The sequence below is a fragment of the Sphingopyxis sp. H053 genome, from assembly GCF_001468225.1.
Lineage (GTDB): Bacteria > Pseudomonadota > Alphaproteobacteria > Sphingomonadales > Sphingomonadaceae > Sphingopyxis.
Genome location: NZ_LNRU01000015.1, coordinates 1 through 55,626, shown reverse-complemented (window position 1 = coordinate 55,626; position 55,626 = coordinate 1). Strand labels below are relative to the sequence as shown.

Genomic DNA, 55,626 nt, shown 5'->3' with positions numbered 1-55,626 from the left:
TCGCCGCGGCCTATTGGAATGCGTTCAATACGCTGCCCAGCGTCGACCGCCGCGTCGAGGGCGAATTATTCGAATCCTATGTCCGCGGCAGCGCGCGCCACACCGTGGCCAAATATGCCGACGCCGCGGGCCAGGAGGTCGCGACGATCGCGTGCCAGAACGCCCATATGGCGCGGCGCGTGAAGCTGCCGCTCGCATCGGTGATGTCGTGCATCGCCGAAAGCCAGCGGCTGACGATCGAATATGTCGTCGAAGCCTGTTTCGGCGACGCCGAACGGCTGGCGCGGCTGACGAGCGCGGTGAATCGCCTCGCGCTGCTCGAATTCGACATCATGCACCGCTATGCCAAAAAGCTCGACCGCGCGGTGATCTCGAGCGAGCGGCAGACGCTCGCGGGCGATTTCGACCGCTCGATCGCGTCGCTGGTGCAGGACACCGACGGGGTGCGCGAGCAGCTCGCCAAGCAGGCGGCCTCGGCCGACCAGGCGGCGAAGGGCATGATCGCCAAGACCAGCGAAGTCGCCGCGGCGTCCGAACAATCGGCGATGGCGATGCGCGAAGCCGCTTCGACCGCCGCAGGCCTGATCCGCGCGATCGAGGATGCACGCAGCGAAGTCGAAGCCTCGGCCAGCGTCGCAACGCGCGCGTCCGAGCAGGCGGGCGAAGCGGTCGCGATGTCGGCGACCTTGTCGCACCATGCCGAATCGATCGAATCCATTTTGGGCCTGATCCGCGAGATCGCGGGGCAGACCAACCTTCTCGCGCTCAACGCCACGATCGAGGCGGCGCGTGCGGGCGAATCGGGGCGGGGCTTTGCCGTCGTCGCGCAGGAGGTGAAGAGCCTCGCCAACGAAACCGCGCGCGCGACCGACGATATCGCGGGCAAGATCACCGCGATCCAGCAGGCGACGCGCGGGTCGGTCAGCGCCAACCAGTCGATCCAGGCGACGATCGTCGAGGTGCAGACCTCGGCACAGCGCATCCGCGACGCGATGGACGCGCAGGCGCAGACGGTCACCTCGATCACCGCCGCGGTCGACGAAACCGCGCTCGCCGCCGACAGCATGTCGTCGACGATCGCGAGCATCCGCAACGATTCGGGCATGGTCGCGAGCGAGATCAGCGTGCTGAGCCAGGAATTCGCCAAGATGGGCGGCCGGTTGCAGCAGCTGGAACAAGCTGCGAGCGAGTTCAGCCGCCGCGTGGCGTAACACAGCCGCTTCCCCCGCTTGGCAAGCCCCGCCCCGCTGCCTAAGGCGGGGCATGAGCACGCATATCCTGATCACCGGCGCGAGCCGCGGCATCGGCGCCGCGATCGCCGACGCGTTCGCCACCGGTGCGACCAAGGTTGTGGCGCTGTCGAGCGCCGACGGCGACCTGTCCGATCCCGCGACCCCCGACCGATTGTGGCAGGCGAGTCTCGACCGGCTCGACGGCCGCATCGACGTGCTCGTCAACAATGCCGGCGTGTTCGAGGCAAACCCGCTGGGCGACCCCAACGCTGACTGGCTCGCGAACTGGAACCGCACGATGCAGGTCAATCTGACCGCGAGCGCGCAGCTCTGCCGCCATGCGGTGCTCCACTGGCACGAACGCGGCGCCCCCGGTCGCATCGTCAATATCGCGAGCCGCGCCGCGTACCGCGGCGACAGCCCCGCGCACTGGCATTATGCCGCGTCGAAATCGGGCATGGTCGCGATGACCAAGACGATCGCGCGCGCCTATGCCAAGGACGGCATCCTCGCCTTTGCGATCTGCCCCGGCTTCACGATGACGGGCATGGCCGAGGACTATCTGGCGAGCCGCGGCGGCGAGAAACTGCTTGCCGACATCCCCCTGGGCCGTGTCGCAATGCCCGACGAAGTCGGCGAAATGGCGCGCTGGTGCGCGCTCGATGCCCCTGCGTCGATGACCGGTGCGGTGCTCGACGTGAACGGCGCAAGCTATGTGCGCTAACCTCTTTTCATCGTCATTCCCGCGAAGGCGGGAATCCCGCTTCTGGCCCGGAAAAAGCGGGATCCCCGCCTGCGCGGGGATGACGAAAGAGGGTAATGGAGTGACAGGGTTGGACGGATGAGCTGGATCGTCTCGCTCCCCTGTACCCGCGACGAAGCCGAAGCGTTGTCGGGCGAAATTCCCGAACTCGACGCCGCGCCCGAGGCGCCGGTCGTGGTGACGCGCGAGATCGACGAGGACGCCGGGCTTTGGCAGCTCGACGCCTATATGGACGCCAAGCCCGGGGCAGCGCTGCTCAAGCTGCTGCAGTCGTTCGTGCCGAGCGCGAAGGGCAAGAAACCCGTCGTCGCACAATTGCCCGAAGAGGATTGGGTGACGCTGAGCCAGCAGGGGCTGGAGCCCGTGCAGGCGGGGCGCTTTTTCGTCCACACGAGCAGCTATGCCGACCGCGTGCCCGCGGGCAGCACCCCCTTCCTGATCGACGCGAGCCAGGCATTCGGCACAGGCGGGCACGACACGACGGCAGGCTGCCTGTCGATGCTCGACCGGCTCGCGCGGCAAGGGGCGAGTCCACGCAATATCGCCGACATCGGGACCGGCACGGGCCTGCTCGCCTTCGCCGCGATGGCGCTGTGGCCGCGCGCCAAAACGATCGCGTCGGACATCGACCCCGCAAGCATTTTCGTGACGCGCGACAATGCGGAGATCAACGGCGTGCCATTGGGACGCGGCGGCGGGCGGCTCGCGCTCGCGGTGGCACCGGGGACCAATCACCCGTCGATCAAGCACCGTGCGCCCTATGACCTGGTCATCGCGAACATCCTTGCGGGACCGCTGATCACCCTCGCCCCCGATATTGCCGCCGCGACGGCACCGGGCGGCCATGCGATCCTGGCCGGCCTCATCGCGCGGCAGATGGAGCCGGTGCTCGCCGCCTACCGCGCACAGGGCTTTCGCTTCGCCGCGCGCGGCGGCAGCGCCGAATGGCCGTGCCTATTGCTCGTCAAACGCCGCCGCTATGGCTGGCGCCGCAAGGAACGCGCGTTCCACCGCGCGAGCCCATCGGATGCGAGCTTCGGAAGCTGGTAAGCTAAACGCTGGAAATATCGCGGCGATTTGCTAGCCTAGCGCAAGTCACCGGGAGGAATCGGCCATGAGCCTTTTTACCGCCGTCGCTTTGCTTGCCGCCATGCCCGTCGCCAGCGACACCCCCGACCCTATCGTCGTGACCGGCACGCCCGTCACCGGCGACGAAGCCCGCAAGCGCGCGCTCGAATTCGTCCGCCGGACGGGTGTCGCCGAATTGCGCCCGATCGCGCGCTGGATCGCGCCGGTCTGCCCGCGCGTCATCGGGGTCGACGACACAGTGGCGGCCATCGTCGAAAAGCGGGTCGGCGAGGTTGCCGTCGCGGCCGGAGCGCGGGTCGCCCCATCGGGCTGCGACGCCAATATCGCCATCGTCTTCACTTCGAACGGCGGCGCGTTGACGCGCGCGATGCTGCGCAAATCGCCCATGCAACTGAGCGAATTGTCGCCAGCGGCGCGCGAGCGGACGGCGCAGGGCGACGATGCGATCCGCTGGTGGTACAGCACGCGCGTGCAAAGCCGCGATGCCGTATCGGCCTCGACCGCGCCGCTGCCCTGGGCCGTCGGACATAGCGAAGGCGGCGGGCCGGTCATCAACGGCGCGGGCCCGACGTTATCGCATTATGGATCGAGCCTCATCAGCACACAGGCGGTGCGCGCGCTGACCGCCGCGACCGTCGTGATCGATGTCGAAAAGGCCGACGGCACGCCGCTCGATGCCGTGGCGTCCTTCGCCGCGATGGTGGCGATGGCCGAAATGGACAGCGACCCGCCGCCGCCCGGAAACTCGATCCTCGCGCTGTTCGACGGCGAGGACGACCGGCGCGCGTTGTCGAGCGAGGATCAGACGCTGCTGCGCGCTATCTATAGCCTGCCGCCCGACCGCGAGGCCCATCAGCACCGCCGCCAGCTGGTTACCGCGATCGCCAAGCCCAAGAGCGGCGATTGACCCGGCCATGAGCCTGTTCGCCGCCATCGCCCTGCTCGCCGCCGCGCCCGTTGCCGGTGACGATCCCGATGCGATTATCGTCACGGGGACACCCGTTACCCGCGAAGAAGCGAAGAAACGCGCGGCCGAATATGTGCGGCGCGCCGGGATCGCGCAGCTCAAGCCGCTCGCGCGGTGGGTCGATCCCGTGTGCCCGCGCACGGTCGGGGTCGACGAAACGGTCGCGGCCATCGTCAACGCACGCGTTCGCACGGTCGCCGCTGCCGCGGGTGCCCCGGTCGCCCCCGCAGATTGCCAGGCGAATATCGTCGTCGCCTTCAGCTCGGACGGCCGGAGCCTTGCGCGCGCGGTGCGCCGCAAGGCGCCCGACCAGTTCGCCGAGCTGGCGCCGGTGGCGCGCGATCGCGTGCTCGACGGCACGGGTGCGATCCGCTGGTGGTACACGACGCGCGACGAAAGCCGCGACGGGATGCCGATCAGCGATTTTTACGTGAAGCTCTACAACAGCAGCATCGTCAGCACGCAGGTCGTGCGCGCGTTGCAGTCGGCGACCGTCGTGATCGACGTCGAACAGGCCGACGGCACGCCGCTCGATGCCGTCGCCGCCTATGCCGCCATGGTCGCGCTCGCGGAGTTCCGGAGCAATCCGCCGCCGCCGAAGGATTCGATCCTGGCGCTGTTCGACGGCGAAGCAGAGCGCCGCGAGTTGTCGAGCCACGACGCGGCGCTGCTGCGCGGGATCTATACCGTGCCGCCCGACCGCGAAGCCTATCAGCAGCGACGCCAGCTGGTGACGACGGTCCGTAAAAGCGGCGAGTGACGGTCAGCCGCTCTTGGCGAGCGCATATTCCTGTGTGCCGCGCGTGATCACCTCATCCTTCGGCAGGAAGTCGGCGATCGGAATCGGCGGCAGCGCGGCATTTTTGGCATAGAGCGGCGCGAAATCGGTGTTCACCGTCGTGTCGAGCAGCTGATCGAGGCTGTCGATGACGAAATAATTCTGCTGGAAATCGTCGATCCGGTAATCGGTGCGCATCACGCGCGCGAGGTCGAAGCCGATACGGTTCGGGCTGTCCGAATCGAGCGCAAAAACGCTTTCGGCAAAGGACGAGACGATGCCCGCGCCATAGATGCGCAGGCCGCCGGCTTCGCGGATCAGGCCGAATTCGACCGTGTACCAGTAAAGCCGCGCGAGCTGTTTCAGCGCGTCGAACTTGAGGCTGCGCAGCCCGCCTTCGCCGTACGCGACCATATAGTCCGCGAACACCGGGTCGGCGAGCATCGGGACATGGCCGAAGACGTCGTGGAAGACGTCGGGTTCCTGGAGGTAATCGAGCTGTTCGGGGGTGCGGATGAAATTGCCCGCCGGAAAGCGGCGATTCGCGAGATGGTCGAAGAAGACCTCGTCGGGGACGAGCCCCGGCACCGCGATCACCTGCCACCCCGTCGCGGCCATCAGCCGCGCGTTGAGCTCGCGATAATCGGGGATGCCCGGCTTTTCGAGGCGCAGCACGTCGATCCCGCGCAGGAAGGCGTCGGCGGCGCGGCCGGGGAGCATGTCCGACTGGCGCGCAAAGAGGCGGTCCCACATCGCATGCTCGTCGGCGGTGAAGGCGTCCCAATTCTGCGAAATCGTCCAGTCGGCCGCGGCACCCGGCGGCGGCGTGTCATGGACATGGGTAAACTGGCTTTCCATACGACCGCTTCTATCATCAAAATGGTTTCATGTGAAACTTTATTCGCCGATCGCCACCACCGAGGTCGCGAGCCGGTCGACCTCGGCGCGGTCGTGGCTGACGTAGAGGATCGGCAGTTTGAGCTCGTCGCGAATCCGCTCGATCACCATCATGATATCGTTGCGCCGCGCGGTGTCGAGCGACGACAGGGGTTCGTCCATCAGCAGGATTTCCGGCCCCGCGAGCAAGGCGCGGCCGATCGCTACGCGCTGCGCCTCGCCCCCCGACAGGCTATGCGGCCAACGATCGAGCAGATGGGCGATGCCGAGGAATTGTACCGCCTCGTCGAGGGTCATCCAGCGATGCGCCGCCGGCACGATGTCATGGCCGTAGGTCAGGTTCGCGCGGACGCGGCGGTGCGGGAAGAGCCGCCCGTCCTGAAAGACATAGCCGACGCGGCGCGCCTCGGGCGGCAGGTCGATGGCGCCGTCGAACAGCGTGCGGTCGCCGATACGGATATGGCCGCGGTCGGGCCTCAGCAGTCCCGCGACCATGTTGAGGATGCTCGTCTTGCCCGCGCCCGATGGCCCGAACAGGGCGGTCAGGCCGGGCCCCGCGGTGAAGCGCGCGGCGATGCTGCGGTCGCCGAGACGCCTGGCGACGTCGATATCAATCGCCATGGCGCTGCCTTTCGCGATGCGTGCGGCGGACGAGCCATTCGGAAAGCACCAGCGCGCCGAGCGAAAGCGCGACCGAGAGCAGCGCGAGCCGCGTCACCATCGCTTCGCCACCGGGCACCTGCAGCGCCGAATAGATGGCGAGCGGCAGCGTGCGCGTTTCGCCGGGGATGTTCGAGACGAACGTAATCGTCGCGCCGAACTCGCCGATCGAGCGTGCGAAGCCGAGGACGAGCGCGGCGAGGATGCCGGGGAGCGCGAGCGGCAGGCTGATCGTCCAGAAGCTGTGCCAGGGGCTCGCGCCGAGCGTCCGCGCCGCGCCCTCGAGCCGCCGGTCGATCCCCTCGATCGACAGCCGCATCGCGCGCACCATCAGCGGCAGCGCCATGATCGCCGCCGCCAGCGCGGCGCCGGTCCAGCGGAACATCAGGCTCACCCCGAACCAGCTTTCGAGCCAGCGCCCGGCGGGGCCGAACGGGCCGAAGGCGATCAGCAGCAGCCAGCCGGTGACAACGGGGGGCAGGACGAGCGGCAGATGGACGAGCGCATCAAGGACAACGCGGCCGGGGAAGCGGTGGCGCGCGAGCAGCCACGCGAGCGCGAAGGCGATCGGAAGCGTGGCGAGCACCGCGACGCCGCCGACCTTCAGCGACAGCGCGACAATGCCCCACTCTTCGGGTGAAAGCATCAGGGCGCCGAAAAACCGTGGCGGACGAAGATCGCGCGGCCCTGTTTCGACAGCAGGAAGGCGCGGAAACCCGCGGCGTCCCTGCTTCGCGACGCCTTGAGCAGCGCGACGGGGTAGCGGATTGGCGGATGGCTCGATGCCGGAAAAACACCGACGACACGCACCGCTTTCGACGCACGCGCGTCGGTTGCGTAGACGATGCCGAGCGGCGCCGCGCCGCGTTCGACGAGCGCCATCGCCGCGCGGACATTTTCGGCGGGGGCGACCTTGGCCGCGACGCTCGCCCAGACGCCGAGATGCGTGAGCGCCGCCTTCGCATATTTGCCCGCAGGCACCGCGTCGGGATCGGCGAGCGCAAGACGGCCGCTGCCGAGCGCCCTGGCGAGCGCGAAGCCGCGCGCCGGGGTCAGGCGGACCTTGCTCGATGCGGGGGCGATCAGCACGAGGCGGTTGCCGAGCAAGGTCGTGCGGGTGCCCGCGCGAAGCAGGCCGGCCTTCGCGACCGCGTCCATCCACTCCTCGTCGGCCGAGAGGAAGAGGTCGGCGGGGGCGCCCGCCATGACCTGCCGCGCGAGCGCCGACGAGGCGGCAAAGGAAAGGACGGGTTTGGCGTGCCCCTTCGCCGCCCACGCATTTGCCGCTTCGGTGAGCGACTCCTGCAGGCTCGCCGCCGCGAGCACGACCGGGCCGCGCTCCTGCGCGAACGCGGCCGGGGCGAGGAGCAGCGCGATGAGCAGGGCGAACAGGTGGAGGGCGCGGGCCATTGGCAACCTATAGGCGCGCCGGGGCCTTCGCCGCAACGCCGAGCCATCGCGCCATGCCCGGCATGCGCGGAAGGATCAATCGCTCGACGATCCAGAGGAGGATCAGCGAGGCGGCGAGCATGGGGAGAAGCGCGGCGAGGATCAGGATCAACGCGGCAACGCCCTTGAGCTTTGCGGGATCGCGCGCAGCGGGCCGCGCGCCGAGCGCATCATCGGGTCTGCGGCGACGCCACATCAGGAAGCCGGAGATGGCGAGGGTGAAGAGCGCGAGCGCGGTCGCGACGCCGATCAACTGGTTGGCGAGGCCGAAGAGCTGGCCCTCGTGCCATGCGATTCCGTAACCGACGGCGCGGTCGATGGCGTGTTTTTCGGCAAAGCCGCTGCGCGCGACTTCGAGGCTCGTTTCAGGGTCGTAGCTCACCTTGCGCACCAGCGGGCGATTCTGGGTAAGTGTGGTCAGCGTCCACATATTGCCATTCGGCGGACCGAAAGCGTTGGGTGCGCCCGGCGGCTGGATGATTGCGGGCGCGGGCATATGCTCGCTGCGGGCGCGGAGGACGATATATTCCAGACGCGCTTGCGGAGGCGGTCCCGCCGGCTGGGCCGCCGCCATCGCATGATGATCGTGCGCGGCGTGCGGGTTGGCGCCGCCCTTCCAGTCCTGAACGCCCGACACCCAACCCATTTCGGCGCGGACGGTGCGAAGGCCGCTAGCCCACACCTCGGTCCACGGCAGCGCGGTGAAAAGCAGGATCAGCGCGAGGCCCGAGACCCAGAAGCCGGTGACGGCGTGGAGGTCGCGCAGCGCCGCGCGACCCCCGAGCGACAGCCGCGGCCAGACGACGCCCGCCGCACCGCGTCCGCGCGGCCACCAGAGATAGAGGCCGGTCAGGATCATCACGATCGCCCAGCTCGCGGCGAGTTCGACGAGCAGGCGGCCGGCGCGGCCGATCAGCAATGTGCCGTGGATGCGCGAGAGCCAGGCCGAGATGCGCTGGTCGGGATCCGCGGCGCCGATCACCTGTCCCTGCGGCGAGACGGCGACATCGCGCATTCCCCCATCCGGCAGGCCGATATGGACGACCGCCGCATCGCCCGATGCTTCGGGGATGCGGTAGTAATGAAAGCTCGCGCCCGGATTGGCCGCGAGCACGGCGGCGACCCGCGCATCGGCGTCGACCGCGCCCGCCGACGGCAGGTCGCGCCATGCGCGCTCCTCCCACCGGTCGATCTGCGGCTTGAACAGATAGGCGGCCCCCGTCGCCGACAGGATCAAGACAAAGGGGACGACGAACAGCCCGGCGTAGAAATGCCAGCGCCAGATCGTGCGATAGAGCGGAACGCGGTTGCTGTCGGTCATCCCCTGCCCTGCCCTTTAGAAGCGCGCGCGGATGCCCGCGGAGACCGCGCGGCGTTCGACGGGGTAATAGATCGCCGATGCGGGTGTGACGGCGATCGCCGCGCTGATATCGCCGATCGCCTTCTTGCCTGTGATGTTGCGGACGTCGACAAAGGCGTCGATGCCCTGCGCAATCGCCGCGCCGCCGGTGACGCCGAGCAGCGCATAGCCCGGGGTGCGGACCTGATTGCGGTAGTCGGCGAACGGTCCGTCGGGCACCCATTCGAGGTTCGGCGCGATGTGCAGCGCGTCGCTGCCGAGGCGGAGTTCGGCGCGGTAGACGTGTTTCGGCACGACCGGCAGACGGTTGTCGCCGAATTGCGCGTCACCCCGGAAACGGAAGTCGCTGTAGGTGTAGACCTGCCGCAGCCGCAGCCAGTCGGTCGGTGCCAGATCCAATCCGGCCTCCACGCCCTGGTGGAGCGTGCGGGCGGCGTTGAAGGTCGCGGCGGGGATGCTGGCGTTCGTCGTGAACTGGAGCAACTCGCCTTTCAGCGTCGAGCGGTAGACGGCGATATCCCAGCTCGCGAAACCACGCCTGCCGCGCGTGCCGATCTCGGCGGTCCATGCGCGCTGCGGGCGGATGTCCGAAACGACCGTGCTCGTCGGCGGGGTGCCGATCGTCTGGAACACTTCGCCGAAGCCGGGGAATTCGGCCGAGCGGCTGTAGTTGGCGAAGATCTGGATATCGGCGGCCGGCTCGAACAACAGGCCGACTTTGGGCGAGAAGGCGTCGAAGTCGATCCGGCCGTCGGTCGCCGGGCTGCTCGAAAAATTGACGGTCCGCTTGCGCCAGCCGTCGGCGTAGACGCCGCCCGCAATCAAGGTCAGCGCCTCGACCGGCCGCACGCGGACTTCGCCATAGAGCGTCGCGGTCTGCGCTTTCTGGTCGGCGTCGAAGGTCAGCACGCCGCGCCGCCCGCCGGTATTGACGAACTGGCGCGCATCGGTGCTGCCGCGGCGGATTTCCCCGCCCAGCGTGACTTCGACCGGGCCGGTCGCATAGTCGGCGCGGAAGAAGCCTCCCACATCGACCGACTTCTGGTCGATGAGCTGGAAGATCGGGTGGTGGAGCGACTTGGCGTTGACGAAGCCGCCGACGTCGAGGGTCAGAGCGCCCCAGTCGAAGCTTGTGCGGTTCTGGAGGCGCAGCGAGTCGATATCGCGCGCCTGATCGCCCGCGACCGCGCCAGCGTTGGCCTTGCGCGGGGTCGACAGAGCCTCCGCCATCGTCAGCGCGCCGGGAATTTCCTGCCGGATATGGTTGACGCTGGCGTAGAAGCGCGTGTTCACCACGTCGCTGAAACGCATTCCAACATTGCCTTGAAAGCGCAGGCTGCGGCGTTTCGCATGGTCGCGGTCGCCGTCCGACGTATCGGCGCTGATCGCGCCCCACGCATCGACGCGGTCGCTCGCGACGCCCGCCGAGACGAGGCCGCGCACGCTGTCGAAGCTGCCGACGTCGCCGCGCAGGTAAATCCCCTTCGCCGTGCGCCCCGTCGGGGTCACGCCGTTGATCGCGCCGCCGAGCGTGCCCGACCCGAAGCGCAGCGCATTGGCGCCGCGATAGACTTCGAGATGGTCGAAGAAGATCGGTTCGAGTTCCTGGAAATCGCCATTGTCGTCGGCGAGGTTGATCGGCACGCCGTCCTGGAGCAGCGTCAGCCCGCGCATGTGGAAGCCGCGCGACAGGCCCGAACCGCGGACCGATATGCGAACCTCCTGCCCGTAACGCGGCTGGAGATAAACGCCCGGTGAGAAAGCGAGCGTGTCGCGCAGGCTTACGACCGATTTGTCGGCATAGTCGTCGTATGACACGACGTCCGTGCCGCCCGGCGTGCGTGCGGCGCGCTCCTCGGCAGCGTCGGTGGCGGTCGGTGCGGTGACGATGATGGTCGAATCGACCTCTTCGGCACGGACGGGAGCGGCGACAAGACAGGTCGCAAGCGCCAGCAACGGCGCGGCCCCATGGGTACGGGTTTTCATAGATTTTCCTTCGCTGAATACAGTCATGGGCCGCGCCGCGCGAAAGCGCGGGCAGCCGATTGGTCTGGATCAGGCGAAGGCGGGTGGTCCGGTACTCGGCGGCAGCGGTGAGGCGATGCCCGGCGCGAAGCCGAGCGAGCGTGCCGCGACGGGGACGGGTTCGCCCGTGACTGGCGCGGCGGCGAGTACCGGCAGGTCGGGGACGATCGGCGCATTGGCGAGCGCGCCCCACGGGCAATGTTGCTGCGCTTCGCCCGCATTATGGTCGCCGGCTTTCTCGAGCGGGATCGTCATCGTGCCGCCGGGGTTGGCGGGATCCGAACAGATGCGCACGGTAATCGACCCGCCCGCATCGCTCTCGATCATCCAGCCCGGCGCGACGAGCACCCGCGCGGCGAGCGCGAGCAGCAGCGGCAAAAGCAGCAGGATGCCGGGACGGCGAAAGGCGGCGAGCAGGCTCACGCCCCGCGCCTTATGGCGCGCCCACGATGCTGGCAAGCGGACAGATTGCCCTACTCAGCCGGCGTTTCGTCGGTCTTCTTGCCCGTGCGCGTCCAGGGATAGAGGAACTGGCCCCAATAGCTGCGCGGCACATCTTCGGGGATGCCGTAATTTTCGGGCCAGCGGTCCTTGGGCAGGTGGAAGGTGCCGAACATCTTGTCGATCCACGGAAAGTGAATCGCGAAATTGACGTCGAACGCCTCGCGCTCGAGCCCATGGTGCCAGTGATGGAAACGCGGGGTCGCGATCCAGTGGCCCAGCCGGTTGAAATTGCCGCCGACATTGGCGTGGAGCAGCGACGACCAGACATAGACGAAGCCGATATAGGCCTGCATCACCGACGGCGCGAAACCCAAGGTGAAGAGCGGCAGCGAGGTGATCGAGCGCAAAAGGATGATCTCGACGAAATGCATCCGCGATCCCGCGAGCCAGTCCATCGATTTCGCGCTGTGGTGCACCGCATGGAAACCCCAGAGGAAGGGGTAGCGGTGGAAGGTGCGATGGAAGAAATATTGCGCCATGTCCGACGCGACGAGCACGATGGCGAACTGGACGATCCACGGCAGCGAGGCGACCCCGGCACGGAACGCCTCCCAGTTCGACGTATTCTCGTTGATGATCGTCGAGGGCGCGAGCGCGAGGAAGCCCAGAACCTGCACGAACATCGTGCTGACGAGATAATAGAAAAGATCCTCGCGCCATTCGATGCGGAACAGGCGCTGCGTCCGGCGATGCGGAAAGGCGCGCTCCAATGGCGCGAACATGAAGCCGGTGACGAGCAGGTTCACGACGAAGAAGTCGAGCCCGAAGAAAATGCCCCAGTCGCGCGTTTCCTGCGGCTGGACGTTCGCACCGCCGACGAGGATCGCGGCGAGCCCGATCATCAGCGCGGTGAGGCCGAGCGCCTTGCGCGGGCGGAGCAGCAGGCTGAGCAGCGAAAGGCCATAGCTCACGAGCAGGATCGCATGGACCAGCCCGCGAAAGCCGCCCCAATGCTTGATGATTTCAAGCTCGGGGGTCGCGAACCAGTCGGGGAAGCGCAGCGCGATTACCATGAAGAAGCCGGCGACCGCGAAGAGCAGCCCGAAGAAGCCCGAGAGCCAGCCGCTACCGAACCGCCGCACCTCGGTATGCGATTCGAGATCGCGCATCAGGTTCTGAAGATAATCACGCTTTGCCATGCGGCCCCCTCACAGCATTTCCGCCGCGCCGTCTGTGACAGCGCGCACCGTTTATCATCATCCCCTTGTTGTCATGCCGGGCTTGACCCGGCACCCGCCTTTACTCCTTCAAGAAAGGCAGGCCCCGGATCAAGTCCGGGGTGACGGAATGATATTACTTACCCTGCCGCGGCGACGATCGCCGCCCATTCAGCCTCGTCGATCACCCGGATGCCGAGCGCGCTCGCCTGCTTGAGCTTCGACCCCGCGCCGGGACCCGCGACGACAAGATCGGTCTTGGCGCTGACGCTGCCCGCGGCCTTGGCACCGAGCGCTTCGGCCTGCGCCTTGGCCTCATCGCGGCTCATTGTTTCGAGCTTGCCGGTGAAGACGACCGTCATTCCCGACACTTCGCTCTCGCGCGTCTCGACGACGTAAGGCGGCGGCGAGACTTCGGAGAGGAGGTCGTCCCATAGATCGCGGTTGTGGGGTTCGTGAAAGAAATCGGCGAGCGCTTCGGCGACGGCGGGGCCAATGCCGTCGGCGCGGACTTCGAGGATCGCCTTGAACGCCTCGACCTTGCGCGTCGTATATTTGCCGTCGGATTCGCCCTCGCCCTGCGGGTTCGCTTCGAGATAGGCGTGGATCTCCGCCGCCTTTTCGGGGAGCCGCGCGATATCGCCGAGTCCCTTGAGCAAATCGCGCGCGGTCACCGCGCCGACGTGACGGATGCCGAGTCCGAAGAGCAGCCGCGCGGCGTCGGGCGAGCGTTTCGCCTCGATCGCGGCGAAGAGATTGTCGACTGACTTTTCCTTCCACCCCTCGCGGCCGAGCAGTTCGGCGCGGTGGCTTTTTAGCCGGAAGATGTCGGCGGGACCCTTGTCGAGCCAGCCTAGCCGCAAGAATTCCTCGATGCTCTTTTCACCCAGCCCTTCGATGTCGAGCGCGCCGCGGCTGACGAAATGGCGCAGACGCTCGAACTTTTGCGCGGGACAGATCAACCCGCCGGTGCAGCGCACATCGACCTCGCCCTCTTCGGCGACCGCCTCGCTGCCGCAGCCGCCGAATTCAACGGGGCAATGGTCGGGGAACAGATAAGGCGCGCGCGCTTCGTCGCGGGTCAGATTCTCCACAACCTGCGGGATCACGTCGCCCGCGCGTTGGATGACGACGCGGTCGCCGGGGCGGACGCCGAGGCGGCCGATCTCGTCGCGGTTATGGAGCGTGACGTTCGAGACGACGACACCGCCGACGGTGACGGGGACGAGCCGCCCGACGGGGGTCAGCTTGCCGGTGCGGCCGACCTGGATGTCGATCGCTTCCAAGGTCGTCTGCGCGCGTTCGGCGGGGAATTTATGCGCGATGGCCCAGCGCGGCGCCTTGGCGACAAAGCCGAGGCGCGCCTGCCAGGCGAGGCTGTCGACCTTGTAGACGACGCCGTCGATGTCATAATCCAGGTCGGCGCGGCGGCGCTCGATCTCGGCATAATGCGCGAGGACTTCAGCCACTGATTCAAAACGTTTTAGCTCCGGCGATACCGGTATTCCTGCTTTCATAATCGCATTCATTACGCCGAACTGCGTGTCCGCCGGTAACATGCTTACCTCGCCCCAGCCATGGGCCAAGAATCGCAGCGGGCGCGAAGCCGTTACGTTGGCGTCCTTCTGACGGAGCGATCCTGCTGCAGCGTTACGAGGGTTAGCGAATTGACGTACCGTCGCTGGGTCGAACTCCTGTCCGCGCTGGTCAGCCAACGCCCTACCCTCGTTGAGCAGCCGCTCATTGAGTGCAGCGAAGTCCTCTTTCGCCATGTAGACTTCGCCACGGACCTCAAAGACCTCGGGAAATCCGAAAGCTTCTTCTCCCAACTCCTGCGGAATGTCGGCGATGTGGCGGACGTTCGCGGTCACATCCTCACCGACGCTACCGTCGCCGCGCGTCGCGGCCTGGACCAGCTTGCCCTTTTCATAGCGCAGCGAGCAGGAGAGGCCGTCGATCTTGTCCTCGGCAGTCATCGCGATCACGGCGTCGGCGCTAAGGTTGAGAAAGCGCCGCACGCGCGCGGCGAATTCCTCGACATCCTCGGCCGCAAAGGCGTTGTCGAGGCTCATCATCCGCTGCGCGTGCGTGACCTTGGCGAGCGGCGACGCCTCGACCGCGGCGCCGACCTGGCTGTTTGGGCTGTCGGCACGGATCAGCGCCGGGAAGGCGGCTTCGAGTTCGTTGTTACGGCGGACGAGCGCATCATAATCGGCGTCATCAATCTCCGGCGCATCCTCCGCATGATAGCGTTTGCTGTGATAGGCGATCTGCTTCGCCAGCCGCATCAATTCATTGGCGGCGTCGGCCTGCGACAGGGATTCGATTTCGGTCATGCACCGGCCTTTGCCACCGGCTTGAACTCGGCGCGAGTACCAAATCCGGCGATCAGCGGACGCCCCTTTTTGATCGCGTCCTGCACCGCGGGAAGCTTCAGCGAGGCGGCGTGCGCTTCCTTGCTGTCCCACAGCTCGACGATCCAGATCGCGTCGGGGTTCGCGCTGTCCTCGCCGATCAGATAGGCGATGTTGCCGGGCATTGTCCCGGTGCCTTCAGCCAGGATCGCGACGAGCGCGGCACGCTGGCCGGGCTGCGCCATCATCTGGCCGAGCAGGCCATATTGGGGATCGGCGTCTTCCATCTTGGCCTCCAGGGCGCGCAGTTTGGTGGCGGGGAGAAGCGCGGCCGCCATCGCGAGCATTGCGGCGAGATGCTGGCGGCGGTCCATCATTTCGCGATCGCCAGCACATGCACCTCTCGCCGGATACGAAAGCCGAGCGATTCATAGAGTGCGATCGCGCCCGCATTGTCGGCATAGCTGTGCAGGAACGGCTGTTCACCACGCGCGACCATTTCGCGCATGACGTGGCCGATCAGCGCGCGCGCAAGCCCGCGGCCGCGGCAATCCTCCCACGTCGCGACACCGCTGACCTCGGCCATGCCGGGAACCAATATGCGTTGCCCCGCCATTGCGAGCAGCCGGCCGTTTTCGCGGATTCCGAAGAAGGGGCCGTAGCGATGCGTCTTCGGACCCCATGGTCCGGGCTTCGCATGCCCGGCGAGCGACGCCATTTCGGGGGCATCATCGTCGCCGAGCGCGATGATCGCGGGCTCGCCTTCGCGCGGTGGTGGCGGCGCGCCCTCGGCGACCATCTGCGCCAGCACCGCGCGCTTCACTTCGCGCGTGCCGGGAGGGACCGGCCACGGCTCGCCCTCGACGATCCAGATTTCGCCTTCATCGGGGACGAGTGCGGCGAGCGCGGCAAGCGCCGCGGCGCCGGTGTCGGGAGCGGCGCCGAAGACGCCATAGCCGCGGTCGATCCGCACTGCGGCGCCATCGCCCTCGGCGAGATGCGCCTGCCGCCCGGTAAGCATGCTCCAGACGGGCCGGTCGAGCGGATGCGGCGCAGTCATACCGCGGTCTCCAGCAGCCTCTCGGCCTGCGCGCGCGCCTCGGCCGTGACTTCGGCGCCCGAGAGCATGCGCGCGATTTCTTCGCGGCGGCCGGCTTCGTCGAGCGCGTGGACGCTGGTGCGGGTGACAATGCCCTGGCTCGACTTGGCGATGATGAAATGCGCGGCGCCTTTCGCGGCGACCTGCGGGCTGTGCGTCACCGCGAGCAATTGCTTGCCCGCGCCCGCAAGGCGCGCGAGCCGTTCGCCGATCGCCGAAGCAACCGCGCCGCCGACGCCGCGGTCGATTTCGTCGAAGATGATCGTGTCGGCGCCGCCCTCCTCGGCAAGCGCGACTTTGAGCGCGAGGATGAAGCGCGAGAGTTCGCCGCCCGATGCGATCTTGGCGAGCGGCGCGAAGGGCGCGCCGGGGTTGGTCGAGATCAGATATTCGACGCGGTCCATGCCCTCGGGCCCCCAGCGCTCGGCAGGCAGGCGTTCGACGAGCGTCTGGAAGCGCGCGGCGTCGAGTTTCAGCGGCACAAGTTCGCCCGCGACCGCGGCGTCGAGGCGGGTCGCGGCCCTGCTCCGCTGGTCGGACAGCGCGGTCCCGGCGTGGGTATAAGCCGCGGCGGTTTCGGCGACCGCGGCTTCGAGCTTCGCCAGCCCGGCGCTGCCGCCTTCGATCGCGTCGAGCCGCGCGGCGAGCGTCCCGGTGAGTTCGGCAAGTTCGTCGGGCTGGACATTGTGCTTGCGCGCCATCGCGCGGAGTTCGAACAGCCGCGTCTCGGTCGCCTCGAGCCGTTCGGGATCATATTCCATCGCGCGCGCGACTTCGTGGAGCTTGCTCTCGGCCTCGTCGGCCTCGATGATCGCGCGGTCGAGCCCCGCGAGCGCCTCGGCGAGCAACGGATGGTCGCCCGCGAGCCGGTCGAGCCGCCGCGCCGCGCCGCGGAGTTGCGCGGGGCCGCTGTCGCTGCCCTCGAACGTCTCCATGATCGCGCCGAGATCGCCGGCGACCTTTTCGCCCTTTTGCATCGTGGCGCGCGCTTCGGAGAGTTCGGCATCCTCGCCGGATTGGGGCGCGAGCGTCTGCAATTCGGCGACGCAATGCTCGAGCCATTCGCGGTCGCGTTCGGCCTCGGAAATTGCCGTGCGTGCGGCAGCGAGTTTGTCCTCGGCGGCGCGCCATGCGGCATGGGCGGCGGCAACGCCGCGGGTATCGGCGCGCGCATAGGCGTCGAGCAGCGCGCGGTGCCCCGCGGGGGCGAGCAGGCCGCGGTCGTCGTGCTGGCCGTGAATTTCGACGAGATAGGTGCCGACCTCGCGCAACAGCGCCGCCGAACAGGGCTGGTCATTGAGGAAGGCGCGGCTGCCGCCGTCGGCCTTCAATGTGCGGCGGATCAGCAAGGGTTCGCCGGTTTCCAGCGCAATCTCATTCTCGGCGAGCAGCGCCGCGAGCTTCGTCCCCGGCGCCGGCGCGACAAAACTCGCCGTCACCTGCGCCTTGTCGGTGCCCTGGCGTACGAGCGCATTATCGGCGCGTGCGCCGAGCGCGAGGCCCAGCGCGTCGAGCAGGATCGACTTGCCCGCCCCCGTCTCGCCGGTCAGCACGCCCAGCCCGGCCTCGAAATCGAGGTCGAGGTCGAGCCGTTCGATCAGGACGATATTGGCGATGGATAAAGCGGTTAGCACGAGCTGTCCTTACCGCAGAACAAAGGCAGAATCTATTCCCGGCGCGATCAGGCGCTCGGCGCGTTCTTCTGCATCAGCTTGTAGGCGCGCGCATACCATTCGTTGCCCGGATAGTTGGCACCGAGCACCGCGGCCGACTTTTTCGCCTCGGTGGGGATGCCAAGCGCGAGATAGCATTCGGTCAGGCGATAGAGCGCCTCGGGCGCGTGGCTGGTCGTCTGATATTTGTCGACGACCTCGCGGAAACGGATCGATGCGGCGAGCCAGTTCGAGCTGCGCTGGTAGAAACGGCCGATTTCCATTTCCTTGCCCGCGAGATGGTCCTGCACCAGGTCGACCTTGAGCCGCGCGTCCGACGCATAGCGGCTGTCGGGATAGCGACGGATCACTTCGCCGAGCGCGTTCTGCGCCTGCTGCGTGATCTTCTGGTCGCGGGTAACGTCGCTAATCTGCTCATAATAGCTGAGCGCGATCAGATAATAGGCGTAGGCCGCGTCCTTGTTGCCCGGATGGATCGCGAGGAAGCGCTGCGCGGCCTCGATCGCCGGGGTATATTCGCGGTCCATATAATAGCTGAACGAGCTCATCAGCTGCGCGCGGCGCGCCCACGGCGAATAGGGGTGCTGGCGCTCGACCTCGTCGAACAGCGCCGCGGCGAGGCCATATTGCCGGCGGTCGAGCCGGTCCTGCGCCGCGCGGTACAGCGTGTTGACGTCGCGCGCGACGTAGCGCGTGTCCTTCTTCACATTGCCGCCCCCGGCACAGGCCGCCAGCATGGGAGTAATCGCAAGTGCGGCGGCGAGCAGGCGCAGGGTCGCGCGCGAAGGGGCATGTTGAGTCATGCGCGCGGTATAGCCACAGCGCGGATGAACGCAAAATAAATGATAGGGGTCCGGCGCAGCTTTACGGCGCTTTGACGACACACCCTTGCGGAGCGCCGACCGGCGTCGGGACGCGCCGCGCGGTCTTGATCGTCACCTGGGGTTCGAGCATCTGGCCGACCATCACGCCCTCGCCCGCGGTCGGCGAGATCGGGGCGTTGAAGATCGCCTCGGCGACGTCGGCGCCGCCGACGATCTCGCCGAACACCGCGAAACCCGCGCCGTCGCCGCCGGGTGCATCGGCGTTGAAGCCCTTGATATCGGACAAGAGCAGGAAGAAATCGCTCGTCGCATCGCCGGGGTTGAGCCGCGCCATCGACAGCGCGCCCTTGCAGTTGGTCAGCCCCGTCTTCGTGGTCGGCTCGTGCGCGATCGGCGGAAAATTCTTGCGCGCATCGCCGCGGTTGCCCGCCTGCACCAGCTGGTTCGCCGGACCCCAGCTTTTGGTCGAACGATAAAATTTGAACCCGTCCATCCGCTTCGCATCGACATAGCGGAGGAAATTGGTGGCGGTGATCGGCGCGCGCTTGTTTTCGATCCGCACGGTGATCGTCCCGAGATCGGTGGCGAGCGCGACATAGGGCCGCGTATCCGCCTCGACAACGGGCGTGACGGGCGCGGGAATCGGCGGCAGCGTAGCCGGCGGCAATTGCGTCGCCTGCGGCGGAGCGGGGGTCGATTGGGCGGCGAGCGCGAGCGCGGAAAGGAGCGTGGTCAGCATGGCACCGATCATAAACGCAATGCACCGGTCGATGCGAGCGGTTTCAGAATGGTTGCCGGCAACAGGGCCGATTGGAAAAATCAGCAAGCCGGTCTAGGCATGCGCCCCCAGGCAACGAAAGAGGATAGTGATGAGCGAAACGTCGAGCCGCGACACCACACCCGAACCTGCCGTGTCCGCGCCCGACGCCGCGGCCATCGGATCGCGCTTCCTGCGCTATTTGCCGTTCATCACGATCGCGCATTTCCTCATCGGCCTGCCCGCGCTGATCGCCTCGCTCGCGCTCGCCTATTTCGCCTTCGTTCAGGCCGACGCGACGCAGAAGATGCAGAGCGGCGGGGTGATGCCGTTCGTCACCTTCGGGACAAGCAATGGGGACAAGGACGGCAATCAGGATATCGCGCTGTCGCTGACGAACAATGGCGTTGGCCCCGCGATCCTCGGTCCCATCGAAATCCGCTATGAAGGCAAGCCGATCACCACCCCGATCGACTTGCTCACAGCATGCTGCACCGGGGAAACACAGGCACGCGCCGTGCGCTTTTCCACCTCGCCTTCGACCGGGATCGCCGTGCGGCCCGGCGAGACGATCGAATTCGTCAGCCTGCCGCGCACCCCCGCATCCGAGAAGATCTGGCAGACGTTCAACAAGGAGCGGTGGAAGCTCAAGGTCCGCGCCTGCTATTGCTCGATCTTCAACGATTGCTGGGTCACCGAAGGCATGCAGGGATTGCCGAAGGCGGTGAACAAATGCCCCGCCAACTGGTCGCTCTATCGCGAGGACGCACGAAACCGGATCGCCGGGGCCAACGCGAAATAATTCAACCAATCGGTTGACAATAAAATCGAGTCGATCAATATTCAACCCCATGGTTGAACATGATTCGCACACACTCGATGCAATCTTCCACGCGCTGGGCGATGCGACGCGCCGGGCGATGCTGGGCGAACTCGCCGCCGGCGAACGGACGGTCGGCGAGCTGGCCGAGCCCTTCACGATGTCGCTCGCCGCGGCATCGAAGCATATCAAGGTGCTGGAAAGTGCCGGGATGGTCCGCCGCGACGTGCGCGGGCGCACCCATGTCTGCAGCCTCGACCCGGTGCCGCTGATGAGCGCCGACCAGTGGCTTGGCATGTACCGCCGCTTCTGGACCGACCGGCTCGATACGCTCGAACGGCTGCTGCGTGCCGAAGATGCCGTCCCCCCTCCCCCCAAGAAGCCCCTCCCCGGGAAAGAAGGAGAAAAGTGATGACGACGATGCTGACCCACGACAATTACGGCGTGCTCACCGAGCCCGCGACGCTGACGATCGAGCGCCTGCTCCCCGGCCCGATCGAGCGCGTCTGGTCGTACCTGACCGATGGCGAACTGCGCCGCCGGTGGCTCGCCGCGGGCGCGATGGAGCAGATGATCGGTGCACCGGTCGAACTCGTCTGGCGCAACGACGAACTCACCGACCCGCCGGGCGCGCGTCCCGAGGGCTTTGGCGACGAGCACCGCATGACGTGCGAAGTCGAGGCGATCGACGCCCCGCGCCTGCTGGCGATGAGCTGGGGCAGCACGGGCGGCGTGACTTTCACCCTCACGGAAAAGGGCGATGAAGTGCTGCTCACGATCGTCCACAGCCGTGTCGAGGATCCGTCGGTGCTGCTCAACGTCAGCGCGGGCTGGCACAGCCATGTCGATGTGCTCGAAGCCCGGCTGCGCGGTACGACGCCGGTGCCGCACTGGGACAATTTTGCGCAGCTGCGCGGCGTTTATGCCGAGCGCCTGTTCGACTGACGCCAGAATTGGGCCGAACCCCCGAAAGAACAGGCTGTCTGGATGGACAGCCGACCAAGGATCGTGGCATTTTCCGACGCGAAGACAAGCCGACGGGAATGCCACGATAATGGAAAACACCGAAGAATATCTGCGCGAAGCGATCGCGCTCGCCTATGCCAATGCAGAAAAGGGCGGCCGGCCGTTTGGCGCGGTGATCGTCCGTGACGGGCGGATCATCGCCAAGGCCGTCAACGAAATATCGGCGACCGGCGATCCGACCTCGCATGCGGAGCTCAATGCCATCCGGCTCGCGAGCAAGTCGCTGAGCGCCGACCTCAGCGGCTGCGCGGTCTTCGCGAGCGGCCATCCCTGCCCAATGTGCATGGCGGCGATGCGCCTCACGGGAATCAACGCCGTGACCTATGCCTATTCGAACGAGGACGGCGCCCCCTACGGCCTGTCGACGGCGGCGATCTACGACGATCTGGCCAAGCCGTTTTCGCAGCAGTCGATGGAAATCCGGCACCTGCCCGTCCGGCTGACCGGCAGACCCGATCTCTATGCGGGCTGGCGGCAGCGGCAGGGCTGATCAACGCAGGGCGATACGCCGACGACGGCTTGCGACCGGAATACGCCAATCAACGCTGCGGCGAAGCGCTCCGTTAGCGGACCTTCCCGAAAGCAAGCCAAGTCCAAGAAACCCCCATGACCTGATTGCCCCTTTGAATGGAGTGGGCGTGCTGCCTGCGTAGAAGGTGCAGCCCACAAGCATATGCCATTTCGATTGTCAGGTCGGGCGACACCGGAAATACCCTGCGACCTTTGGCGCCGGGGCCGTGTCGAAGCGACATGATGAGGATTCCGTTCGGTGCGATCATAGTCGCAAGGCGAGCTATGGCGATTGCCCGATCTGCGTCGGGAAGGTGCTGCCACACGGCGCACAAGGTCACGAGATCGAACGAGGCACCGGCCGGCACTGCGCCGAGATATGGCAAGCGATCATCCAGCCACTTGATATTTGCGGCGGGGTGAAGCTTCTTGCCCGCCTCGCGAAGTTCACGCACCGGTTCGATAGCGAGTATGTCGTGTCCCTTGGCGGCCAACCATGCTGCGTCGCGCCCCGTTCCGGCTCCAATATCCGCAATCTTAATGCTGCGATCTGGGAGTAAATCGATGACGTGCTCGTATATGCTTTCCGGCGACAGCCCTTCATATGCGGCAATAAAGTCCGCGGTGGCAACGGCGGCGTATCCTTCCAGAACATCCTGCATTGGTCTTCCACGAATGACTGGAAATCGACGGTATACCTGCGGAAGGGAACGGGCAAGAATCCACCCCAAAGCTACCAAGAAAAAGGGGCCGCTTTCGCGGCCCCTTCTCTTTTCCGATTAGCGGAAGGCTCAGTCCTTCAGGAAGTCGGGCACATGACCCTGATCTTCCGGACCTTCGCTGCGCTCGCGGCGCGGGCCGCGGTCGCCACGGCCTTCGCCGCCGCCGTCACGGCGCGGGCCGCGGTCACGACCGCCGCCGCCGCCACGCGGGCCGCGATCGCCACGATCACCGCCATCACGGCGCGGGCCGCGATCGCTGCGCGGTTCGCGCGGCGGGCGGGTGTCTTCCAGCTCTTCGCCGGTTTCCTGGTTGACGACGCGCATCGACAGGCGAACCTTGCCGCGCGGGTCGATCTCGAGGACCTTGACCTTGACTTCCTGGCCTTCGCTCAGGACATCGGCGACCTTCTCGACGCGCTCGTTGGCGATTTCGCTGACGTGGACCAGACCGTCCTTGCCGCCCATGAAATTCACGAACGCACCAAAATCGACGAGGTTGACGACCTTGCCGTCATAGATCTTGCCGACTTCGGCTTCTTCGACGATGCCCGAAATCCACTTGCGCGCGGCTTCGATCTGCTCGGGATCGCTCGACGAGATCTTGATCAGGCCTTCGTCGTCGATGTCGACCTTGGCGCCGGTGGTTGCGACGATCTCGCGGATCACCTTGCCGCCGGTGCCGATGATGTCGCGGATCTTCGACTTGTCGATCTGCATCGTTTCGATGCGCGGCGCATGCGCCGACAGCTCGGTGCGGGCTTCGCCCAGCGCCTTCGCCATTTCGCCGAGGATGTGCGCGCGGCCTTCCTTCGCCTGGTTCAAAGCGGCTTCGAAGATCTCGCGCGTGATGCCCGCGATCTTGATGTCCATCTGCATCGTGGTGATGCCGTTGGCGGTGCCCGCAACCTTGAAGTCCATGTCGCCGAGGTGATCTTCGTCACCAAGGATGTCCGACAGGATCGCATAATCCTTGCCTTCGAGGATCAGGCCCATCGCGATGCCCGAAACCGGACGCTTCAGCGGAACACCGGCGTCCATCATGGCCAGCGAACCACCGCAAACCGACGCCATCGACGACGAGCCGTTCGACTCGGTGATGTCGCTGGTGATGCGGATCGTGTAGGGGAACTCGTCCTTCGTCGGCAGCACCGCGTGCAGCGCACGCCATGCCAGCTTGCCATGGCCGATGTCGCGGCGGCTGGGTGCCCCGAAACGACCGACTTCGCCAACCGAATAGGGCGGGAAGTTATAGTGCAGCATGAAGTTCGAGTAGCTGAGGCCGTTGAGGCCGTCGATCATCTGCTCGCTGTCCTTGGTGCCCAAGGTGCAGGTCGCGATGGTCTGCGTCTCGCCGCGGGTGAACAGCGCCGAACCGTGCGCGCGGGGCAGGAAGTGCGTTTCGGCAAGGATGGGACGAATCTGCGTCGTCGTGCGTCCGTCGATGCGCTTGCCGTCCTTGAGGATGGCGCCGCGAACGATTTCGGCTTCGAGCTTCTTCATCAGCTTGCCGGCGGCCATCTGGTCCTGCGGCGCGGCGTCGGCGAAAGCAGCCTTGGCGGCGGCGCGGGCTTCGTTCAGCGCGTTCGAGCGGGCCGATTTGTCGGTCAGCTTGTACGCGGCGGCGATGTCCTTGCCGATCAGCTTCTTGAGCTTGTCCTTGGCAGCCGACAGGTCGGCCTGTTCGGCCATGTCCCAGGGATCCTTGGCAGCCTGTTCGGCCAGCTTCACGATCGCCTTGACGACGTCCTTGCACGCGTCGTGCGCGAACAGCACGGCGCCGAGCATGATCTCTTCCGACAGCTCATTGGCTTCGGATTCGACCATCATCACGGCGTCGTAGGTCGCGGCGACGACGAGGTCGAGGTCGCCTTCGGCAACCTGCGCGTCGGTGGGGTTCAGGATATATTCGCCATCGACATAACCGACGCGTGCGGCGCCGATCGGGCCCATGAAGGGCACGCCCGAGATGGTGAGCGCTGCCGAGGCGGCGACCATCGCAAGGATGTCGGGCTCATTGTGGCCGTCATAGCTCAGGACCTGAGCAATGACGTTGATTTCGTTGTAGAAACCTTCGGGGAACAGCGGACGGATCGGACGATCGGTCAAACGCGAAACCAAAGTTTCCTTTTCGGTCGCGCCGCGCTCGCGCTTGAAGAAGCCGCCGGGGATGCGGCCTGCGCCCGAATATTTTTCCTGATAGTGGACGGTGAGCGGGAAGAAATCCTGCCCTTCCTTGACCGTCTTGGCAGCGGTCACGGCAGCCAGCACCATCGTTTCGCCAAGCGTCGCGACAACCGCGCCGTCGGCCTGACGGGCAACCTTGCCCGTTTCGAGGGTCAGCGTTTCACCGCCCCACTCGATCGATACTTTTTTCACGTCAAACATGGAGTTTCCTTCGCCCGCCGGGCCCGATGCCGGGCGGGGCCTCTGATTCCGGGCAATCCGGCCCGGGGCGGTTTAGGGCGTCTGTCTGCCCTTATGGCGGTCCCGCCGGATGCGGGAGCGGCCCTGTGGCCCGGCACTTTGCGCGGGACCAATATGACAGCGGCCCCGGAAATCCGGGGCCGCCAGAAATTCTTACTTACGAAGACCCAGCTTCGCGATGAGAGCCGAATAGCGACCCTCGTCCTTCTTCTTCAGATAGTCGAGCAAGCTGCGACGCTTGTTGACCATCATGAGGAGGCCGCGGCGGCTGTGGTTGTCCTTGTGGTGCGCCTTGAAGTGGGCGGTCAGCGTGTTGATGCGGTCGGTCAGGATTGCGACCTGCACTTCCGGCGAACCGGTATCGCCCTTTGCACGGGCATTGTCGGTGATGACTTCGGTTTTGCGCTCGGCGGTAATCGACATAGATATTTTCCTCGAACATCCTTGTTTACAGATTGAAGCCCCGGACGACTTTCAGCGTTCCCGCCAAAGCCTCGATCAGGGCAACGGGACGCATTTCGCTGTCCCTTCCCCAATAGAGCCCGTCATCCGTGCTACCCCCGGTCCAGACACGACCCTGACGGATCGCCCCTGCCGCTTCCGGGGAAAGGTTCAGAGCCGGGATGTCGACCAGCCCTGCCTCAAGCGGCAGAAATATTTCTGATTGCGCGGCCCCTTGGCCGAATGCGTTCAATTTGTCCAGCGAAATCGCGTGTTCCAGATCGAACGGCCCCGCTTTGGTGCGGCGCAGCATCGTGACATGGCCGACGGTGCCGACGGCGTACGCGATGTCGCGCACGAGGCTGCGGATATAGGTGCCCTTGGAGACATGGGCGGTGAGGGTGGCGCTTTCGCGTGGCCCCGCCGGCGCGGGGTGCAGCTCGAGCGCATGGATCGTCACGCTGCGCGCCTTCATCTCGACCGCTTCGCCCTTGCGCGCGCGGTCATAGGCGCGCTGGCCGTCGATCTTGATCGCCGAATAGGCCGGCGGCACCTGTTCGATCGGGCCGGTGAAGCGCGGCAGCACCGCTTCGATTTCGGCGAGCGTCGGTCGCACGTCGCTCGTCGCCACCACTTCGCCCTCCGCATCAAGGCCGTCCGTTTCGGTTCCGAACTTCACGGTGAAGTCGTAAATCTTGCTCGCATCGAGCATCCGGCCGCAAAGCTTCGTCGCCTCGCCGAGCGCGATCGGCAGCACCCCCGACGCGAGCGGGTCGAGCGTGCCGCCATGGCCGACCTTGACCTTGCCCAGCCCCGCCTCGCGGCACACGCGTTTCACCGCGCCCACCGCCTGCGTCGAGCCAAGGCCGACAGGTTTGTCGAGGATGATCCAGCCGTTCATCCCGCGCCGCTAGAGCATTTTCAAGTCAGGTGAAACCTGATGGTTCGTAAAATGCGGCAGACAAGAAATCGCGGGTTGAAGACTGTCAATTTTGCGCGGCCTTTTCGGCTTCGCGCGCGGCCTTGCGCTCCTCCTTCGACGGCGGCGGCGCCGAGGTCACGAAGGACGAGAGCATGCAGCGCTCACCGCGGACGATGATCGACGCAAATTTGTCGAGCCGCCCGGCACCGCGCGTTTCGACGCCGATCGCGTGCGCGAAATCGACATCGCGGCAGAGGCCGGCGAAGCTGCCATAATACCATTCGCCGCGGCGGCCCTCGATCCAGATGCCGCGGTCGCGGTCGGCCTGCCAGTTGCGGATCGTGCTGTCGCTCGGAAAGACGATGCTCGATTCGACGCCGAGCGCGCGCGGTTCTTTTGCAGGCTCGTTGGCCGCCGCGGCCGCAGAAAGGGGAAGCAGCACGGCGGCCAGGGAGAGTGCGAGATTCTTCATGGCGAGTCGTTTAGCCAGAGCAGGCTGAACCTTGGCTGACCCTGATCCTCCCTGTGCCGAAGGCATGGGGAGGTGGCAGCGCGAAGCGCTGACGGAGGGGCTGTGGCGCAACGTCGCCGCCCCTCCACCACCGCCTACGGCGGCGGTCCCCCTCCCCATCGCTTCGCGACAGGGAGGATTATGTTTGCCACTCGCTTGCAAGTAACGACCAGAGGCCGGTATCACGCACATAGCCCGTCCAGGTGATGCGCTCCGACCGCAGCACGCCGTCCTTGGTACAGCCGAGCTTCGCGACCGCGGCCTGGCTCCGCTTGTTGCGCTCGTCGATGCGGAATTCGATGCGGCGGATGCCGACCGCAAAGGCGTGATCGAGCATCAGGCGCTTGACCCGGCCGTTGAAGCCGGTGCCGCGCGCATCGGGGTGGATGAAGCTGTTGCCAATCTCGACCGTCTGCGCCGACATATCGGGGCGCAGCCAGGCGGTCATGCCGACGAGCCTATCGCCGTCCATGATCGCATAGGGCATGCGGCCAGAGCCGCCGATCAGCGTATCGAAGCTCTTGTCGAAATGGCCGGGGCCGAAACTCGACGAATAGATTGCCCAGACATCGGCATCGGCGGCGCAGGCGGCGCGCAGGTCTTCGCGATGCGCTTCGGTCAGCTTGACGAGGCGGAGGTTGCCGTCGGCAAGGTCGACATAAAGGCGGTCAAGCATTGGCGAGCACTTCCGCGGCTTCGCGCCGTTTCGCCATGAAGTGGCGCCGGCACATCGCGACATAGCGGTCATTGCCGCCGATTTCGGTCTGCGCGCCCTCGACGACGGCGCGGCCGCTTTCGTCGACGCGCAGGTTCATCGTCGCCTTGCGCCCGCACTCGCACACCGCCTTCAGCTCGACGAGCGCGTCGGCAATGCCGAGCAGCGCCGCCGATCCGGGGAATAGCTCGGCCGAAAAATCGGTGCGCAGGCCATAGCAGAGCACCGGGATGTCCACCTCGTCGGCGAGCCGCGCAAGCTCCAGCACCTGCGCGCGCGTCAGGAACTGCGCTTCGTCGACGAGCACGCAGGCGAGCGGCCGCTCAGCGTTTTCGGCGCCCACCGCCGCCCACAGGTCGCTGTCGGGATCGAATTTATGCGCTTCGGCCATCAGCCCGATGCGGCTCGTCACTTGCCCCGCGCCGTAGCGGTCGTCGAGCGCCGCGGTCCACAGCATCGTTTCCATGCCGCGCTCGCGATAGTTGAAATCCGCCTGCAACAGCGTCGTCGATTTGCCAGCGTTCATGCTGGCGTAGTAGAAATAGAGCTTGGCCATCGGCGCCCAATAGCGCGGACATGGGCCTTGCACCAGTTGTCAGGACTTAGGGTCCAGACCCTAAAGCGCGAGCCGCCAGTGTTCGCTCTGTTCGGGCTTGCCGAATTCGTCGTGCGTCTCGACCTTTTCGATGGTGAAACCATAGTCCGCATAGATGGCGCGCGCCGATGCGAGGACCGTGTGCGTCCAGAGCACCAGTTCGGCATAGCCCGCCTCGCGCGCGAAGGCGATGCAGCGCCCGACGAGATCGCGGCCGAGACCATGGCCCCGCGCCGCGGCATCGACATAGAGCAGGCGCAGCCGCGCGACCTCGTCGGACTCCGCGACGAGGAAGACGCTGCCGAGCAGTTCACCATGGCGTTCGGCGACCCAGCATTGTTCGCGGCCGGCATGGAAATCGCGAACGAAGCGGCTCGTAATCTCGCCGATCAGCACTTCCATCGCGTCGCCCCAGCCATAGGCATTGCGATAATAGACCGCCTGTTGCGCGGTGATCAGCCCCATGTCGCCCGGCCGCCACGGACGGACCGCGGGCGGCGGCAGCGGCACACCCGCCAGCCGCGCCTCGATCCATGCCAGCCGCTCGGCCAGCCCGGCCTGCTCGCCCGGCGACAGATGCGCGAGCGTCGCCGATGTCGAAGCGGCGGTCGTGCGGTCGAGCTGGGAAAACAGCGCCTCGCCCGCCGCGGTCAGCCGGATCGGATGCTCGCGCGCGTCGGCTCCGCGCGTCCGCGCGATCCAGCCCAGTTGGGTGAAGCGGCGCAGGATGCGGCTGAGATAACCGGGGTCGACCGACAGCGTCTCGACGATCCGCTTCGAGACGACCGGCTGCCCCGTGGCGATTTCATAGAGGATGCGCGCCTCGATCAGCGAAAGCTCGCTGCCCATATAGCCAGGACCAAGAACCCCGGCAAAGCGCGTGTAGAAGCGGTTGAAGCGGCGCAGCGCGTCCGTGGCGGCATGGGGCGCCGGCGCGTGATCGTCCGGCAGGTGGAGGTTGACCGATGGCATGGTGATACGATGCGTCAATTATTTGACTTTGTCAACTAACTAGCCCGGGCCCACGCGCTTGACACACCCACACCCCCTGTCATGCTGCGCATCAAAGATGCAGCATAAACAGTGGGGAGAGCTGCCATGCGGCTGATGCCGGTGACCGACGCGATGTTTTTGGTCGCGGAAACGCGCGAGACGCCGATGCATGTCGGCGGCGTCAATCTCTATACATTGCCCGACAAGGTCGACGAGACCGAGTGGCTGAACGAGCAGCTCGCGATGCTGCGACAGTCCGAGGGGCTGCGGCGACCATTCAGTGAGGTGTTGAAGCTCACGCCGCTCGGTCAGTACGGCCCGATCCGGCTCGAACCCGACCGCGACATCGACATGCATTACCATGTGCGCAGCGCCGCCTTGCCCAAGCCGGGGCGCTATCGCGAAATGTTCGAGCTCGTTTCGCGCCTTCACGGGACCTTGCTCGACCGGACGCGACCGATGTGGGAGATCACGCTGATCTCGGGCCTGCCCGACCGGCAGATCGCGACCTATTTCAAGATCCACCATGCGCTGATGGACGGCGCGTCGTCGATGCACTTCACCAACGCGATGCTGAGCGCCGATGCGAAGGAAAAGCGTAGCTACTCGCCGATGTCGGTCGAAGCCTATGAAGCGTATAAGCGCAAATTCCCGGCGCCGAAGAAAGCGCCGACGCCGAGCATCACCGACATCAAGGCCATCGGCGGCTTCCTGAAGGAGCAATGGGGCAACAGCGTCGGGGTGACCAAGGCACTGAACCAATATGCCGCCGCGATGTTCGGGCTCGGCGGCAGCGACCTTGCGACGCCGTGGGGCGGGTTGCCGCGCACCAGCTTCAACCGCAACATCACCGGCGCGCGGCGTTTCGTCGCGCAAAGCTGGTCGCTCGAACGCGTGCGCGCGATGGGCAAGGCATATGACGGGACGATCAACGACGCGGTGCTCGCCATGTGTTCGGGCGCGATGCGCAAATATCTGCAATCGTTGAACGAGCTGCCCGACAAGCCGCTGAAAGCCATGGCGCCGGTGTCGATCCGCGCCAAGGACGATATCGATTCGGGCAATTCGGTCGCGGCGGTGACCGCGAACCTCGCGACGCATATCGACGATCCCGCGACGCGCATGGCGACGATCCAGGCGTCGATGAACGCCGCGAAGGCGCAGCTTCGCGAAATGACCGCGCAGCAGATCCAAATCTATACTGCGATCACGCAAATGCCGCAGATGCTGACCGCGCTGACGCGCACCGCCGACAAGTTCCCGGCGTACAGCGTCACCATCTCGAACGTCCCCGGCCCGCGCGAGCAGCTTTACTGGAACGGCGCGCGGCTCGACGGCATGTATCCCGCGAGCATCCCGGTCGACGGCATGGCGATGAACATCACGCAGGTGTCGAACAACAAGAATATCGATTTCGGCATCACCGCGTGCCGCCGCAGCGTTCCGCACGTCCAGCGGCTGATCGACTATCTGGAGGATGCGCTGGTCGAGCTGGAGAAGGCGGCGGGGATCAAGGGGAAGTAGCCTTAGCCGAACCCCAGCTCCGTCATCCCGGCGAAGGCCGGGATCTCATGGTGACGTCATAACGAGAGGTCGAGATCCCGGCCTTCGCCGGGATGACGATAGTTTTCAGATCAGTCTTGGGCTTCGCCCTCGCCGCTCGCCAAATCCCTCGCCACCTTCGGGTCGCGCAGCAATTTGTCGATATGGCTCGCCTCATCGAAGCTTTCGTCGCTCAAGAATTTGAGCTTCGCGGCATATTTCATGCTCATCTTTTCGGCGACGCTCTTTTGCAGCCAGGCGGTGTTGGTGCGCAGCGCCTTCAGCACCGCTTCCTCATTCTTGCCGAGCAAGGGTTTCACGAACACCGTTGCGTGGCGCAGGTCGGGCGACATGCGGACCTCGGTGATGCTCACCGGATGCTTGGCCAAGAGCTCGTCATGCGCGTCGCCGCGTGCGAGGATTTCGGAGAGGAGGTGGCGCACCTGTTCGCCGACGCGCAGCACGCGGACCGAGGGGCCTTTTTCTTTTTCGGTTTTCATCGCCTAACCCTTTGCCTCTTCGTCCAGTTTCGCGATGATCCGCGCGATCGAGCGCATGTTGCGCGCGGTGCCCTTGTGTCCCAGCCGCCGCTCGATCAGCCGCGCGTGCAACTTGCTGTCGGCGGCTCCGTCGCCAAAGTCGATATAGAGCGCCCGGTCGCCGAGCGCGAGGCGCTCGTTCGGCCGGACGCGGTGGTCGGTCGCCAGCGCATCGAACTGCTCCGCGGTGGGCTGACCGTCGAGGAACATCGTATGGACGATGCGATCCTCGTTCGTGCCCGCGAACGGATTGTCGGCGATCGCCGCGGCGAGTTCGTCGCGATCGCGCACCAGCGCCGCGCTCGTCATGTCGAAACGCTCGTCGACCATGATCGACAATTTCTCTTCGAGCCCGCGCGTCGGCCGCGCGTCATGGTCGAACAGCACATTGCCGCTCGCCACGACGGTTTCGACGTTGCTGAAACCCTCGGCCTCGAACGCCGAACGCAGGTCGGCCATCGTCAGCCGGTTGCCACCGACGTTGATGCTGCCGAACAATGCCACATAGCGAGCCATGCCGGCACCTCCTGACCCGCGCGGAGCGGACGCCCGTTAGAGCGTCCGTTCGCGCAGTTCGACTTCGAAGACTTCGAGGTGGTCGCCCGCCTTGATGTCGTTGGTATCCGCCAGCACGACACCGCATTCGAGACCCGCGCGCACTTCGGCGACATCGTCCTTGAAGCGGCGGAGCGACGAGATGGTCGTTGCCGACACGATGACGTCGTCGCGCGTAAGGCGTGCGTGCAGCCCCTTGCGGATTGAGCCTTCGAGCACGAGCAGACCCGCAGCCTTGTCGCGCTTGCCCGCGGGGAACACGTCCTTGACCTCGGCGCGGCCGACGACGGTTTCGATCCGTTCGGGACCCAGCTCGCCCGCCATTTCCTTCCTGATCTCATCGGTCAGGTGATAGATGACGTCATGATACATGAAGCGCACTTTTTCGCGCTTCGCGATATCGCGCGCCTTGGCGTTCGGACGGACGTTGAAGCCGATGATCGGCGCCTTGGTCGCCGCCGCCAGCGTCACGTCGCTCTCGGTGATCGCGCCGGCGCCCGACTGGAGCACGCGGACGCGGATCTCGTCGGTCGACAGCTTGTTCAATGCATTGACGATCGCCTCGACCGACCCCTGCACATCGCCCTTGATGATCACCGGGAACTGGATGACGTTCGCCTTGTCGGCGAGCGCCTCGAACATGCCTTCGAGGCTGACCGGTGCCTGGACGGTGCGCTTGCGCGTCGCCTGTTCCTGACGATAGGTCGCGACTTCGCGGGCGCGCGCTTCATTCTCGACGACGGTGAGCGTATCGCCCGCCATCGGGACGCCGCCCAGACCGAGCACTTCGACCGGCATCGACGGGGTCGCCGATTTGATCTGCTTGCCCTGGTCGTCGATCAGCGCGCGAACACGGCCGCTTTCGGCGCCGCAGACGAAGATGTCGCCGACCTTGAGCGTACCGCGGCGGACGAGGATCGTCGCGACGGGGCCGCGGCCCTTGTCGAGCTTCGCCTCGACAACGGTGCCTTCGGCGGCGCGGTCGGGGTTGGCTTTGAGCTCCATGATTTCGGCCTGCACCGCGATCGCGTCGAGCAATTTGTCGAGGCCGGTCTTCTTCAGCGCCGACACTTCGACATTCTGCACGTCGCCGCCCATTTCCTCGACCACCAGCTCATGCTCGAGCAGGCGTTCGCGGACGCGCTGCGGATTGGCGCCTTCCTTGTCGACCTTGTTGATCGCGACGATGATCGGCACGTTCGCCGCCTTCGCATGATTGATCGCCTCGATCGACTGCGGCTTGAGGCCGTCGTCGGCGGCGACCACCAAGATGACGATGTCGGTGACATTGGCACCGCGCTGACGCATCTCGGTAAAGGCTTCGTGGCCCGGCGTATCGAGGAAGGTGACGAGCGACCCGTCGGGGGTCTTCACCTGATAGGCGCCGATATGCTGGGTGATGCCGCCGGCTTCGCCCGCCTGCACATTCGCACCGCGCAGCGCGTCGAGCAGCGACGTCTTGCCGTGGTCGACGTGACCCATGATCGTGACGACCGGAGCGCGCGGCTTCAGATGTTCGGCATCGTCGACATCTTCATCGTGACGGATGTCGATGTCGCCTTCGCTGACGCGGATGATCTCGTGCCCGAACTCGGTGACGAGCAGTTCGGCGGTGTCCTGATCGATCGTGTCGGTGCTCGCCGACGGGACGCCCATCTTGAACAGCGCCTTGACCAGATCGCTGGTCTTTTCGGCCATGCGGTTGGCGAGATCCTGAACCGTGATGCTTTCGGGCACGGTGACTTCGCGGATCTGCTTCTCACGCGGACCCGACGAGGCGGTGTGCGAACGCTTTTCCTTTTCGCGGGCGCGCTTCAGCGCCGCGAGGCTGCGCGCGCGCGCACCTTCGTCTTCGTTCAGCGCCCGCGTGACGGTAAGCTTGCCCGACTGGCGGCGGCTGTCGCCGCCACGGGTTGCCTTCGGCTCGGGACGCTTGGGTTCGGGGCGCTGCGGAGCCGCGACCGGGGTAAAGCGGCGCGGTGCGGGCGCAGCGCTGGTCGTCGCGCGCGGTGCGGGTGTCGGCGCGGCCTCGCTCTGCGGCGCTGCGGCAGCGACGGGCGCTTCGGCGGCGGGAGCGGCAGCGGGCGCTTCGGCAGCGGGCGCGGCAGGAGCCGGCTCGACGGCCTTCGCCGTTGCCTGTTCGACCTTGGCTTCGGCGCGCGCCTTCTCTTCCTCGGCGGCGCGCGCACGCGCGGCTTCGTCGCGGCGGCGATTATCTTCTTGCGCCGACATGCGCGCTTCTTCGGCCTCGCGCAGCAGCTGCGCCTGGCGTTCCTGACGCGACATCAGGCTGTCATTCTCGCTGACGCGGGGCGCGGCCGGCTTCGGAGCGGGCGCGGGTGCCGGAGCGGGAGTCGGTGCGGGCGCCGGAGCGGCCTCGACCTCTTCGGCCTCGACCGGGGCGGCTTCGCCCGGACGACCGAGCACGCGGCGACGCTTCACCTCGACCACCACCGTGTTGCGGCGCCCGTGGCTGAATTGTTGCTGCACCTGTCCGGCCTCGACCGTCCGCTTCAGCCCCAGGGGCTTGCGGGTAAGGGTCGGTTTGTCCTGTTCGTCACTCATCGAAAACCATCATTCCTTCAAAACGCGTCCGAAGCGGCGCTGCTGGTCGGCAACGCCCCAATATTTTCCTCGCCAGAAGCCGGCGCGGCGTGCGGGTCGGAATCGCGGTTGGTCGCGTCCCTACTCCATCCTGTGAAAAACTGCCAGCGGCTCAAATGCGCCAGCACCCGGTCCGCGGCGCGGGCGTCGGTCAACGCCAGATGCACCGCATTCTCGCGGCCTAATGCCATAGATAGGGTGCCGCGGTCCACCGGCAAGACCCGGCCCTCGCGGCCCGAGCCTTCATCGTCCTCGCCGACGCGCCACGCCTGCGCCAATTTCTTGCGCCCGTCCTCGCCCGCATCGCTGGCGTGGAGCAGCAAGCGAACCTGACCCTTGCGCGCCGCGGTTTCGATCTTTTCATTTCCGCTGAGCAGGGTGCCCGAGCGCGATTCCAGCCCCAGCCGGTCGAGCGTCGCGCGTTGAAGCTGCGCCTCGATGCGCGCGCCAAGGTCGTCGGGGATCGTGAAATTGCCGTCCTGCAGCGCGCGCGCCAGCCCGCCCTTCAGCTTGCCCTTGGCCTGTGCGGCTTCGAGCGTCGCGCGATCGACGCCGATCCACGCGCCGCGCCCCGGCGCCTTGCCGAGGACGTCGGGCGCAATCGTGCCGTCGGGCCCGAGCGCAAGGCGCACGAGCCGTTCGGCCGGCGAAACCTTGCCGGTGATGACGCAGCGCCGTTCAGGCACATGCTGGCCGCGCCGACCAGCGCGGTCTGGTTCGCTCAGCTGATCATTGTGCGGGGTCCGCATCGGCGGCCTCCCCGTTTTGCGGCTCCGCCGCGGGCCCAGCTTCCGGTGCGTCGGCTTCCGGCTCGTCGTCGAACCAGTGCGCGCGCGCCGCCATGATGATTTCGTTGCCCTGCTCTTCGCTCAGGCCATATTCGCCCAGCACGCCGCCCTTGTCCTCGGCGCGTTCGCTGCGCGGCGGGCCGCGGCGGTTGTCGGTGCGCTTCTTGGCGATCAGTTCGTCGGTCGCGAGATCGGCGAGGTCGTCGAGCGTCTTGATCCCGGCCTTGCCTAGCACGACAAGCATTGCTTCGGTCAGGTGCGGGATCTCGGCCAGATCGTCCTCGACGCCGAGCGCGCGGCGTTCCTGACGCGAGGCTTCTTCGCGGCGCTCGAGGCCTTCGGTCGCGCGGCTTTGCAGTTCCTGCGCCAGTTCCTCGTCGAAGCCTTCGATGCTCGCGAGTTCGTCGATGCCCACATAAGCGACTTCTTCGAGTTCGCCGAAGCCTTCGGCGACGAGCAGCTGCGCGAGCGTTTCGTCGACGTCAAGCTCTTCCTGGAACATCGTCGAGCGTTCGACGAATTCGCGCTGGCGCTTCTCGCTCGCGTCGGCCTCGGTCATGATGTCGATCTGGCTGCCGGTGAGCTGGCTGGCGAGACGGACATTCTGGCCGCGGCGACCGATGGCGAGCGACAGCTGGTCGTCGGGAACGACGACTTCGATGCGGCTGTCATCCTCGTCGATCACGACGCGCTGGACCGTTGCGGGCTGGAGCGCGTTGACGACGAAGGTCGCCGTGTCTTCGGACCAGGGGATGATGTCGATCTTTTCGCCCTGCATTTCCTGGACGACCGCCTGCACGCGGCTGCCCTTCATGCCGACGCACGCGCCGACGGGGTCGATCGAGCCGTCATAGCTGATCACGCCGATCTTGGCGCGCGAGCCCGGGTCGCGCGCGGCGGCCTTGATCTCGATGATGCCGTCGTAGATTTCGGGGACTTCCTGCGCGAACAGCTTCTTCATGAAGTCGGGGTGCGCGCGGCTGAGGAAAATCTGCGGGCCGCGCGTTTCGCTGCGCACCGACAGGATCAGCGCGCGAACGCGGTCACCGACGCGCATCAGTTCGCGCGGGATCTGCTGGTCGCGGCGGATCACGCCTTCGGCGCGGCCGAGGTTGACGACGATGTGGCCGAATTCGACCGACTTCACGACGCCGGTGATGATCTCACCGCCGCGATCCTTGAATTCCTGATACTGGCGCTCGCGATCGGCTTCGCGGACCTTCTGGAAGATCACCTGCTTGGCCGACTGGGCGTCGATGCGGCCGAGATCGACTGCGGGCAGCGGGTCGACGATGAAGTCGCCGATCTTGGCGTCCTTCTGCAGCTTCTGGCCGGCGGCGAGGTCGACCTGCTTGAAATAATCCTCGACCTGTTCGACGACTTCGACGACGCGCCACAGGCGCAGGTCGCCGGTCTGCGGGTCGAGCTTCGCACGAATGTCGTTCTCGGCGCCGTAGCGGGCGCGCGCGGCGCGCTGGATCGCTTCTTCAATGGCTTCGATGACGATGCCCTTGTCGATCATCTTCTCGCTGGCGACGCTGTTGGCAATCGCGAGGAGTTCGGCCTTGTTGGCGGAAATGGCAGTGGCCATCAGTCCTGTCCTTCTTCTTCCATTTCGTCGGCGCCCTCGATCGAGAGCGGGACGGTTGCGGCAATCAATTTGTCGGTGAGAACGAGCTTCGCCGTGTCGATCGCGTCGAACGGCAGCTTGTGCTCCACACCCTCTTTATCCGAAATCGTAACGACATCGCCGTCGATGCCGATCAGCTCGCCGTTGAAGCGCTGACGTCCGTCGCGCTTTTCCTTCAGCGCGATCTTCGCCTCGTGCCCCGCCCAGTCGGCGAAGTCGGCAGGGCGCGTCAGCGGGCGGTCGATGCCCGGCGACGACACTTCGAGCCGGTACGCCTGCTCGATCGGGTCCTTGCCCGCTTCCTCGAGCGCGTCGAGCTGCGCCGAAATGCGGCGCGACAGGTCGGCGCAATCCTCGATCGTCAACTGGCGCGTATCGGGGCGCTCGGCCATGATCTGCAAGGTCGGATCGCTCTCGCCGCCAAAGAAAGCGACGCGCACGAGCGCAAGGCCCATCGCCTCGGCTTCGGGCGCGATGATCGCATTGAGGACGTTGAGATCGGCCAATGAAATTTCCCGTTTCGGATGACCGGAAAGCATGTGGGTATAGCCGCCGCGGCCCGCGGCCCCGACGTCCCAACTGGCTAACCATGTCAAGAAGTACGGCGCATATAGGCTTTGGCGGATGAGTCGGCAAGGGGGAATGCGGGATGGGGCAAGCGACCGGAAGTAGACCTTACTCTTTATCGTCACCCCGGACTTGATCCGGGGTCCCGCTTGAGGCCAAGGCTGCCCGATGCAGCAAAAAAGCGGGATCCCGGGTCAAGCCCGGGATGACGAAAAATGGGGGTACATGACCACCCCATGATGGGCCGCACCTTTCCCATCGCTTGCCATTCTTCGCTTTTGGGATAGGGAATGGCCATGTCGTTCGATAGCGAAACCGAGGCGCTGGCCCACGACCATGTCTTCCTCGGCAAGCGGCACGACGAGAATGCGCGGCGTACCTTGTGGGTCGTCGCACTCACCGCGGTGATGATGGTCGGCGAGATCGCCGCGGGGCTTGCCTTCAACTCGATGGCGCTGCTCGCCGATGGCTTCCATATGGCGACGCATGCAGGCGCGCTCGGGATCGCGGCGATCGCCTATGCCTATGCGAAGCGCCACGCCCATGGGCGCCGTTACAGCTTCGGCACGGGCAAGGTCGGCGACCTCGCCGGTTTCGCCTCGGCGCTCGTGCTCGGCATCGTTGCGCTCGGCATCGCGTTCGAATCGGCGATGCGCCTTGTCGATCCGAGCCCCGTCGCCTTTACCGAGGCGACGATCATCGCGGTGATCGGGCTGGGGGTGAATATCGTGAGCGCACTGCTGCTTGGCCATGGGCACGATCATGACCATGATCACGCGCACGACCATCATCATGGCCATGCGCACGAGCGCGACAACAATCTCCGCTCGGCCTATCTGCACGTTATCGCCGACGCGTTGACCTCGGTACTCGCGATCGCCGCCTTGCTCGGCGGGCGCTATCTGGGCTGGGTGTGGCTCGACCCGTTGATGGGGATCGTCGGATCGGTCGTGATCGCGGTGTGGGCCTGGTCGCTGATGCGCGACACCGGCGCGGTGCTGCTCGACGCGACCGACGCCGCGATCGAGGCCGAGATCCGCGAACTTGTCGAAGGCCCGGGCGACGCGAAGATCACCGACCTCCACGTCTGGCGCGTCGGCCCGGGCGCGCATTCGGCAATCATCAGCGTCGTCGGCGCAACGCGCGAGACCATTTGCGCGCGGGTCAAACCCGTCCACGAGATCGAACATCTGACGGTCGAGATTCGCTGAGCTTCGCCGGATGCGGCTTGCCGAATTCATGTCCCGCCGCAGGGTCAATTCTTGTGGAATATTTTTACAGCGAACCGATGAAATCACAGGAAATTGCCAAAAACCTTGACTTTTCGGTAAAATAATTTCAATGTAATTTGGCTAACGTCGCCTGCGACGGAAATTTGATGCCTAGCGGCGGATACTTCCCTTCACGCGCTACCAGCTCCTCCGGTGCTTTTGCCGGTTGATTCCCTGTTTTCGTGAAAGGAAACATCCCATGCCCATCGGCACCGTAAAATTCTTCAACAGCGACAAAGGCTATGGTTTCATTGCCAATGAAGATGGCTCGGGCGACAGCTTCGTCCACATCAGCGCCGTCGAGCGCGCCGGAATGGCGACGCTGAACAAGGAACAGCGCGTTTCTTACGAGCTGGAAACCGACCAGCGCGGCAAGACCTCGGCTGTCAATCTTCAGCCTGCATGAATGACATCCGGCCCGGCGCTCATCGGGCGCCGGGCCGGACCATTCGCCGATCGTTCGGCCCCATGCTCGCGCAGTCACCCAAGGAACATCCTATGGATATGAACGAGCTTTTCTACCGGCACCAGATGGCCCTGATGGCCACCCGCCCCCTGCACGGCGCCAGCGCGCGCCATGCCGATTTCGACCTGCCCGGCCATTATGCCGACCGCATCGACGCCTATCGCGTCCGCCGCGGCATGAGCAAATATTTTGCGGAACCGGCGAGCGCCACGCCGCCGACCATCCCGCCTTTGCCCAACTAGGCCGTTTCAGCGGCGGGTCTTCGGCGCTATGCTTGCCGCGTGACCCAAGCCGTACTGCCATGCCGCAACCATCTGGGCGCATCGCTGCGGCGCTGGCGCGCGATGAATCGCATCAAGCAGTCGGCGCTGGCGGACGAAATGGGGGTCTCGCAAACGACGGTATCGCGGTGGGAGGCGGGTGTGCTGACCCCCGGGACGACCGAAGAGGATCGGTTGACGCGCCTGCTCGCAGCGCGGCCGAACTCGGCTGCCGACAGCGCCTTGCTCAACCTGGTGCGCCATTCGCCGCAGCCGGCACATCTGATCTGCGACCTGACGCACCGGCTTTTCGCCGCGTCGCCGGCGCGGATCTCGGGCTGGCGGGTCGGGATCGAGGAACTGGCCGGAAAGTCGCTGTGGCGATTCGCCTCGCCGGGCATCGCAGAGGGCGAGGCGGCGCTGGACGCGCTCGGCTGGTACGAAGCGGTCGCGCCCGCGGTTATTGTCGATACCGGATATGCGGATTTCGACGAACTCACGATCGCCGCCGGCCAGCTTCGCTACACACGAATGCCGCTTTCGGACGGCAGCTTTGCGCGGCTGGTCCAGGACGGCGGCGCATAAATTATTCGGCGGCTTGAGTCGGCGATCCCGTCGGTTAGCCTCGCCGCATGACGACACCCTATGCCATCGCGCCGTCGCGCCTCGCCGCGATCATCGACTTTCTGCAGGCGGCCGAAAAGCTGAAGGACACGCTGCGCAGCGGGATTACATCGAACGGCCGCGCCGAAAGCACCGCCGAGCATAGCTGGCGGCTCTGTCTGATGGTGATGCTGTTCGACCGCGAACTGGCAGATTATGACCGGCTGAAGCTGCTCAGGCTCTGCCTCGTCCACGACCTGGGCGAAGCGATTTCGGGTGACGTCCCGGCGACATGCCAAAGCCCCGACGACGGCCGGGCGGCGCGCGAGCGCGCGGATCTTGAAACATTATGTGCGCCGCTGCCCGACGACCTACGCGGCGAAATCCTGAGCCTATGGGACGAGTATAGCGGCGGCACGACGCCCGAAGCCCGAATGGTCAAAGGTTTCGACAAGCTGGAGACGATGCTGCAGCACCTCATCGGGCGGAACGCCGCCGATTTCGACTATGCGTTTAACCTGACCTACGGCACACAGCATACCGTCCGGCACCCTCTGCTTTTTCAGATACGCGAACTGGTGGACGCGGCAACGCGCGAGCGGATCGCGGCATGCGGGACGCGGAAATAACGAGGTCCGCGAACCCGCCCGTCGCTTAAGCCCCGGCGTTTTGCCTGCTCCACCGCGACACATCACACAGGCATTGCAACATTTTGTTGGCGTTTCAGCGTATAAGACGGACTGACGCCCCGTTCGCGCGAATCGGCGACGGGCGGAGCGATGGAATTTGATGCGCGAATGAAGCCCGAACTGTCCCTGACCGCCCGCTCGACGTGGCGCGACCCGGTGCCGGAAAAACCGGCGGGCCCGGGACGTACGTTCTGGGCGGCGATCGTCGCGGTGGTCGCGGTCGCGTGCCTCGCCTTCCTGCTGTCGAGCGGTCAGTTCCGCGCGCCCGCGTTCTTCGGGCCGTATAGCGTGTCGGTGCCGCTGAACTTTCGCGCCTATGATCCCGAACGCTGGGCGATCATGAACGCCGAGGATTATGCGGACGCGCTGAAGATCGACCCGACGCTGCCCAACCCCGACAGCGTCGGTTATGGCGACGCGGCCGCGCTGCCGCCTGCCGACCCCGCATTGCTGCGCGAGGAAGCCTTTGTCGGGCCGCCTGCCAAATCCTATGTGTTCCGCGGCGTCACCGCGCTCGACCGCGAGCGCGCGCATTATTGCCTGACCGCCGCCATCTATTACGAAGCCGCGTCGGAGACCGACGACGGGATGCGCGGGGTTGCGCAGACGGTGATCAACCGCGTCCGCCACCCGAGCTTTCCCAACACAGTATGCGGCGTCGTTTTCCAGGGATCGCAGCGCGCGGGCGTGTGCCAGTTCACCTTCAGCTGCGACGGCGCGATGGCACGGAGCCCAAGCAAGCCCAACTGGCTGCGCGCGAGCCGCGTCGCATCGGCGGCGCTCGGCGGTTATGTGTTCCCCAAGGTCGGCCTCGCGACGCATTATCACACGCAGGCGATCTGGCCGCGCTGGGGCAAGAGCCTGGTGATGACCAACATCGTCGGCGCGCATATCTTCCACCGCTGGCGCGGGCGCTGGGGCATGCCCGACGCGTTTCGCGCGCCCTATCTCGGCCGCGAGCCGGTGCCCGGCCCCTATCTGCCGCTGGCACAGCAGCTTGCGATTCTGAAGGGTCAGGGCCTGCCGCCCGGCGCCGGTCCGGCGCCGATGCTCACCGCTGGCGCCGCACCGCTTCCCGATACCCCCGCGGCCCCGCTGCCCGGCACGATGGCCCCCGCGGCGTCCGTCGCGCCGCCGGTCGCGGCCCCCGCCGCGCAGACCTATGCAGATCCGCGCCTCAACCAGTCGGGCCAGGTCCGCGAAGAATTCAAGGGCAGCGGGGAGTGGAAACGCTGAGCCAATCGGCCTAGGCTGCCCGCTTCACGGGCAGGAGGCCATCATGGGACATGTCAAAGGCATCGGTGGACTGTTTTTCCGGGCACGCGACCCCGAGGCGCTGAGCGCCTGGTATCGCGAACGGCTGGGCGTCGGAGGCGGATGCAGCGCCGACGAGAGCGTACCGCCGAACCAATGGGTGTGGAATGTGACCGCGGGTCCGCTCGTCTTCGCGCCGTTCAAGGCCGACACCGACTATTTCCCCGCCGACCGCCAGCATATGCTGAACCTGCGCGTCGACGATCTCGACGCCGTGCTGGCGCCGTTTCGCGCGGCGGGCGACGAGATCATCACCAAGGACGAGTGGGACGACCCCGCGGTCGGACGATTTGCCCGGGTGCATGACCCAGAGGGTAACCCGATCGAATTGTGGGAACCGCCGAAAACATAATATCGTCATCCCGGCGAAGGCCGGGATCTCGACCTACCGACATGGCGCACCGGTGAGATCCCGGCCTTCGCCGGGATGACGGTTTTGGGTTTGGCGCCGGGACTTACCGCCCCTGGCTGCGCCAGCGCTTGACCACACGCTCGAGGATTTCTGCCTCGCCGCCGGTTTCGCGCCATAGTTTCGAGAACAGCGGATCGCTCGATGCCGGGCGCTTTTCCTCTTCGAGCGTGTCGAGATAGACGCGGATCGGGATCGACACACCCTCGCCGCAGACGATGCATTCGCGGTTACGCAGCGCCGGGATCGAATCGATGAAGCCGCGCGCGCCTTCGGGCATCGCGGCCTTCACGAAATGCTGGTCGCGTTCGTTGTTGAGGCGCATCGAGATGATCGTGCCGCACTGCGACAGCACGCCTTCGGCCAGATCGGACGGACGCTGGGTGATGAGGCCCAGCGACACGCCATATTTACGGCCTTCCTTGGCGATCCGTTCGAGGATCTTGCGCACCGCCTGGCCCTGGCCGATGTCCTTGGCCGGGATGTAGCGGTGCGCTTCTTCGCAGACGAGCAGGATCGGGCGCTGCGGTTCGCCGCGCGACCAGATCGCATAGTCGAAGGTCAGGCGCGACAGCACCGCGACGACGACCGACGTGATGTCGCTCGGCACCCCCGACACATCGATGATCGAGATCGGCCGGCCGTCCGACGGCAGGCGGAAAATCTTGCCGATGAAATTCGTCATCGTGTCGGCGACGAGCATGCCCGAGAACATGAAATTATAGCGCGGATCGGCGCGCATTTCCTCGATCTTGCCCTTGATCCGCATGAACGGCGCGCTCGACGTCGCCTTGTCGAGCTTGCCCATTTCGTTTTGCAGAATGTTGAGCAGGTCGGAGAGCAGATAGGGGATCGGCGAGTCCACGGTAATCTTCGTCATGCCTTCGGCCAGCCGGTTCTTCATCCGCGCCTGGAGCAGGCAGCGCGCGAGCACGTCGCAGTCGGCCTGGCGGTCGCGGCCCTCGGCGGTGACGAAGACTTCGCAATGCTCTTCGAAATTCATCAGCCAATAGGGCATGGCGAGGTTGTCGACGTCGAACAGCGCGCCGATGCCCTTGAACGCCGCCGAATATTCGCCGTGCGGATCGATCATCACGATATGACCCTGCGGCGCGAGCTCGCAGATCTTGTGAAGGATCAGCGCGGCGCTCGTCGATTTACCCGTACCGGTCGAACCCAAGAGCGCGAAATGCTTGCCCAGCATCGCGTCGACATAGAGCGACCCGCGAATATCCTTGGTCGGATAGACGGTGCCGATTTCGACATGCGCGCGCTCGTCGGCGGCGTAGATCTGCTTGAGATCGGCGCTGGTTGCCGCAAAAACCTGGCTGCCCGGGATCGGGTAGCGGGTGACGCCGCGGCGGAAATTGTGAATGCGGCCGGTGATCTTTTCTTCTTCGCCTTCGCCAAGAAAGTCGACCGTCGCGAGGATCAGCCCCTCGCCGCGTTCGTGCAGTTGCTGGTCGCGGATGCTGGCGATCAGCCAGATATTGCCGACACGGACCTTGACCTGCGCCCCGACCTGCCCGGCCATCGCCACCGCGGAATCGCTGGAGGAAGCCAATTTGCCGATCGCCGCGGCATCGAGCAGGATCCGCGAGGCCGATCCCGAAATATCGACGACTTCGCCGATCATCAGATCGTCGCGATGATGGTTGGTTACCGGCGCAATCGAGGCCGCTACGCCGCCGCCGGCAAGCCGAACATGCTGTGCCGCCGTCAAGTCCCCGGCGCTGAATCCGCCGCCCTGCATGTCCATGTATCCGCCCCGCCTATTGTGGTCCCCGGCCGGGTATCGCAGACGAGGGTAAATAGGCCGTGAATGATAGCTATCGGCGCCGGAAGATCGCCGAAGCGCCGTAACCGAGCACGAGCGACAGGAATACGGCCGAAAGCCCGTATAGAAAGCCGTGCCGCTGCGCCGCGAGCGCGACGAACCGTTCGAACCCGGCCTTGCGGATCTGGACATCGCGCGACGCGACCGCGAGCACGCGCCCGCGACTGATCAGATAGGTTTCGGCGCGGTAGGTGCCAACCGGAACACGCGCCGGCACGGGGATACGCGCGCGATAGAGCACGCCTTCGGTGATTTCGACCGCGGCGGGATTTTCGACGAAAAGGCCCGAGCGGCGATAGAGGTCGGTCAGCCCCGCCTCGAACCGCTCGAGCTTCTTCGCCTCCGAAAATCCGCTTGGCGACATCGACAGATTGGCGAGGCCGAGTTCAAAGATCGCCGCGGTGCGTTCGTCGACCAGCTTGTCGATCGGACGCGACGAGCCGATCGCGTAAAAGCCCGGGGACGTGCGCAGGCGGATGCTGCTGGCGTTGACCCAGATGCCCGCGACGCGGCTTTTTTCGCGCAGCACGATCGGCCGCACCGGCCCCTTCAGCACCACGACGATGTCGGCGCGGTCGTCGGGCAGGCGCTGGCCGGGATAGAGGATCGCGCCGAACAGCAGCAATTCCTCGCCGGTAAAGCTGTACTGGATATCGATCGCGCGGCTCGACACATCGGGCACCAGCCGCGGATCGGCCGCATGGGCGGCCGCGGGCAACAGCAGCGCCGCGAGCGACAGAAGCAAGGCGCGCGGCGCGCTCATTGCACGGTGTAGATTTCGTCGGGGCGGATGAAGAGGTCGACGCCCATGCGCAGCGCGACGAGCAGCACGATCGCCGCGAGCGCCATGCGCAGATATTCGGGCTTCACCTTTTGCGCGAAGCGCGCACCGAACTGCGCCCCGATCACGCTGCCGAGCAGCAGCAACCCCGCGAGCACGATATCGACGGCTCCGGTGGTCAGCGCATGGACCATCGTCGTCGCGATCGTCACGAACAGGATCTGGAACAGCGACGTGCCGACCACCACCTGCGTCCCCATGCCGATCAGGTAAAGCATCGCCGGCACCATGATGAAGCCGCCGCCGACGCCGAGCAGCATCGTCAGCACGCCCCCGACCATGCCGAGCAGCAGCGGCGCGAGCGGCGAAATATAGAGGCCCGACCGATAGAAGCGCCAGCGCATCGGCAGGTTCGCGACCATCGGGTGATGACGCCGCTTGCGCGCGGGCGCCGGCAATCCGGTCTGCGCGGCGCGGTAGCTTCCCCACGCCTCGCGCCCCATGAAGGTGCCGACGATACCCAGCAAAGCGACATAAAGAATGTTGATCACCGTATCGATCTGGCCCCAGGCGGTGAGCAGTTCGAATAACCCCGCACCGATCAGCGATCCGATCAGGCCGCCCGCGACGAGCACCCAGCCCATACGCAGGTCGACCCCATCGCGCTCCAGATGCGCCATCACGCCCGACACGCTCGCGCCCGTCACCTGCGTCGCCGCCGACGCCGCCGCGACCGTCGGCGGGATGCCGTAAAAGATCAGCAAAGGCGTGGTCAGGAAACCCCCGCCGACGCCGAACATGCCCGACAGGAAACCCACCCCGCCACCGAGCAGGATGATGACCAGCGCATTGACCGACAGATTGGCGACAGGAAGGTAAAGGTCCATGGGCCCCGATTGCGCTCAGCGGCGCTGGAACCGCGCCGATTCCAAGGACCCTAGACCATTTTTTCGGCGTGGGGAATCGGCCGCGGCGGCTAAATTTTACCGTTCTCTAGAAGTCGCTTGCGAGGGTCAGGGCAAGGCCGCTTTCGGGGCGCGCATCGCCTGCGACGCGCTGGCGCCAGTCGAGCGCGATGCGGCTGCCCTCGCCCACGTCGGGCAGGCGGAGCGTCAGCCGCGGACCGACATCGACGCGCGCCGCGCCGGGCTGCACCGCTCCCGCCGCGAGCGCGCCGAGGCGCAAGGATGTTTCTTCGGAACCAAGGCGGCGATCGACGACAATCGCCCCGTCGGCAAAACCGTCGCGCCGCCGCGTCCCGACGACGCCCGCCTGCGCATAGGCGTCGAGCCGGAAACCGGCGGGCAAGACGACGTCCGAGACACCGCCGCTCGCCATGACGGCAAGCGCCGTTCGACCTTCTTTTCCCGCGGCGACGCGCTGCTCGATCGCGAGATCGACCGGCAGATGCGCGAGCGGGGCGAAAGCGAGGCCGAACGCAAGCTCGCGTTGCTGCGGCCGCTGCACCGCGATCGTCGCGCGGCCATAGGCGCGGATACGGCCGGTATCGCCGAACCCATAGGCGAGGCGGAGCCCGGCCTGACTGCCGCCGAGCTGGCTCGCGCCGCCGATGGTTTCGGGCGCATTCCCCGACCCTTCGCGCAGATAGAGCCAGCCCGCGAGCGCCCAGCCTCCCATCTGCCGCTGGATCCAGAAGGGCTTGCCCTGCCCCGGATCGGCCGGCGCGGCGGGCGCGAGGGGGAACCATAAAGGCCCGTTCGCCGCAGCGGCCGACTGCGCGAACCGGCCGGGTGGCGCCGGTAGGAGTCGCGCGAATAACGCGAGACGAAGGCTGTGACGATCGGCACCGAAGCCGCCCGAAACCGGCTCTTCTCCCGGCGTGAGCGACACATCGACCGACCGTGGTCCCGGCACAGCGAAAGCATGCGCTGCGCGCGCGCGCAGCGACGGCGTGGCACGCATCGGTGAAGCGTCCGCGCGGGGGGCGCTGTCCCGAACACTGTCGCTCGCGGCAAAGGGCGACGGCACGGCCCAAGGCACGGTGGCCGGATCGGGGGGCGGCGCGATAGCGGGGTTCCAGACGACCATGATCCGCACCGCAATCCAGCCGCCGACGCACAGGAGCAGGAAGCGCAGCGCCGGCGCGTCGCGCCGCGCATCGGCCCGGCGCGCCATCACCGCGCCACCGTCCTGGCAAAAGCGTCGTCGTACGCGGTCTCATGTTCCAGATGTTCGGTCTTGTCCCATATGACTTCGCCCGATCGCAGCATTCGCCAATAAAGACCGATCGCGCGCCGCGCCGCGAGCATCGCGATCACATTCGAAAAAAAGGCGCGCGGCAGCGAAAGCATCGCTTCGCTGAGGCCGTACCAGCGCGCCGTGAAATGCCCGCGCATTGCCAGTCGCCAGCAGAGCATGACCGCATTGAAGGCGAGAAGCAGCCGCATGCCGTCGCCGACGATGATCGCATTCCAGCCGAGCAGATATTGTCCCGCCCAGCCCAGCGCCGTCAGTAGCGCCCCGACATACGCGGCAAGGAGAATGAGCGCGGCGAGCGGCGCGCGGCGGTCACGCCACAGCATCCAGCGTGCGATCCAGGCACGGCCGCTGCGAAGATCGGCGTCGTCGCGCCGCGATCCCGGCCAGCCCAGATGGTCCCACCCCGCCAGCGCGATCCCGGCGATCCAGCGCGATTTCTGCCGCACCGCCTTTTCGGTCCGGCCCGGAAAGGCACCCCGCGACACAATACGGTCGCCGGCGGGTCCGACCGTATCGACAAAGCGGGTTCCAAGGCCATAGGCGCCGATCACCATGCCGATCTCATAATCTTCGGTCAGGCTGTCGCAGCGAAAAGGTTCACCGCCGCGTTCGATCGCCAGCAGCGCCAGCGCAGTGCGCGTCAGCGCGCAGCCGACCCCCGCCGACGGAAGCGGCAGGCCGAGGCGCGAACGAACGACCAGTTCCTTGCCATGCGCTTCGGCAAATTCGTCGCCATAATGCCCGCCGACCCAGCGCTCCGCACGCTTGATCAAGGGCACGACGGGTATTTGCACCATCGCATTTTCGCCGAGATAGCGGCGATAGAGCGCGAGTTCGCCTGGATGCACATGATCCTCGGCATCGTGAAGGACGATAGCGGCAAACCGAACGCCTTCCGCCCGCTCGTCCTCGGCAAGCGCCACCCACAGCCGATTGAGATTGTCGCCCTTGGTCGTCGGCCCTTCGCCACTGCCGACGACAAGCCGCAGCCGTCCATCGCGCGCGACCAGCGGCGACACGGCGAAGAGCGTCTCGGCGTCGTTGGGATAGCAGCCGACGTAAAGCCGGAAATCCTCGCCCTCCCACGCGCCAAGCGTGCGCCGCAGCATCGCGGGAAGCGCTTTGGCCTCGTCCCATGCGGGCACGAAGATCGCGAAGCGCCCCTCTACCGGCGGCGCGGTCGGCGTCAGCGACCGTCCGCGCCGGCGCGTCGCCAGCCACAGCGCGTCGAAAAGCAGGTCATCGAGCCCGAACAGCAGGATTCCGACCGATGCGAACAGCATCAGTTCGTGGCCGGCACCCAGCACCAGCCATTCCAGCCATGCGGTCGACAGCTCCAATGTGCTAGCCCCGCCCCCACCGATGACCTAATGTCATCAATATCGATATTGCTAGTGAACAGAGCAGATTTGTAAAGACGCGCCCCTGTCGGCGGCCAACCGTCAAATTTTCTGACAAACAAAGGAAATCGCTTACTCATGACCCGCAGTTTTCCGCCCCGTTCAGCATTGCGCGAATTCCTAGAGAGCGAAAGCGCGGGGGGAATGCTGCTTATTTTCGCCGCCATTTTGGCGATGATTGTTGCCAATTCGCCGCTGGCGGCACTTTATCACGATGCGATTCATGCCGTGACCGGCCCGGTGCTCACCGACAAACTTGGGCCGATGACCGTCCATCTGTGGATCAATGACGGGCTGATGGCGATTTTCTTCCTGCTCGTCGGGCTGGAGATCAAGCGCGAGTTCGTCGACGGGCGGCTCGCGAGTTGGGACCGGCGGCGGCTGCCGTTCATCGCCGCGGCGGCGGGGATGGCGGTGCCGGCGGCGATCTATATGGGTTTTGCCGGGGGCAACCCGGGGCTGGCGCAGGGCTGGGCAATCCCCGCGGCGACCGACATCGCCTTTGCGATGGGCGTGCTCGCGCTGCTCGGCAAGCGCGCGCCGACCTCGCTCAAGCTGTTCCTCGTCACCGTCGCGATTGTCGACGACATGGGCGCGGTCGCGATCATCGCGCTGTTCTATACCGCGAAGATCAACCTGCTCGCGCTCGCCGCCGCTGCGGTCATTCTCGGCCTGATGTTCGCGATGGGCCGGATGCGCGTGCGGAGCCTGCCGCTCTACCTGCTGATGTTCGCCTTGCTCTGGTACGCGATGCTGCTCTCGGGCGTCCACGCAACGATCGCCGGGGTGCTCGCGGCGATGGCGATCCCGTTCGATCGCACCCCGGGCGCGCCCGACAGCGAAACCTCGCCGCTCCACCGGCTCGAACATGGCCTTCATCCGTGGGTCGCCTTTGCGATCGTGCCCCTGTTCGGTTTCGCCAATGCCGGGGTCGACGTGAGCGGGCTGACCGCCGAGCAGATTTTCGCGCCGCTGCCGCTCGGTATCGCCGCGGGGCTGTTTATCGGCAAGCAGATCGGCATTTTCGGCAGCGTCTGGCTATCGGTCAAACTCGGCATCGCGGGGCGGCTGCGCGGCGCGACATGGCTGCAGGTCTATGGCGTCGCGATGCTGTGCGGCATCGGCTTCACGATGAGCCTGTTCATCGGCGGGCTCGCCTTTCCGGGCGACGCACTGCTCGTCGAAGAGGCGAAGATCGGGATCCTGATGGGGTCGCTCGCGGCGGCGCTCGCGGGCTTTGCGGTGCTGCGTTTCGCGCCGCCACATCCCGAACATGGGGCGGTCGAAAGCGCGTCCGATGCCGAGATCGCCGCCGACGGCGATGTGCGTGACACGTCCGAAAAGCGCGCTATGGCAGACTGATGCGCAAATTTGTCATTCTGTCGCTGGTTGCCGCCCTGTCGGCCTGCGCTGCAAGCGAAACAAAAACGCCGCCGAAACCCGGGGTCGCGACGCTCGACGTGCGCCGCACCGCCGCCTCGACCAAGGCGCTCGACGAGATTGCGGCAGCCTATTTGCGGCTGACACTCGAAATCGGGACGCACGAGGCCGGCTATATCGACGCCTACTACGGCCCGCCCGAACTCAAAACAGCCGCCGAGGCCGCACCGCGCGACAAGGCTGCGTTGCTCACAGCAACGCGCGAGTTGATGGCACAAATCGATCTCGCGGCGCGGCGCATTCCCGACCCGCTCGAACGCCGCCGCGCGACTTTCCTGCGCGCTCAGCTCCGCGCTGCCGAAACGCGGCTGATGATGATGCAAGGCACGCGCTTCGCCTTCGCCGACGAGGCCGAACGGCTGTTCGGCGTGCGGCCGCGACTGAAGCCGCTCGCGAGCTATGATGCCGAACTCGCGAAGATCGACGCGCTGGTCCCCGGCGAAGGCGCACTCCCGGACCGCGTCGAAGCCTATCTCGACGCCTTCACCATCCCCAAGGACCGGCTGCAAAAGACCTTCGACGCCGCGATCGCACGCTGCCGCGGCCGCAGCATGGCGCATATCCCGATGCCGGCAAACGAAAGTTTCCGCCTCGAATTCGTCACCGGCAAAAGCTGGAGCGGCTATAATTATTACCAAGGCGGCTATCACAGCCTGATCCAGGTCAATACCGACCTGCCGATCCGGCTGTCGCGCGCGCTCGATCTCGGCTGTCACGAGGGCTATCCGGGACATCACCTGCTCAACATGAAACTCGAAGAGAAGCTCGTGAAAGAGCGCGGCTGGATCGAGTTCAGCGTCTATCCGCTCTACAGCCCGCAGAGCCTGATCGCCGAGGGCAGCGCGAATTATGGCATCGACCTCGCCTTTCCCGAAAGCAGCAAGGCCGACACCGAGCGCGATGTGCTGATGCCGATCGCCGAGATCGCGGTGCCGTCGGACGATCGTTACTGGCAGCTGCTCGCCGCGATCAAGCGCGCGTCGGGGGCGCGGCTGACGATCGCGCAGCAATATCTCGACGGCGAAATCGACCGTCCGACGGCGGTCGCGCTGACGCAGAAATATATGCTCGTCTCGGCCCAGCGCGCCGAACAGTCGGTGAGCTTCACCGACCAGTATCGCAGCTATGTGATCAACTACGGCCTCGGCGAGACGATGGTCCGCGCCTGGGTCGAGCGCGGCAAGCCATCGCGCGACGAGATGTGGCGGCGCATGGCAAAGATCGTCAGCGAACCGACCTTGCCTTCGGATTTGCTCGCGCGCTGAGCCGTCAAATATCGACGATGATCTTGCCGAAATGCGCGTTCGCCGCCTGATGGCGGAAAGCCTCGGCGAGATTTTCGAGGGGGAAATGTTGGTCAAGAATCGGCCGGATAGCATTCGCCTCGACCCCCGCGATCATCGCGAGCTGCTGCGCACGGCTACCGACGGTCAGCCCTTGCACGCGCAGATTCTTGCTCATCAACAGCGCGGTCTTTACCGGTCCGGCGATCCCCGCGAGCACACCGATCAGCGCGACATGGCCGCCGACGCGGGTCGCGACCATCGACTGGTCGAGCGTCCCCGCGCCGCCGATCTCGACCACCGTATCGACCCCGCGCCCGCCCGAGAGTTCGAGCGCCTTGGCGCCCCACGCCGGCACCTCCTTGTAATTGATCAGCTCGTCGGCGCCGAGCGCTTTCAGCCGGTCGAGCTTCGCGTCGGACGAACTCGTCGCGATGACGCGCGCGCCGGCTGCCTTGGCGAATTGCAGCGCGAACACCGATACGCCGCCGCTGCCTTGCACCAGCACGGTCGAGCCCGGCTGTGTAACACCGTCGACGAACAATGCGCGCCATGCGGTCAGCCCCGCGCAGGTCAGCGTCGCCGCCTCGGCGGCCGACCATCCCGTGGGCGCCTGAGTGAACCAGTGCTGCGGTGTCACCACCACTTCACGCGCATAGCCGTCGATGCCGTCGCCCGGCACCTGCGTGAAGGCGGTCGACGGCGCCGCGCCGTCGTCCCAGTAAGGAAAGAAGAGCGACACGACATGGTCGCCGACCCGATAGTCGGTCACCCCTTCGCCGATCGCCTCGACCGTCCCCGCGCCGTCGGACATCGGGATGCGACCGTCGACGGTCGGGATCATTCCGGCGACGACCGCGAAATCATGGAAGTTGAGCGACGAAGCCGTCAGCCGCACGCGAATCTCGCCGGGCCCCGGATCGCCGGGGTCGGGAAGATCGGCCAGCCTCAGATTGTCGAGCGAGGCGGGCGCGCGAAGCTGGACCGCCCGCATCACTCCGCCGCCATCGCCATTTCGACGCGCTGCGGGCCGCGGATCACGCCGCCGGGGGTCGGTCCCTGCATGGCGCCGCCCTTGAATGTCACCACGCCCGACTTCACCGTCGCGACATAGCCGTCGGCCTTTTGCAGCAGCCGCTTGCCGCCTGCGGGCAGGTCGAACGCGAGCCAGGGTTTGCCGAGCTTCAGCGCGTCCATATCGATGACGTTCAAGTCGGCGAGATAGCCCGGCGCGAGCACGCCGCGGTCCTCGAGGCCATAGAGCAAAGCCGTATCGCGGCACTGGCGCTTCACTGCATGTTCGAGCGCGATGCGATGGCCCTTGCGGTCGCGCACCCAATGCTGGAGCATGAAGGTCGGCGAGGCGGCGTCGCAGATCGTCCCGCAATGCGCGCCGCCGTCGGAGAGGCTGTTCACCGTGTCGTCCGACGCCTGCAAATCCTCGAGGAAATTGAGGTTGCCGTCGCGGTAGTTCAAAATCGGAAAATAGATGAAGCCCTTGCCGTCGTCCTTCATCAGCAGGTCATAGGCATATTCGGAAGGCGTGACGCCCGCGGCCACCGCGCGCGCCATGATGCTTTCGTCCATCCTGGGCTCATAGTTGAAGTCGGGGTCCATTTCGAACTGCACCGGCCAGCCCAAGGCGACGACCTTGAGGAAGTCGATGATGTCACTTTCGGGCCAGATATTCTCCTCTTCGATCATCCGCGCCTTGAACGCCGGGTCCTTCAGCTTCGCGAGCTGCTGCTCCCACGAAAGGTCGATGATCTCGTTCCACGCCGGCTTGAAACGGAAGGGATGGACGGTGCCTTGCCAGGCCATGATAATGCCGTTGCCGCGCAAGGCGATCTGCGCGACGATGTTCGCACCGGTCGCGTTCTGCTTGCGCATCTCCGCAATCTGTTCCTCGAGCGGCAGTTCCTTGGCGATCGACTGGAGCGCTGCAAAGGTCACCGGCAGCCCGGTTTCGCGGCTGAGGTCGCCCATCCACTGAAACTCGTTCCACTCGCGCTTCATGTCGCTCGCCATTTCGAACACGCCGTAACCGACGCGGCCCATCGCGCGGCCGATCGCGATCAGCTCCTCGGCGGTCGCGGTGGTGCCGGGGACGAGTTCGCCGTCGATCGATTTGTGCAGCACGGTGCGGCTGGTCGAGAAACCGAGCGCGCCCGCGCGCACGCCTTCCTCGACGATGCGCGACATTTCGGCGATGTCGTCGTCGGTCGGGATCGCGCCGGGCTTTTCGCGGTCGCCGAGCACATAGGCGCGCACCGCGCCGTGCGGGACGTGGCACGCGACGTCGACGGTGCGCGGCAGCTTTTCGAGCGCGTCCATATATTCGGGGAAGGTTTCCCAGTCCCACGACATGCCTTCGGCGAGCGCGGTGCCGGGGATGTCCTCGACGCCTTCCATCAGCGAAATCAGCCAGTCATGCCGGTCGGGCTTGGCGGGGGCGAAGCCGACGCCGCAATTGCCCATCACGACGGTGGTGACGCCGTGCCAGCTCGACGGCGCCATTTCGGCGTCCCACGTCGCCTGTCCGTCATAATGGGTGTGGACGTCGACGAAGCCCGGCGTGACGATCTTGCCCGCAGCGTCGATTTCTTCGCGGCCCGCACCCAGATTCTCGCCGACGGCGACGATACGGTCGCCATCGACCGCGACATCCGCGACAAAGGGCGTGCCGCCCGAACCATCGACGACGGTGCCGCCGCGAATCACCAGATCATGCATGTCCGCTCTCCCAATTTTTTAGTTTCACGAAGAAACCTATCATCAAAATCGCGAGATGCAAATAAACGCGCAGCCGCCCCGGCAAGACGCTATGATGGCGGGACAAGAGATAGGGAGTCGATGCCATGATCCGTCCGCTTACCCTCGCCCTGATGCTCGCCGTCTCGGCGACCCCGCTCGCCGCCAAACAGGCGGCCGCCCCCCCCTATAAGACCGCGCTCGCCGATCCCGCGCGGCCCGCCGCCGACCGGGCACGCGACGCGGCACGCAAGCCCGCCGAACTGCTTGCCTTCGCCCAGGTCAAACCCGGACAGAAGGTCGGCGATTATGTGATGGGGGGTGGTTATGTCACCCGCCTGCTCGCCGCCGCGGTCGGACCGTCGGGCAAGGTTTATGCCTTCCAGCCCGCCGAATTCATCAAGTTCAAGGCGCAATATGGCACCGATCAGGCCGCGGTCGATGCCGCCTATGTCAATGTCGATGCCGTCGCCGGACCGTTTGCGGCGCCCGCCTTTCCCGAGCCGCTCGACACGATCGTTACGGTGCAGAATTTCCACGACCTCTATCTGAAGCCCTTCCCCGAAGGCACGGGCGACAAGGCGAGCGCGGCCTTGTTCGCGGCGCTGAAACCCGGCGGCACGTTGGTCGTCGTCGACCATAGCGCGGCGAAGGGCAGCGGCACGACGCTGTCGGATAGCTTGCACCGGATCGACAAGGATGCGGTCGTCGCGACGCTGACCAAGGCGGGTTTCAAGCTCGAGGCCGAAAGCGACCTCTATCGCCGCCCCGCCGATCCGCGTAGCGCCAATGTCTTCGACGACAAGATCCGCGGCAAGACCGACCAGTTCACCCTGCGCTTCCGCAAACCGGGATAAAAATATGACCAGCGACGACGAAGATTATGTCTATGACGAGGCGAGCGGCGAATGGCTGTCGGCCGGCGGCATCGCCGCACGCGACGCCGCAGCGGTGGCGGGTCCCGAGGTGCGAGATGCGGTCGGAAATCTGCTCGCCGACGGCGACTCGGTCGTGCTGGTCAAGGATCTGAACGTCAAAGGCGCGGGGCAGACGCTGAAGGTCGGCACCGTGATCAAGTCGATCCGCCTGACCGGCGACGATCAGGAAATCGACTGCCGGCACGAGGGGATCAAGGGGCTTGTGCTACGCGCGGAGTTTGTAAGAAAGCGATAAAACAACCGTCGCCCCCGCGAAGGCGGGGGCCGCTGGCAGCATGGGACCGTCACATCGTGACAAGCCGACAACGGCCCCCGCCTTCGCGGGGGCGACGGCTTTGTTTACCCCAACGTCCCTTTTCGCGGCCCCATATACCCGAACAGATAGGCGGCGACCTTTCGCATCTGGATTTCCTCGGCGCCTTCGGTGATGCGGTATCGGCGGTGGTGGCGGTAGATGTGCTCGAACGGCTTG

57 protein-coding genes (1 of these 57 only partly in view) are annotated in these 55,626 nt (G+C 65.9%); 21 read left to right on the top strand and 36 right to left on the bottom strand.

From position 1 onward, the window contains the following. From ATE70_RS21815 to ATE70_RS21795, 5 genes are all read left to right on the top strand, one after another. Positions 1 to 1,211 carry the 3' portion of a methyl-accepting chemotaxis protein gene (locus ATE70_RS21815; RefSeq protein WP_058539647.1) on the top strand. Its footprint begins 142 nt before the window's first position, so the window shows 1,211 of its 1,353 coding nt (coding positions 143–1,353); the start codon falls outside the window, past its left edge; the stop codon is at positions 1,209 to 1,211. 52 nt (positions 1,212 to 1,263) lie between these two features. Then, entirely contained in the window at positions 1,264 to 1,956 is a 693-nt protein-coding gene (locus ATE70_RS21810; protein WP_058539646.1) for an SDR family NAD(P)-dependent oxidoreductase, read from the top strand. Positions 1,957 to 2,073: 117 nt separating this feature from the next. Further along, a complete protein-coding gene (locus ATE70_RS21805; protein WP_058539645.1) occupies positions 2,074 to 3,045 on the top strand; it encodes a 50S ribosomal protein L11 methyltransferase in 972 nt (323 codons plus the stop codon). Between the two features lie 64 nt (positions 3,046 to 3,109). After that, positions 3,110 to 3,991, top strand: a complete 882-nt coding sequence (locus tag ATE70_RS21800) for a hypothetical protein (protein WP_058539644.1) — start codon at positions 3,110 to 3,112, stop codon at positions 3,989 to 3,991. Positions 3,992 to 3,998: 7 nt separating this feature from the next. Beyond that, positions 3,999 to 4,811, top strand: coding sequence for a hypothetical protein (locus ATE70_RS21795; RefSeq protein WP_058539643.1), 813 nt, complete (start codon positions 3,999 to 4,001; stop codon positions 4,809 to 4,811). 3 nt (positions 4,812 to 4,814) lie between these two features. Here ATE70_RS21795 and phhA read toward each other — a convergent pair whose 3' ends face one another. The 14 genes from phhA to ATE70_RS21725 form a co-directional block, all read right to left on the bottom strand. Further along, the gene (gene phhA, locus ATE70_RS21790) at positions 4,815 to 5,687 is read right to left on the bottom strand and encodes a phenylalanine 4-monooxygenase (protein ID WP_058539642.1); all 873 of its coding nucleotides are present in this window, start codon (positions 5,685 to 5,687) and stop codon (positions 4,815 to 4,817) included. Between the two features lie 39 nt (positions 5,688 to 5,726). Further along, positions 5,727 to 6,347, bottom strand: a complete 621-nt coding sequence (locus ATE70_RS21785; protein ID WP_058539641.1) for a molybdenum ABC transporter ATP-binding protein — start codon at positions 6,345 to 6,347, stop codon at positions 5,727 to 5,729. Continuing rightward, a complete protein-coding gene (gene modB, locus ATE70_RS21780; RefSeq protein ID WP_058539640.1) occupies positions 6,337 to 7,032 on the bottom strand; it encodes a molybdate ABC transporter permease subunit in 696 nt (231 codons plus the stop codon). Before modB ends, ATE70_RS21785 begins: the two co-directional genes overlap by 11 nt. Then, the gene (modA, locus tag ATE70_RS21775) at positions 7,032 to 7,796 is read right to left on the bottom strand and encodes a molybdate ABC transporter substrate-binding protein (protein WP_058539639.1); all 765 of its coding nucleotides are present in this window, start codon (positions 7,794 to 7,796) and stop codon (positions 7,032 to 7,034) included. The genes modB and modA overlap by 1 nt, the downstream gene beginning before the upstream one ends. 7 nt (positions 7,797 to 7,803) lie before the next feature. Then, positions 7,804 to 9,156, bottom strand: a complete 1,353-nt coding sequence (locus ATE70_RS21770) for a PepSY-associated TM helix domain-containing protein (protein ID WP_058539638.1) — start codon at positions 9,154 to 9,156, stop codon at positions 7,804 to 7,806. Positions 9,157 to 9,171: 15 nt separating this feature from the next. Beyond that, entirely contained in the window at positions 9,172 to 11,181 is a 2,010-nt protein-coding gene (locus tag ATE70_RS21765) for a TonB-dependent receptor family protein (protein WP_058539637.1), read from the bottom strand. A 69-nt stretch (positions 11,182 to 11,250) separates the two neighbouring features. Next, the gene (locus tag ATE70_RS21760) at positions 11,251 to 11,643 is read right to left on the bottom strand and encodes a DUF2946 family protein (RefSeq protein ID WP_058539636.1); all 393 of its coding nucleotides are present in this window, start codon (positions 11,641 to 11,643) and stop codon (positions 11,251 to 11,253) included. Between the two features lie 50 nt (positions 11,644 to 11,693). After that, the gene (locus tag ATE70_RS21755; protein WP_058539635.1) at positions 11,694 to 12,863 is read right to left on the bottom strand and encodes a sterol desaturase family protein; all 1,170 of its coding nucleotides are present in this window, start codon (positions 12,861 to 12,863) and stop codon (positions 11,694 to 11,696) included. Positions 12,864 to 13,021: 158 nt separating this feature from the next. Continuing rightward, positions 13,022 to 15,217 (bottom strand): NAD-dependent DNA ligase LigA, encoded by a 2,196-nt coding sequence (ligA, locus tag ATE70_RS21750; RefSeq protein WP_058539634.1) that lies wholly within the window; start codon positions 15,215 to 15,217, stop codon positions 13,022 to 13,024. Further along, positions 15,214 to 15,612 carry a putative quinol monooxygenase gene (locus tag ATE70_RS21745; RefSeq protein ID WP_058539633.1) on the bottom strand — a complete coding sequence of 133 codons (399 nt, stop codon included), beginning with the start codon at positions 15,610 to 15,612 and terminating at the stop codon, positions 15,214 to 15,216. Before ATE70_RS21745 ends, ligA begins: the two co-directional genes overlap by 4 nt. Then, entirely contained in the window at positions 15,609 to 16,295 is a 687-nt protein-coding gene (locus ATE70_RS21740) for a GNAT family N-acetyltransferase (protein WP_058539632.1), read from the bottom strand. The genes ATE70_RS21745 and ATE70_RS21740 overlap by 4 nt, the downstream gene beginning before the upstream one ends. Beyond that, positions 16,292 to 17,968 (bottom strand): DNA repair protein RecN, encoded by a 1,677-nt coding sequence (recN, locus tag ATE70_RS21735; protein ID WP_058539631.1) that lies wholly within the window; start codon positions 17,966 to 17,968, stop codon positions 16,292 to 16,294. The genes ATE70_RS21740 and recN overlap by 4 nt, the downstream gene beginning before the upstream one ends. 47 nt (positions 17,969 to 18,015) lie before the next feature. Next, complete coding sequence (locus ATE70_RS21730) at positions 18,016 to 18,810, bottom strand: outer membrane protein assembly factor BamD (RefSeq protein WP_056368495.1); 795 nt, start codon at positions 18,808 to 18,810, stop codon at positions 18,016 to 18,018. A 61-nt stretch (positions 18,811 to 18,871) separates the two neighbouring features. Next, a complete protein-coding gene (locus ATE70_RS21725; protein WP_058539697.1) occupies positions 18,872 to 19,570 on the bottom strand; it encodes a peptidylprolyl isomerase in 699 nt (232 codons plus the stop codon). Between the two features lie 130 nt (positions 19,571 to 19,700). Here ATE70_RS21725 and ATE70_RS21720 point away from each other — a divergent pair, with 130 nt between their 5' ends. The 4 genes from ATE70_RS21720 to ATE70_RS21705 all read left to right on the top strand — a co-directional run bounded on the left by ATE70_RS21720 (position 19,701) and on the right by ATE70_RS21705 (position 21,924). After that, entirely contained in the window at positions 19,701 to 20,390 is a 690-nt protein-coding gene (locus tag ATE70_RS21720) for a hypothetical protein (RefSeq protein ID WP_058539630.1), read from the top strand. Between the two features lie 49 nt (positions 20,391 to 20,439). Continuing rightward, a complete protein-coding gene (locus ATE70_RS21715) occupies positions 20,440 to 20,820 on the top strand; it encodes an ArsR/SmtB family transcription factor (RefSeq protein WP_058539629.1) in 381 nt (126 codons plus the stop codon). Beyond that, positions 20,820 to 21,353 (top strand): SRPBCC family protein, encoded by a 534-nt coding sequence (locus ATE70_RS21710; protein ID WP_058539628.1) that lies wholly within the window; start codon positions 20,820 to 20,822, stop codon positions 21,351 to 21,353. Before ATE70_RS21715 ends, ATE70_RS21710 begins: the two co-directional genes overlap by 1 nt. Before the next feature lie 109 nt (positions 21,354 to 21,462). Then, a complete protein-coding gene (locus tag ATE70_RS21705) occupies positions 21,463 to 21,924 on the top strand; it encodes a nucleoside deaminase (RefSeq protein WP_058539627.1) in 462 nt (153 codons plus the stop codon). A gap of 73 nt (positions 21,925 to 21,997) precedes the next feature. On the opposite strand, the gene ATE70_RS21700 is transcribed toward ATE70_RS21705, so the two are convergent. From ATE70_RS21700 to ATE70_RS21665, 8 genes are all read right to left on the bottom strand, one after another. Further along, positions 21,998 to 22,606: a class I SAM-dependent methyltransferase gene (locus ATE70_RS21700; RefSeq protein WP_058539626.1), complete on the bottom strand. Its 609-nt coding sequence runs from the start codon at positions 22,604 to 22,606 to the stop codon at positions 21,998 to 22,000. A 129-nt stretch (positions 22,607 to 22,735) separates the two neighbouring features. Next, entirely contained in the window at positions 22,736 to 25,051 is a 2,316-nt protein-coding gene (pnp, locus tag ATE70_RS21695) for a polyribonucleotide nucleotidyltransferase (RefSeq protein WP_058539625.1), read from the bottom strand. Positions 25,052 to 25,243: 192 nt separating this feature from the next. Next, positions 25,244 to 25,513 (bottom strand): 30S ribosomal protein S15, encoded by a 270-nt coding sequence (gene rpsO, locus ATE70_RS21690; RefSeq protein WP_058539624.1) that lies wholly within the window; start codon positions 25,511 to 25,513, stop codon positions 25,244 to 25,246. 25 nt (positions 25,514 to 25,538) lie between these two features. Beyond that, complete coding sequence (truB, locus tag ATE70_RS21685) at positions 25,539 to 26,432, bottom strand: tRNA pseudouridine(55) synthase TruB (RefSeq protein ID WP_058539623.1); 894 nt, start codon at positions 26,430 to 26,432, stop codon at positions 25,539 to 25,541. A gap of 85 nt (positions 26,433 to 26,517) precedes the next feature. Continuing rightward, positions 26,518 to 26,925 (bottom strand): DUF6491 family protein, encoded by a 408-nt coding sequence (locus tag ATE70_RS21680; RefSeq protein WP_231732795.1) that lies wholly within the window; start codon positions 26,923 to 26,925, stop codon positions 26,518 to 26,520. A gap of 178 nt (positions 26,926 to 27,103) precedes the next feature. Further along, positions 27,104 to 27,640 carry a GNAT family N-acetyltransferase gene (locus tag ATE70_RS21675; RefSeq protein ID WP_058539622.1) on the bottom strand — a complete coding sequence of 179 codons (537 nt, stop codon included), beginning with the start codon at positions 27,638 to 27,640 and terminating at the stop codon, positions 27,104 to 27,106. Beyond that, positions 27,633 to 28,235, bottom strand: coding sequence for a thymidine kinase (locus ATE70_RS21670; protein WP_058539621.1), 603 nt, complete (start codon positions 28,233 to 28,235; stop codon positions 27,633 to 27,635). Before ATE70_RS21670 ends, ATE70_RS21675 begins: the two co-directional genes overlap by 8 nt. A gap of 60 nt (positions 28,236 to 28,295) precedes the next feature. After that, a complete protein-coding gene (locus ATE70_RS21665; RefSeq protein ID WP_058539620.1) occupies positions 28,296 to 29,246 on the bottom strand; it encodes a bifunctional helix-turn-helix transcriptional regulator/GNAT family N-acetyltransferase in 951 nt (316 codons plus the stop codon). Between the two features lie 126 nt (positions 29,247 to 29,372). Here ATE70_RS21665 and ATE70_RS21660 point away from each other — a divergent pair, with 126 nt between their 5' ends. Then, positions 29,373 to 30,791, top strand: a complete 1,419-nt coding sequence (locus ATE70_RS21660) for a WS/DGAT/MGAT family O-acyltransferase (RefSeq protein WP_058539619.1) — start codon at positions 29,373 to 29,375, stop codon at positions 30,789 to 30,791. A gap of 110 nt (positions 30,792 to 30,901) precedes the next feature. On the opposite strand, the gene rbfA is transcribed toward ATE70_RS21660, so the two are convergent. From rbfA to rimP, 6 genes are read right to left on the bottom strand one after another with little or no spacing between them, the layout of a single operon-like run. Next, positions 30,902 to 31,309 carry a 30S ribosome-binding factor RbfA gene (rbfA, locus tag ATE70_RS21655; RefSeq protein WP_058539618.1) on the bottom strand — a complete coding sequence of 136 codons (408 nt, stop codon included), beginning with the start codon at positions 31,307 to 31,309 and terminating at the stop codon, positions 30,902 to 30,904. Between the two features lie 3 nt (positions 31,310 to 31,312). Then, positions 31,313 to 31,864, bottom strand: a complete 552-nt coding sequence (locus ATE70_RS21650; RefSeq protein WP_058539617.1) for a DUF1697 domain-containing protein — start codon at positions 31,862 to 31,864, stop codon at positions 31,313 to 31,315. Positions 31,865 to 31,900: 36 nt separating this feature from the next. After that, positions 31,901 to 34,468, bottom strand: a complete 2,568-nt coding sequence (infB, locus tag ATE70_RS21645; protein WP_058539616.1) for a translation initiation factor IF-2 — start codon at positions 34,466 to 34,468, stop codon at positions 31,901 to 31,903. A 17-nt stretch (positions 34,469 to 34,485) separates the two neighbouring features. Further along, positions 34,486 to 35,256 carry a DUF448 domain-containing protein gene (locus tag ATE70_RS21640; RefSeq protein ID WP_082639903.1) on the bottom strand — a complete coding sequence of 257 codons (771 nt, stop codon included), beginning with the start codon at positions 35,254 to 35,256 and terminating at the stop codon, positions 34,486 to 34,488. Continuing rightward, a complete protein-coding gene (nusA, locus tag ATE70_RS21635; protein WP_058539615.1) occupies positions 35,237 to 36,886 on the bottom strand; it encodes a transcription termination factor NusA in 1,650 nt (549 codons plus the stop codon). The genes ATE70_RS21640 and nusA overlap by 20 nt, the downstream gene beginning before the upstream one ends. Further along, entirely contained in the window at positions 36,886 to 37,431 is a 546-nt protein-coding gene (gene rimP, locus ATE70_RS21630; protein ID WP_058539614.1) for a ribosome maturation protein RimP, read from the bottom strand. Before rimP ends, nusA begins: the two co-directional genes overlap by 1 nt. A 357-nt stretch (positions 37,432 to 37,788) precedes the next feature. On the opposite strand from rimP, the gene dmeF reads away from it, so the two are divergent. The 7 genes from dmeF (at position 37,789) to ATE70_RS21595 (ending at position 42,447) form a co-directional block, all read left to right on the top strand. Then, on the top strand, positions 37,789 to 38,703 hold the full coding sequence (gene dmeF, locus ATE70_RS21625) for a CDF family Co(II)/Ni(II) efflux transporter DmeF (RefSeq protein WP_058539695.1): 915 nt from the start codon (positions 37,789 to 37,791) through the stop codon (positions 38,701 to 38,703). 259 nt (positions 38,704 to 38,962) lie between these two features. Beyond that, positions 38,963 to 39,169 (top strand): cold-shock protein, encoded by a 207-nt coding sequence (locus ATE70_RS21620; protein ID WP_037514749.1) that lies wholly within the window; start codon positions 38,963 to 38,965, stop codon positions 39,167 to 39,169. Positions 39,170 to 39,261: 92 nt separating this feature from the next. Continuing rightward, positions 39,262 to 39,471 (top strand): hypothetical protein, encoded by a 210-nt coding sequence (locus ATE70_RS21615; RefSeq protein WP_058539613.1) that lies wholly within the window; start codon positions 39,262 to 39,264, stop codon positions 39,469 to 39,471. A 39-nt stretch (positions 39,472 to 39,510) separates the two neighbouring features. Continuing rightward, positions 39,511 to 40,074, top strand: a complete 564-nt coding sequence (locus tag ATE70_RS21610) for a helix-turn-helix transcriptional regulator (protein ID WP_197411539.1) — start codon at positions 39,511 to 39,513, stop codon at positions 40,072 to 40,074. Positions 40,075 to 40,121: 47 nt separating this feature from the next. Then, complete coding sequence (locus ATE70_RS21605) at positions 40,122 to 40,721, top strand: HD domain-containing protein (protein ID WP_058539611.1); 600 nt, start codon at positions 40,122 to 40,124, stop codon at positions 40,719 to 40,721. 168 nt (positions 40,722 to 40,889) lie between these two features. Beyond that, positions 40,890 to 42,017 carry a cell wall hydrolase gene (locus ATE70_RS21600; protein WP_058539694.1) on the top strand — a complete coding sequence of 376 codons (1,128 nt, stop codon included), beginning with the start codon at positions 40,890 to 40,892 and terminating at the stop codon, positions 42,015 to 42,017. A 43-nt stretch (positions 42,018 to 42,060) separates the two neighbouring features. Beyond that, positions 42,061 to 42,447 (top strand): VOC family protein, encoded by a 387-nt coding sequence (locus ATE70_RS21595; protein ID WP_058539610.1) that lies wholly within the window; start codon positions 42,061 to 42,063, stop codon positions 42,445 to 42,447. 103 nt (positions 42,448 to 42,550) lie between these two features. Here the strand turns inward: ATE70_RS21595 and ATE70_RS21590 are convergent, their stop codons facing one another. The 5 genes from ATE70_RS21590 to ATE70_RS21570 form a co-directional block, all read right to left on the bottom strand. After that, the gene (locus ATE70_RS21590) at positions 42,551 to 44,140 is read right to left on the bottom strand and encodes an ATP-binding protein (RefSeq protein ID WP_231732797.1); all 1,590 of its coding nucleotides are present in this window, start codon (positions 44,138 to 44,140) and stop codon (positions 42,551 to 42,553) included. Between the two features lie 193 nt (positions 44,141 to 44,333). Then, on the bottom strand, positions 44,334 to 45,104 hold the full coding sequence (locus ATE70_RS21585) for a TIGR02186 family protein (RefSeq protein ID WP_058539609.1): 771 nt from the start codon (positions 45,102 to 45,104) through the stop codon (positions 44,334 to 44,336). Further along, positions 45,101 to 46,009, bottom strand: a complete 909-nt coding sequence (locus ATE70_RS21580) for a sulfite exporter TauE/SafE family protein (protein WP_058539608.1) — start codon at positions 46,007 to 46,009, stop codon at positions 45,101 to 45,103. Before ATE70_RS21580 ends, ATE70_RS21585 begins: the two co-directional genes overlap by 4 nt. A 106-nt stretch (positions 46,010 to 46,115) precedes the next feature. Beyond that, positions 46,116 to 47,261, bottom strand: a complete 1,146-nt coding sequence (locus ATE70_RS21575) for a hypothetical protein (protein ID WP_156421072.1) — start codon at positions 47,259 to 47,261, stop codon at positions 46,116 to 46,118. Further along, complete coding sequence (locus tag ATE70_RS21570; protein WP_058539606.1) at positions 47,258 to 48,682, bottom strand: glycosyl transferase family protein; 1,425 nt, start codon at positions 48,680 to 48,682, stop codon at positions 47,258 to 47,260. Before ATE70_RS21570 ends, ATE70_RS21575 begins: the two co-directional genes overlap by 4 nt. A gap of 138 nt (positions 48,683 to 48,820) precedes the next feature. On the opposite strand from ATE70_RS21570, the gene nhaA reads away from it, so the two are divergent. Beyond that, positions 48,821 to 50,104, top strand: coding sequence for a Na+/H+ antiporter NhaA (gene nhaA, locus ATE70_RS21565; protein ID WP_058539605.1), 1,284 nt, complete (start codon positions 48,821 to 48,823; stop codon positions 50,102 to 50,104). Next, complete coding sequence (locus ATE70_RS21560) at positions 50,104 to 51,447, top strand: hypothetical protein (RefSeq protein WP_058539604.1); 1,344 nt, start codon at positions 50,104 to 50,106, stop codon at positions 51,445 to 51,447. The genes nhaA and ATE70_RS21560 overlap by 1 nt, the downstream gene beginning before the upstream one ends. Positions 51,448 to 51,451: 4 nt before the next feature. Here the strand turns inward: ATE70_RS21560 and ATE70_RS21555 are convergent, their stop codons facing one another. Continuing rightward, positions 51,452 to 52,459, bottom strand: a complete 1,008-nt coding sequence (locus tag ATE70_RS21555) for a zinc-dependent alcohol dehydrogenase family protein (protein WP_058539603.1) — start codon at positions 52,457 to 52,459, stop codon at positions 51,452 to 51,454. Then, positions 52,459 to 54,198, bottom strand: a complete 1,740-nt coding sequence (locus ATE70_RS21550; protein WP_058539602.1) for an N-acyl-D-amino-acid deacylase family protein — start codon at positions 54,196 to 54,198, stop codon at positions 52,459 to 52,461. Before ATE70_RS21550 ends, ATE70_RS21555 begins: the two co-directional genes overlap by 1 nt. Before the next feature lie 125 nt (positions 54,199 to 54,323). On the opposite strand from ATE70_RS21550, the gene ATE70_RS21545 reads away from it, so the two are divergent. Next, positions 54,324 to 55,073 (top strand): class I SAM-dependent methyltransferase, encoded by a 750-nt coding sequence (locus ATE70_RS21545; RefSeq protein WP_058539601.1) that lies wholly within the window; start codon positions 54,324 to 54,326, stop codon positions 55,071 to 55,073. Positions 55,074 to 55,077: 4 nt separating this feature from the next. Then, the gene (locus tag ATE70_RS21540) at positions 55,078 to 55,389 is read left to right on the top strand and encodes an alkylphosphonate utilization protein (RefSeq protein ID WP_058539600.1); all 312 of its coding nucleotides are present in this window, start codon (positions 55,078 to 55,080) and stop codon (positions 55,387 to 55,389) included. Positions 55,390 to 55,493: 104 nt separating this feature from the next. On the opposite strand, the gene ATE70_RS24990 is transcribed toward ATE70_RS21540, so the two are convergent. Next, positions 55,494 to 55,626 (bottom strand): acyl-CoA dehydrogenase family protein (locus ATE70_RS24990; protein WP_331458527.1); only part of this gene is annotated, 133 nt, incomplete at its 5' end.

Excerpts from the sequence above, each read along its gene's own strand:
- ATE70_RS21605 (WP_058539611.1), top strand. The coding sequence starts at position 40,122 with ATGACGACACCCTATGCCATCGCGCCGTCGCGCCTCGCCGCGATCATC.
- infB (WP_058539616.1), bottom strand. The coding sequence starts at position 34,468 with ATGAGTGACGAACAGGACAAACCGACCCTTACCCGCAAGCCCCTGGGG.
- rbfA (WP_058539618.1), bottom strand. The coding sequence starts at position 31,309 with ATGAAAACCGAAAAAGAAAAAGGCCCCTCGGTCCGCGTGCTGCGCGTC.
- ATE70_RS21755 (WP_058539635.1), bottom strand. The coding sequence starts at position 12,863 with ATGGCAAAGCGTGATTATCTTCAGAACCTGATGCGCGATCTCGAATCG.
- pnp (WP_058539625.1), bottom strand. The coding sequence starts at position 25,051 with ATGTTTGACGTGAAAAAAGTATCGATCGAGTGGGGCGGTGAAACGCTG.
- ATE70_RS21680 (WP_231732795.1), bottom strand. The coding sequence starts at position 26,925 with ATGAAGAATCTCGCACTCTCCCTGGCCGCCGTGCTGCTTCCCCTTTCT.
- ATE70_RS21805 (WP_058539645.1), top strand. The coding sequence starts at position 2,074 with ATGAGCTGGATCGTCTCGCTCCCCTGTACCCGCGACGAAGCCGAAGCG.
- nusA (WP_058539615.1), bottom strand. The coding sequence starts at position 36,886 with ATGGCCACTGCCATTTCCGCCAACAAGGCCGAACTCCTCGCGATTGCC.
- ATE70_RS21675 (WP_058539622.1), bottom strand. The coding sequence starts at position 27,640 with ATGCTTGACCGCCTTTATGTCGACCTTGCCGACGGCAACCTCCGCCTC.
- ATE70_RS21715 (WP_058539629.1), top strand. The coding sequence starts at position 20,440 with ATGGTTGAACATGATTCGCACACACTCGATGCAATCTTCCACGCGCTG.
- nhaA (WP_058539605.1), top strand. The coding sequence starts at position 48,821 with ATGACCCGCAGTTTTCCGCCCCGTTCAGCATTGCGCGAATTCCTAGAG.
- ATE70_RS21540 (WP_058539600.1), top strand. The coding sequence starts at position 55,078 with ATGACCAGCGACGACGAAGATTATGTCTATGACGAGGCGAGCGGCGAA.
- ATE70_RS21795 (WP_058539643.1), top strand. The coding sequence starts at position 3,999 with ATGAGCCTGTTCGCCGCCATCGCCCTGCTCGCCGCCGCGCCCGTTGCC.
- ATE70_RS21555 (WP_058539603.1), bottom strand. The coding sequence starts at position 52,459 with ATGCGGGCGGTCCAGCTTCGCGCGCCCGCCTCGCTCGACAATCTGAGG.
- ATE70_RS21800 (WP_058539644.1), top strand. The coding sequence starts at position 3,110 with ATGAGCCTTTTTACCGCCGTCGCTTTGCTTGCCGCCATGCCCGTCGCC.
- ATE70_RS21770 (WP_058539638.1), bottom strand. The coding sequence starts at position 9,156 with ATGACCGACAGCAACCGCGTTCCGCTCTATCGCACGATCTGGCGCTGG.
- ATE70_RS21595 (WP_058539610.1), top strand. The coding sequence starts at position 42,061 with ATGGGACATGTCAAAGGCATCGGTGGACTGTTTTTCCGGGCACGCGAC.
- ATE70_RS21660 (WP_058539619.1), top strand. The coding sequence starts at position 29,373 with ATGCGGCTGATGCCGGTGACCGACGCGATGTTTTTGGTCGCGGAAACG.
- ATE70_RS21710 (WP_058539628.1), top strand. The coding sequence starts at position 20,820 with ATGACGACGATGCTGACCCACGACAATTACGGCGTGCTCACCGAGCCC.
- ATE70_RS21600 (WP_058539694.1), top strand. The coding sequence starts at position 40,890 with ATGAAGCCCGAACTGTCCCTGACCGCCCGCTCGACGTGGCGCGACCCG.
- ATE70_RS21700 (WP_058539626.1), bottom strand. The coding sequence starts at position 22,606 with ATGCAGGATGTTCTGGAAGGATACGCCGCCGTTGCCACCGCGGACTTT.
- ATE70_RS21730 (WP_056368495.1), bottom strand. The coding sequence starts at position 18,810 with ATGACTCAACATGCCCCTTCGCGCGCGACCCTGCGCCTGCTCGCCGCC.
- truB (WP_058539623.1), bottom strand. The coding sequence starts at position 26,432 with ATGAACGGCTGGATCATCCTCGACAAACCTGTCGGCCTTGGCTCGACG.
- ATE70_RS21590 (WP_231732797.1), bottom strand. The coding sequence starts at position 44,140 with ATGATCGGCGAAGTCGTCGATATTTCGGGATCGGCCTCGCGGATCCTG.
- ATE70_RS21725 (WP_058539697.1), bottom strand. The coding sequence starts at position 19,570 with ATGCTGACCACGCTCCTTTCCGCGCTCGCGCTCGCCGCCCAATCGACC.
- ATE70_RS21640 (WP_082639903.1), bottom strand. The coding sequence starts at position 35,256 with ATGCGGACCCCGCACAATGATCAGCTGAGCGAACCAGACCGCGCTGGT.
- phhA (WP_058539642.1), bottom strand. The coding sequence starts at position 5,687 with ATGGAAAGCCAGTTTACCCATGTCCATGACACGCCGCCGCCGGGTGCC.
- ATE70_RS21720 (WP_058539630.1), top strand. The coding sequence starts at position 19,701 with ATGAGCGAAACGTCGAGCCGCGACACCACACCCGAACCTGCCGTGTCC.
- ATE70_RS21810 (WP_058539646.1), top strand. The coding sequence starts at position 1,264 with ATGAGCACGCATATCCTGATCACCGGCGCGAGCCGCGGCATCGGCGCC.
- rpsO (WP_058539624.1), bottom strand. The coding sequence starts at position 25,513 with ATGTCGATTACCGCCGAGCGCAAAACCGAAGTCATCACCGACAATGCC.
- ATE70_RS21765 (WP_058539637.1), bottom strand. The coding sequence starts at position 11,181 with ATGAAAACCCGTACCCATGGGGCCGCGCCGTTGCTGGCGCTTGCGACC.
- ATE70_RS21670 (WP_058539621.1), bottom strand. The coding sequence starts at position 28,235 with ATGGCCAAGCTCTATTTCTACTACGCCAGCATGAACGCTGGCAAATCG.
- ATE70_RS21545 (WP_058539601.1), top strand. The coding sequence starts at position 54,324 with ATGATCCGTCCGCTTACCCTCGCCCTGATGCTCGCCGTCTCGGCGACC.
- ATE70_RS21650 (WP_058539617.1), bottom strand. The coding sequence starts at position 31,864 with ATGGCTCGCTATGTGGCATTGTTCGGCAGCATCAACGTCGGTGGCAAC.
- ATE70_RS21785 (WP_058539641.1), bottom strand. The coding sequence starts at position 6,347 with ATGGCGATTGATATCGACGTCGCCAGGCGTCTCGGCGACCGCAGCATC.
- ATE70_RS21705 (WP_058539627.1), top strand. The coding sequence starts at position 21,463 with ATGGAAAACACCGAAGAATATCTGCGCGAAGCGATCGCGCTCGCCTAT.
- ATE70_RS21740 (WP_058539632.1), bottom strand. The coding sequence starts at position 16,295 with ATGACTGCGCCGCATCCGCTCGACCGGCCCGTCTGGAGCATGCTTACC.
- modB (WP_058539640.1), bottom strand. The coding sequence starts at position 7,032 with ATGCTTTCACCCGAAGAGTGGGGCATTGTCGCGCTGTCGCTGAAGGTC.
- modA (WP_058539639.1), bottom strand. The coding sequence starts at position 7,796 with ATGGCCCGCGCCCTCCACCTGTTCGCCCTGCTCATCGCGCTGCTCCTC.
- ATE70_RS21665 (WP_058539620.1), bottom strand. The coding sequence starts at position 29,246 with ATGCCATCGGTCAACCTCCACCTGCCGGACGATCACGCGCCGGCGCCC.
- ATE70_RS21560 (WP_058539604.1), top strand. The coding sequence starts at position 50,104 with ATGCGCAAATTTGTCATTCTGTCGCTGGTTGCCGCCCTGTCGGCCTGC.
- ATE70_RS21585 (WP_058539609.1), bottom strand. The coding sequence starts at position 45,104 with ATGAGCGCGCCGCGCGCCTTGCTTCTGTCGCTCGCGGCGCTGCTGTTG.
- ATE70_RS21550 (WP_058539602.1), bottom strand. The coding sequence starts at position 54,198 with ATGCATGATCTGGTGATTCGCGGCGGCACCGTCGTCGATGGTTCGGGC.
- ATE70_RS21620 (WP_037514749.1), top strand. The coding sequence starts at position 38,963 with ATGCCCATCGGCACCGTAAAATTCTTCAACAGCGACAAAGGCTATGGT.
- ATE70_RS21580 (WP_058539608.1), bottom strand. The coding sequence starts at position 46,009 with ATGGACCTTTACCTTCCTGTCGCCAATCTGTCGGTCAATGCGCTGGTC.
- ligA (WP_058539634.1), bottom strand. The coding sequence starts at position 15,217 with ATGACCGAAATCGAATCCCTGTCGCAGGCCGACGCCGCCAATGAATTG.
- ATE70_RS21745 (WP_058539633.1), bottom strand. The coding sequence starts at position 15,612 with ATGATGGACCGCCGCCAGCATCTCGCCGCAATGCTCGCGATGGCGGCC.
- dmeF (WP_058539695.1), top strand. The coding sequence starts at position 37,789 with ATGTCGTTCGATAGCGAAACCGAGGCGCTGGCCCACGACCATGTCTTC.
- ATE70_RS21615 (WP_058539613.1), top strand. The coding sequence starts at position 39,262 with ATGGATATGAACGAGCTTTTCTACCGGCACCAGATGGCCCTGATGGCC.